The organism is uncultured Roseibium sp., from assembly GCF_947496995.1.
GTDB lineage: Bacteria > Pseudomonadota > Alphaproteobacteria > Rhizobiales > Stappiaceae > Roseibium.
The window spans coordinates 55,635-111,375 of the sequence record NZ_CANMFD010000006.1; the positions used below are offsets into that span (position 1 = coordinate 55,635).

Genomic DNA, 55,741 nt, shown 5'->3' on the forward strand with positions numbered 1-55,741 from the left:
CTGTTTCTTTTGTTTAAGCGTGGATTACAGGGATCAATTTCTATCCACAATCCGCCCGCCTGATTTTCTCGCCGGGACAAATTCGCTCCCTTGTTTAGCGGAATCTCTCCCCAGGAGTCGATAAAAGGATTAGATACAATATTACAAGCACTTATCGAGGTGTTAACCTTTCGTTAGGAAATTGGGCGGTAGTGGACAATCTGTCGATATGTCACAGCGCTCTTGTGAATCCACACCCATGCACAACCGTTTCGGCATCGGTTTGCCGGCGTTTAGGTTTTGTTAACAAATCATGTGATGCGGGCATAAACTTCGTGTTAGGCAGGGGCCATGTGGGCTTAGTCCCAATTCATCAACAGCCCTGGGGATGACAGCGTGAACAAGTCGAGACACTATTTTCATTTGCATCTGGTGTCCGATTCGACCGGCGAAACCCTCATGACCGTGGCGCGCGCGGCGACGGTTCAATACGAAAATGTCCAGGAGATCGAGCATGTCTATCCGCTCGTCCGCTCTCAAAAACAGCTCGACAGGGTCATCAGCGAAATCGAAAAAGCGCCCGGTATCGTGCTCTATACGCTGGTTGACGTGGACATCGCCAAACGGCTGGAACTGAAATGCCGTGAGTTGGGTGTTCCCTTCGTCAATATTCTCGACCCGGTCTTCGCCGTCTTCCAGTCCTATCTGAACGTCACGCAAACCCATCGCATCGGTGGTCAGCATGAACTCGATGCGGAATATTTCCAGCGTATGGAAGCGCTCAACTATACGATGCTGCATGACGACGGTCAGATCTGGGACGACCTGGAATCTGCGGATATCGTGCTGATAGGCATATCCAGAACCTCCAAGACTCCGACCTGCATCTATCTCGCCAATCGCGGCATCAAGGCGGCAAATGTTCCGCTCGTTCCAGGCATTCCCCTGCCGGAGCACGTGAAAAAGCTGAAATCGCCGATGATCATCGGTCTGATCGCCTCTGTCGAACGCATCCAGCAGATTCGCCGCAATCGCGTCTTGTCGCTGAACTCGGATGGCTATAACGACACGTATGTCGATCGGAAGGAAATTTCCCAGGAGATCAACATGACCCGCAGGCTGTGTACCGAGAACGACTGGCCGCTGATTGACGTCACCCGGCGTTCGGTCGAGGAAACGGCCGCGGAAATCATGACCCTTTTCAAGGCTCACCGGACCGAACAGGAAGACAGCCGCGGAAGTTGATCTTACGGAGCATATAGAAAAGGACGTCCATGACACTTGTACTAGCGAGCGGCAGCAGCATCCGCGCCGAGCTTCTCAAAAACGCCGGTCTCGCGATCGAGGTCGATCCGGCCGATGTCGATGAACGGGCGGTGGAAGCCCCGCTTCTGGAAGCGGGTTTTCCGCCCGAGGACCTGGCGGCCATCCTTGCGGAGGCGAAGGCCAACGACGTCAGCAGCCGGCGTTCCGGCGATCTCGTGATCGGTGCCGATCAGATCCTTGCCTTCCAGGGTGAACGCCGCACGAAACCGGAAGACATGGAAGCCGCCCGCCGCCAGTTGCTGGCCTTTTCCGGAAAGACCCATGAATTGTTGTCCGCGGTGGTGATTTCCCGCAACGGCGAAGCCATCTGGCGTCACGTGTCCACTGCCCGTCTGACCATGCGGGATCTGACGCCGAAATTTATCGGCCGCTATCTGGCTGCTGCCGGCGATGACGTGCTGTCGAGTGTTGGCGCCTATAAGCTTGAAGGTATCGGCGTGCAGCTTTTCGACAAGATTGACGGCGACTATTTTACCATCCTGGGCTTGCCGATGCTGCCGCTTCTGGATCATTTGCGCGCGCTTGGAGCCATCGAAACATGACTGCGGCTGCAAGAAAAGCCGCGGTGACCGGCCATCCGGTCGCCCATTCCCGCTCGCCGCTCATTCATGGCTACTGGCTGAAAAAGTTCGGCATCAACGGCGAATACGGATGTCTCGATATAGAGCCGGATGACGCCGACCGGTTTTTCCGGACCTTTTCCGAAAGCGGGCTGACCGGAGCGAATGTCACGGTGCCTCACAAGGAAATCGCGGCTGCGGCCTGTGACCGGCTGGATGAGGCGGCAAAAGTCATGGGAGCCGCCAACACCATCTGGCTGGACGATGCGGGCAGATTGTGTGGCGCGAATACGGACTGGACCGGATTTCTGGGCAATCTCGACCAGCGTGCTCCCGGCTGGGACGATGACCCCGGAACGGCGATCGTTCTGGGAGCGGGCGGCGCTGCGCGCGCAATCGTATTCGCGCTTCTCTCACGAAAATTCAAGGCTGTGCACATCGTCAACCGGACACCGGAAAAAGCAGCTAAAATCGCCGAGGAATTCGGATCCAGAACATTCGCACACAGCTGGGACAACCTGGGGACACTGCTTGAAGAAGCCGGTCTTGTGGTGAACACCACCACACTGGGAATGACCGGAAAGCCACCCCTGAAGGTCGATCTGTCTCCCCTTCCACAAAGCGCGCTGGTAACCGATGCGGTCTATGTACCGTTACAAACCGATTTGCTGAAACAGGCTGAACAGCGTGGCAACCGCACGGTTGACGGTCTCGGCATGCTTCTCCATCAGGCGGTGCCGGGTTTCGAGCGCTGGTTCGGCGTGCGGCCGGAGGTGGATGACGACCTCCGAGCACTGATCGTCAGGGATCTCGGAGGAGCAAAGTGATCCGGATCGGCTTGACAGGTTCCATCGGCATGGGAAAATCGACCACCGCGAAAATGTTCGCCGCCGAGGGTGTGCCGGTTCACGACGCCGATGCCACGGTTCACGCTCTCTACAACGGCCGTGCCGCACCCTTGATCGGGGCCGCCTTTCCCGGAACGGTTATTGACGGCAAGGTCGATCGGACGCTGTTGTCTCCCCATGTACTGGGCAAGCCGAACGCCATGAAACGCCTGGAAGCGATCGTCCATCCGCTGGTGCGGGAGGAAGAACTGCAGTTTCTGGAAAAGGCGCAAGCCGCCGGGCGGCGCATTGTCATGATGGATATTCCCTTGTTGTTTGAAACCGGAGGCAGTCGCCGGGTCGATGTGTCCGTGGTCGTGACGGCCGATGCACATATTCAGCTGGAGCGGGTCCTGTCTCGCCCGGGCATGAGCGAAGACCGGTTCCAGTCGATCTTGCAAAAACAGATGCCGGATGCGGAAAAACGGCGGCGGGCGCATTTTCTGATCGATACCGGCCTCGGCATGGAGCCGGCGCGGCGCGGCGTCCGGGCAATCCTGAAAGCATTGGCCGGCTGCGGCTGAAGCCCGCAGAACACCGGGGAAAACCGGGCCGCCTTCTTGGCTTCAAGGAGCGTAACCTGCACACTGGCTCCAATGACAGGCAGGCACGACAATGCGCGAAATATCCTTCGATACGGAAACCACGGGTCTCAATCCGCGAGACGGGGACCGGCTGGTGGAAATCGGTGGTGTGGAGCTGATCAACCACGTTCCGACAGGCAACGCCTATCACGTCTACATCAATCCGCAGCGGGACATGCCGGAGGGCGCCTTCCGCGTGCATGGCCTGTCGGCGGAGTTTCTGTCGGACAAGCCGTTGTTTGCCGACATTGCCGATGAATTCCTGGAATTTGTCGGGGACGGCACGCTGGTCATTCACAACGCAGCCTTCGACATGGGCTTTATCAATGTGGAGCTGGAGCGTGCCGGCCGCAGAACGATCCCCAACAGTCAGGTGATCGACACGCTGGAGATCGCCCGGCGCAAGCATCCAAGCGGGCCGAATTCGCTCGACGCGCTTTGCTCGCGCTATGGCATCGACAATTCCAGACGCGTCAAGCACGGCGCGTTGCTCGACGCGGAAATCCTCGCGGAAGTCTACCTGGAACTGATCGGCGGCCGTCAGAGAGCGCTCGGACTTGTGCCGGAGGAAGAAGCGTCCTCCTCCTCCAGCGCGGTTATGGAGCCGGGTGAACTCGGTAATTTCAACGCGGAGCGCCGTCCCGCGCCACTTCCCTCGTTTCTCTCCGAAGCAGAATACGAAGCTCACAAGGCCTTCATTGAAGGTATGGGTGACGATGCGATCTGGGCGAAATACGGCAGCTGATATTGCCGGGCGTTAGTCCAGCAGCCAGCGCGTCGTTTCGAAATGGCGCTCGGACCAGGAGCTGCTGAACGCCCAGGCCATCGTCTGGCCGATTGTCCATAACCTCGCCCGATCCCGGTCGAGTTCCAGTTCCTCCGACAATCTGTCCAGGCGGTAGAGCGCGGCTGACCTCGAATGGCCGAATTCGAAGCTTCTCACGATCGGGCTGAGGCAGAACGCCGGGTCGCCGACCAGAGGTTTCGGATCGATCGCCAGCCACGGCTCGCGTTCGCTCGACAGGACATTGTGGCCGTGAAGGTCCTGATGGAGAAGAACCTGAGGGGTACCTTGCTCCGACAGACCGGAGAGCGCCGCCAGGGCGGCATCAACGAGACGTTTTTCGCAAGGTTTTCCGGCGTTCAGCCAGTCCCTTTCCATGGACGAGCCCCAGATGGCAGCTTCGTCCGTCAGGGTGTTGAAGGGTTTTCCGGCCGGCACGAGCAGTTTTCGAAGAATATCCGCCAGAACTGCAAGCTTGTCGGCAGTGGGATCGTCCGCCAGGAAGTGTCCCGGCCGGCAGCGTTCTAGAAGGAGAACGCTGGCCTCCGGTGCATGGTCCAGCAGCCGGATAGCGCCCATACCGTTCCAGGCCTTGAGGGCATCGCCTTCATGGCGGGATTCGCGGTCCTGGAACTGCAGCTTCAGCACCGCAGCTTCACCGGCCCGTTCGACAGGTACGACATAGGAAACGTTGCCGCCGGAAAAGGGCGGGCCGGCGAGTTCCAGCTCGAAGCGATTGCAGGCGTCGGCCAACACATCCGGGAGCGACGCCAGCCAGTCGCGCCCTGCGTCCGTCCGGTTCAGCCAGGACAGGCTTTCTGGTGCCGAAATCACCGGATCAGGCATGAAGGTGTCCCATCAAGACAGATCTGCGGACGGGTGCCGTTGAAACGGAATTCGCGCGAAAGCCTGCAAGCGGTTCAAAGCATGGAGGGAAGGACACGGTCCGGCGGACGGTGCCCGTCCATGAAGGTCCTGATATTGATGATCACCTTCTCGCCCATCTCGATCCGGCCCTCAATCGTTGCCGATCCCATATGCGGCAGCAGCAGGACGTTTTCCATCTTCGCCAGCTTGGGATTTACCGCCGGTTCATGTTCGAACACATCCAGTCCCGCTCCGGCGAGATCTCCTGCTTCCAGCATCCGGATCAGCGCGTTCTCGTCGATGACTTCGCCGCGCGCGGTATTGACCACATAGGCATCTTTTTTGAGGAGCTTCAGGCGGCGGGCGGACAGGAGATGGAAAGTCCCCGGCGTATGCGGGCAATGGATCGAAACCACATCCATCCGCGCCAGCATCTGGTCAAGGCTCTCCCAGTAGGTTGCTTCCAGGTCTTCCTCGATGGTCTCCGAAAGGCGGCGGCGATTGTGATAATGGATCGACATGCCGAAGGCTTTTGCGCGTCTGGCCACAGCCTGCCCGATCCGGCCCATGCCGATGATCCCGAGCCGTTTTCCCCAGATCCGGTGACCGAGCATCCACGTTGGCGACCAGCCGGCCCAGTCGCCGGCTTCCAGAGCCTTGATGCCTGTGGCAAGACGACGCGGCACGGCAAGCATCAGCGCCATGGTCATGTCGGCGGTGTCTTCGGTCAGCACGCCGGGGGTGTTGGTGACATTGATTCCCCGGTTGTTGGCGGTCACCACATCGATATTGTCGACGCCGTTGCCGAAATTGGCAATCAGCTTCAGATTTTCTCCCGCCTGGGAAAGGATCGAGGAATCGATTCGATCGGTCACCGTTGGCACCAGCACGTCGGCAGTTCGGACCGCTTCCACCAGCTCCGCCTGGCTAAAAGGCCTGTCACTGTCGTTCAGACGCGTCTCGAAGAGCTCTCGCATCCGTGTTTCAACGACGTCCGGAAGCTTCCGGGTGACAACGACGACAGGCTTCTTTTTCACCATAGCAATTTGCCTTTCGCGCTTCGTTGAGGAATTGTTAACCTCAACGGTTCCACCTTGACGCTGCGCGAAGCGCGAGCGGATAAGACCATACCCTTTTCCTTACCAGATGGTCCGCCAGAAACAAGGGATCGGCTTCAATCACCGTGCGTTGCGGCAAAGCCGGAGCCGGCCCGCTGGTTTTCACGGCGAATTTTCGGTAAAGGTTTGCCACAAGTTAACAACCAATAACAATTGGACTACCGGACAATATGGCTCGTTCGATCTCAGGTGCCCGAATCCCTCTCAGGTTTGCCGCAAGGCTTGTTCTTTGCGGCATGGTCCTTTTCGTCGGACTGAGCAACACGGCCCTACCCGTCGCGGCTCAAGGCACGACGACGGGCGCGACAGGGCTTCCCGTGCCGCGCTTCGTCAGTCTGAAATCGGACCGGGTGAATGTCCGTGTCGGTCCCTCGCGGGATCACGATATCGCCTGGACATTCGTTCAGTCGGGTCTGCCGGTGGAAATCATTCAGGAATTCGAAAACTGGCGCCGGATTCGCGACTGGGAAGGCAAGCAGGGCTGGGTCTTTCATTCGCTTCTGTCCGGTCGGCGAACCGCGCTCGTCACTCCGTGGGAAAAGAGGGATCTTACTCCGCTGCGTGCCCGATCCCGTTCGGACGCAGATATCGTCGCCGAACTTCAACCCTTCGTGCTGACTTCTGTGACGGAATGCGCCGGAGGCTGGTGCCGCGTCAATGGCGAGAATTATGACGGCTGGCTGGACCAGACGAGGCTCTTCGGCGTCTATCCGGATGAGATCGTCGAGGACTGATCCGGTTTTTCGGAAAGAAATGGATTATCCGGAAAAAAAGGCGGCCAATCGGCCGTCTCTTCAGACTTTTGACAGGCCTTCAATTCGTCATCCCGGACGCAGCGTAGCGAAGATCCGGGATCGGTGAGTCTGGCAGTGATCTTTAAGAAATCTTCATTTAAAACAATGGTTTGTGGCTCTCCGATCCCGACTCGCGTTTCAATTGGCCGGGATGACGGTGGTAAAGCCATGACATCGTCATGAGACTGAAAAGGCGGCCAGTCGGCCGCCTTTTGCATGCTGTCTAAGTCGCGGAAACTCTAGTCCGCCTTGACTTCCTGAGCCTTGAGTTCGTTCAGCCGCGGCATGGACATGATGTTGTAGCCGCTGTCGACGAAATGCACTTCGCCGGTAACCCCGCCCGAAAGACCGGACAGCAGGTAAAGGCCGGTGCCGCCGATTTCTTCCAGCGAAACCGTCCGGCACATCGGCGAGTTGCGTTTCTGGAAATTGAACATCAGCCGCGCGTCGGACACGCCTGAACCGGCAAGCGTGCGCACGGGCCCGGCGGAAATCGCGTTGACTCGGATATTCTGTTCGCCGTAGTCGACCGCGAGGTAGCGGACGGAGGATTCCAGCGCCGCTTTTGCAACACCCATGACATTGTAGTTCGGCATCACCTTGGTGGAGCCGCCATAGGTCAAGGTCACCATGGAGCCGCCATTCGGCATGATGGCGGCAGCGCGTTTGGCGATCTCCGTGAAGGAAAAGCAGGAGATCAGCATGGTGCGGGAGAAGTTCTCCCGGGTCGTGTCGGCGTATTTGCCACGCAGTTCGGACTTGTCGGAAAAAGCGATGGCATGCACCAGGAAATCGATGCTGCCCCATTCTTTCTTCAACGTATCGAAGACACTGTCGACGGAGTCGATATCCTCGACATCGCAGGGCAGCAGAAGCTTCGAGCCGACGGACTCCGCCAACGGTTTCGTGCGCTTCCCGAAGGCTTCGCCCTGATACGTGAAGGCAAGTTCCGCGCCGTGCTCCGAGAGAGTCTTGGCAATGCCCCAGGCTATGGAATGGTCATTGGCAACGCCCATTATCAGGCCGCGTTTGCCCTTCATCAGTTCGGTCATATAAAATCCTCAGCCGTGGTAGCGCGACAGCGCAAGGGAGGCATTGGTGCCGCCGAAGCCGAAGCTGTTGGAGAGCACGGTATCGAGCCCGGCATCGTCAACACGTTCCATGACGATCTCGCCCTCCTTGAGCGCCGGATCGAGCTGGGTGATGTTGGCGGACGCCGTGATGAAATCGTTCTGAAGCATGAGCAGGCAGTAGATTGCCTCCTGCACGCCCGTCGCACCAAGGCTGTGGCCGGTCAGGGATTTTGTCGAAGAAACCGGAGGCTGGTTTTCACCGAAGACCCGCCGGACGGCTTCTATCTCGCCGATATCGCCCACCGGCGTCGATGTGCCGTGCGAGTTGATGTAATCCACCTTGCGGTCGCCCAGGGTCTGGATGGCAAGGCGCATGCAGCGCTCGCCGCCTTCGCCGCTTGGAGCGACCATGTCATATCCGTCGGAATTGGCGGCGTAGCCGGTCACTTCGGCATAAATCTTGGCGCCGCGCGCCTTGGCGTGTTCCAGCTCTTCCAGAACGACGACTCCGCCACCACCGGCGATGACGAAACCGTCGCGGGTGGCGTCATAGGCACGTGCTGCCGTCTGGGGAGTGTCGTTGTATTTGGAGGACATGGCGCCCATGGCGTCGAACAGACAGGACAGGGTCCAATCCAGTTCCTCGCCGCCGCCGGCGAACATCACGTCCTGCTTGCCGAACTGGATCTGCTCCGTCGCCGCGCCGATGCAATGGGCCGATGTGGAACAGGCCGAGGTGATGGAATAGTTGATACCCTTGATCTTGAAGGGCGTCGCAAGGCAGGCCGAGTTGGTGGAACTCATGCCGCGGGTCACCATGAACGGGCCCATGCGCTTCGGTGCGCCCTTTTCCAGAACGATCTGATGTGCCTGAAACAGGTTTTTGGTGGACGGTCCGCCCGAGCCCATGATCAGGCCGGTGCGCACGTTGGAGACATCCGTCTCCTCCAGACCGCTGTCGGCGATGGCCTGCTGCATGGCAATATAGTTATAGGCCGCGCCGTCGCCCATGAAACGAAGCTGGCGCTTGTCGACCAGCGAGGGGATGTCGATATCCGGTTTGCCGTGAACCTGGCTGCGGAAACCGTGTTCTGCATAGTCGGGGGCAAAACTGATGCCGGACTTGCCTTCACGCAGGCTCGACAGCACTTCTTCAACGTTCGATCCGATGGACGAAACGATTCCCATACCGGTGACGACAACGCGTCTCATTGCGGTCTCCTACCTTCTTGCTCTGGATCGGCCTGCTTTCGCATGATGGCACGCGAAGCCGGTACGCCAATCGGAATTGATGTGCCGGTGACCCCGGCACGACAGACTCGACCAACCCGGTTGCCTTCATTCTTTCTGTCGAAGGCGATCAGGTTGATCAGGATAATGCGCAAACCGGCGCTTCCAAGAACAAAGAAGCACCGGTTTGTAAGAAAACCTGCAAATTGAAGGCTATCAGGACTTCGCCAGGCCCACGCGCAGGTCGGTCGCCTTGTAGATCAGTTCGCCGTCGGCCTTCAGCCAGCCGTCCGCGGTGCCGAGCACCAGCCGGCCCTTCATGATGCGTTTGAAATCGATACCGTATTCAACCAGCTTCACGTCGGGAGTGACCATGCCCTTGAACTTGATTTCACCGGTCGACAGAGCCATGCCCTTGCCTTCGAGACCCAGCCAGCCGAGAAAGAAACCGGTCAGTTGCCACATGGCGTCGAGACCGAGGCAGCCCGGCATGATCGGGTTGCCCTGAAAATGGCAGGGAAAGAACCAGAGGTCCGGCTTGATGTCGAATTCGGCGCGGGCATATCCCTTGTCGAACTCGCCGCCGGTTTCGGAAATCTCCGTAATCCGGTCGAACATCAGCATCGGCGGCAGCGGAAGCTGCGCATTTCCCGGGCCAAACAGTTCGCCTCGGCCACAGGCAAGAAGGTCTTCGTAATCGTAGCTGGAGCGGCGCTCGGTCATACAAGGTCCGTTTTTTTGTTTCCTGCCCAGGGACCTCCCGAAGGCGGAACGGGTTTGTTTTTTGTCATTTGAGGCGCCTTCCTAACACAGGGGAACCTCGACCGAAAGATCTCACTTGGCCGAACTTGCTAGCTTTTCCGGGACATATTTTAAGATTTTTGTCTCATGACAATGCAGATGGGGACACAGGTCCGTATTTCAACGCGGTGTTTAAAACTTGCATCTCAAGTACAAGAAATGGCAGATATAGGGTGATGTCTGGCAAGTCGGCGGTTTGAACGGTCGACCCAGGCCTTGAAATTGCTGTTTAGAAACGCGACCTTGGATTTGGATGTACAAAGGAATGGCGACGCATATGGCGACGGAAACTGCCGGGAAGAACGTGACCGACATTCTGCGGACCGCAGGTCTGCGGCCGACGCGCCAGCGTGTTTCCCTGGCCGAGCTGCTCTATTCCAAGGGTGACCGTCACATCTCCGCGGAACTTCTGCATGAGGAAGCCGTCGAGGCGAGTGTCCCCGTGTCCCTCGCCACCGTCTACAACACCCTGCACCAGTTCACCGAGGCCGGCCTTCTGCGCGAAGTCGCGATCGACGGCAACAAGACCTATTTCGACACCAATGTGTCCGAACATCACCACTTCTTCATCGAAGGCGAAAACCGGGTGATCGATATTCCGGGCGAAGGCGTCGGCATCGGTCGTCTTCCCGAAGCGCCGGCCGGCATGGAAGTCGTGCGGGTCGATGTGGTCGTGCGGGTCCGCGAAAAGCAATAGTCCGGGGACGGTCTCCGGTTCTAGCCAAGTCCGCTTTCGACGTATCTCAATTTCCAGACATAATAGTCCGACGTCTCACCGATCTCGCTGAGATGACGCTGGCCGTCAGCCTCAAAGCCTATTTTCAGCAGCAGATTGGCCGAACGCGTGTTTTCCGGATGCGTGATGGCGCACAGGGTGCGCAGTTTCAGGTCTTTCTGCGAGAAATCGAGTACCGCCTGGCCGGCTTCCCGTCCGAAGCCCTGGCCGCGAAACCCCTCGCGGAACGCAAAGCCGAGATCCGGGTACTTGAGTTCGTTGCGGACCACGAGCCCGCACACCCCGATCGGCTCCCCCGTCTCTTTCAGTTCCACCAGCCAGAGCCCGACGCCGTGGGCGGCGAAGCGGGCAAGCGATTTGCCCTTGATGTATTGCACCGCCTGGTCGGTCGTCCGAATGCCGGCATCCGAAATGAAAAGGATGTAGTCCGGCTCGTTCATGAGGTTCAGATAAAATTCGGCGTCGCTGGCGGAAGGCAGCCGGAAGCGCAGCCGCTCGCTCATTGGAAAAGGACCCAGGGGAAAGCTCAAGCGGCGGTATCCTTGTCGATCAGGGCCTTCGTGCGCAGTGCGATCGCGGGAATCGCATCGAATTTTTCCTTCTCGGTGCTTTTGCACAGATCGTAAATGACGCAGCGCCGGCACTCGGGCTTGCGGGCCTTGCAGATGTAGCGGCCATGCAGGATCAGCCAGTGATGGGCATGCAGCGCGAATTCCGGCGGCACCACCTTTTCCATCGCCTTTTCGACATCGAGCGGTGTTTTTCCCGGCGCGATGCCGATCCGGTTGCCGAGGCGGAACAGGTGTGTGTCGACGGCAATCGTCGGATGGCCGAAATAGATGTTCAGAACCACATTCGCCGTTTTCCGGCCGACGCCGGGCAGCTTTTCAAGCGCCTCGCGGTCGTCGGGCACTTCCCCGCCATGGTCGCGGATAAGCTGTTGGGAAAGAAGAATGACATTCTTGGCCTTGGTCTTGTAGAGGCCGATCGACTTGATCTCCTCGCGCAGGAGGTCCTCGCCGAGGGCCAGCATCTTTTCCGGCGTGTCCGCGATCTCGAACAGGTGCCGTGTCGCCCTGTTCACGCCGACATCGGTCGCCTGGGCGGACAGAACGACAGCCACCAGCAGCGTGAAGGCGTTGACGTAGTTCAGTTCGCCTTTCGGCTCGGGATTGTCCGCGTGGAACCTCTGGAAGATCGCATATGTCTCGGCCTTGCTGTAGCGAGACCGCTTCAGCACCCTGCCGGGATTGTCGACAGAAGGCGAGCGGGACTTCGCGGATTTGGCGGAACGCCTGGATCCCTTTCCGGAGATTGTGCTCTTTGCTTGCGTCATAATCACTCTATAATCTGAGCGCATGAGCGAGAACAATCTGAAACCCGATAAAAATGACGATTTGTCCGGGACGGACAAGCCGTTCTTTTCCGCAGTGCTCACGCCTTACCGGTCTCTGGGTTCGAACGGCTTTCTGGTCCTGATGCTGTGTTTCGGGGCTATCAGTTTCGTGTCCGGCGTTCTGTTCTGGCGCATTGGTGCCTGGCCTGTCTTCGGCTTTTTCGGCCTGGACGTGGCGATCCTCTGGTTTGCCTTCCGGATGAACTACCGCTCCGCACGGGTCTACGAGGAAGTCGTGGTCTCCCGCCATGAAATTTCCATCCGCAAGGTCGGTCCCGGCAAGACTTATCAGGAATACTGCTTCAATCCCGTCTGGGTGCGGCTCACCGTCAAGCGGATCGAAGATGAAGGCGTCGTGAAAATCTGTCTGACGAGCCGCGGGGAATCTGTGGATCTCGGCAATTTCCTGAACCCGGACGACCGGACCAGTTTCGCCGGAGCCATTGCGAACGCCCTGGCGGTGGCAAAGGCGGGCGGTGTCTGACTAACCGCCAACCGCGCTATCTTTCGGGCGAACCTTGAGCGTCGCAAGCAACACGACCAGGGCTGCGAAGGAGGTAAATGCCGCCGCGTAGAGAACGGTCCGGAAGTCGGTGGCGCTGGCTATGAAACCCATGGAAACGCTGCCGATCATGCCTCCGAGAAACAGGCTGTTCATATAGATCGCGGTTGCGCGACCGGGCCGGTCCGGTGCGAAACTTTGCACGAAACTGATCGCCACTCCGGCAAACAGCCCGTAATACATACCCTCCAGCACCGAAATCGTCAGCGCCTGCCAGACAGCCGTGACTTGGGCGAACAGCAGCATGCTTGCGGCCGCAAGACAGGCCGCGAGCAGGAGCACCTGACGGATGCCGATGCGTTCCGCCAGCCGGACGGAACCGAAAATGACGAACACCTCCACGAGGCATTTGACGGAAAGCGACAGGCCGGGGGTCGCGCCGGGCAGGCCGGTTTCCCGCACGAAGAACAGCGGCATGGCGGATACGAACAGGGAGTTGGTGATCACGAAGCCCATGCAGATAAACCCGGCGACCAGAAGTCCCCAGTTGACCGGATCGCCGTTGCTGTTGGTCTTTCTTTCCTTCTCCGATTTGAACCCCCTCGGCACGGCGATATGCCAGAGCGCCAGATAGGTCAGCCCGACCCCGAGCGCACAGATAAAGGCTGTCTGGAAACCGAATTGCGCGACCAGCGCGAAGGAAACTGCCGGGCCGATCATCCACGCCAGGGAAACGGTCATGCGCTGCCAGGAATTGATGCGGGTGATATCCAGGTTTCGTCTTTCGGCATTCAGACGCCCGAACGTGAAAATGATGCCGGCCCCCATGTTGGCGACACCCATCAACGGAGCGACGGTCACGACCAGCATGAAAAAGCTGGACGTCTGCGTCAGCAGCGTCGTCACCGCCACAAAGGCGCCGACGGATACCAGGAGCAGGCTCCTGACCGGAAACCCGTGATCCAGACGCTCTCCGGCCCAGCGGTTCGCGACCAGCGTCAGAGACAGGACCAGGCTGGTGTAAAGACCGATCTGCCAGGGTTCCGCACCAAGCCCTTCCACGATGAAAAAGCTCATCAGCGGAACGAGCGCGGAAGTTCCGAGGCTGTTCGTGAACTGCAGCAGGAGGATCAGGATCTCCTGGCGGTGCAGTTGAGCGAATGAGAACATGAAGAAATGAGCCAGGTGGATAAGGAGCAGGCCGAATGCTTCCGGCCTTGGACGGTAATCAGGTCTTCTCGAAGGGCAGGGCAAAAAGCCGTTCGCAGTAGCAAACGGGCGGAAGCGCAAACCGGAAACGAATTCAGGGGGCAGTCTGCCGGGAATACTGCCAGTTGAATGAATTTGCCGTCAAGTGGCAACAGCGGCGGTGTCTTTCACACCGGGAAACATCGCCGCTCAGGCTGGTTTCTTTCCGCTGAGAGCCTTCAGCCTGTACAGCGCTTCCAGGGCTTCCCGTGGTGTCATGTCGTCAGGATCGATGTCGCGGAGGGAGTCCAGAACGGGATCCGGTTCGGCGGAAGCAGCCGCAGTCGCCACAGGCGCCAGGTTGGCGAAGAGCGGTAATTCGTCGATCAGGCTTTCGGCGGGAGATCCGCGGTCCTGCTCTTCCAGCTGGCTCAGAACCTGTCTGGACCGTTCGACCACCATGGCTGGAAGACCGGCGAGCTTGGCGACCTGGATGCCGTAGGACCGGTCGGCGGCCCCCGGCACGATTTCGTGCAGGAAGATGACGTCGCCGTTCCATTCTTTCACCGAAACGGTGGCATTGGACAGCCGCTCGAGTCTGGCCGAAAGAGCCGTAAGCTCGTGATAATGAGTTGCGAACAGGGCTCGGGACCTGTTGACCTCGTGCAGGTGCTCGATGGTAGCCCAGGCGATGGACAGGCCGTCGAAGGTTGCCGTCCCCCGGCCGATCTCGTCCAGAATGACCAGCGACCGGTCGCCGGCCTGGTTGAGGATGGCGGCCGTCTCGACCATTTCCACCATGAAGGTTGAGCGGCCGCGGGCAAGGTCGTCGGCGGCTCCGACACGCGAAAACAGCCGGTCAACGACGCCGATATGCGCTTCGGCAGCCGGTACGAACGCTCCCATCTGTGCCATGACGGCAATCAGCGCATTCTGGCGCAGAAAGGTTGATTTACCGGCCATGTTCGGGCCGGTTATCAACCAGATATGACCGGTATCGCCGTCCTTGTCGGGACCGAGACTGGCGTCATTGGCGACAAAGCTGTCACTGCCGGTTTTTTTCAGGGCCCGTTCCACGACGGGGTGGCGCCCGCCCTTGATTTCAAAGGCCCTGCTGTCGTCGACGGTCGGGCGAACATGGTTTTCTTCCTGGGCGAGCTTCGCCAGCGCTGCCGAGACATCCAGAACACCGAGACCCTGCGCGGCCGCCTTGATCGTCTCGCCCGCGTTGATGATTGCCTGCGCCAGCCGGTCGAAAATCTCCAACTCGATGGCGAGCGAGCGTTCACCGGCGCTGGCGATCTTCGATTCCAGTTCCGCCAGTTCCGTCGTCGTGAAGCGCATCGCCCCCGCCATGGTCTGGCGGTGAATGAACCGCCCCGGATCCGCGGTCATTTTTTCGGTCTGCGCCGAGGGAGCTTCGATGAACCAGCCGAGCACGTTGTTATGCTTGATCTTCAGGGATCTGAGGCCGAGTTCTTCCGCATAGCTGGCCTGGAGCCTGGCAATCACCTTGCGGCTCTCATCGCGCAGGGCGCGCAGTTCATCGAGATCGGCATTGAAGCCGGTGGCGATGAAATTGCCGTCCCGTTTCAAAAGAGGCGGATCTTCCTTGATCGCGGAAACCAGTTCGACGCCCAGATCATGCGGCGCGCGCTCCAGGCTGGCGCGGGCCGCGGCGATTTCCGCCGGGATGGCGTCCGCGGCCGCCCCGGTCTGAGCGAGCACCATGCGGGACGCCGCCAGCCCCTGGGCAATGGCGAGAATGTCACGCGGCCCGCCCCGGTTCAGCGCGATGCGGGAAAGCGCCCGGGCCATGTCCGGCGCGCCCTTCAGCGTCCGGCGCAAATCTTCGCGCATGATTTCGTGGTCGAGGAAGAAGGCGACGGCGTCGTGACGGCGGTTTATGGCGTCCACATTGACCAGCGGCCCGGCAAGGCGGCTGGCAAGAAGCCGCGACCCGCCACCGGTGACGGTTCGGTCGATCGTGGCAAGCAGGGACCCCTGCTTCTCTCCGGAAAGCGTCCGTGAAAGTTCGAGGTTTGCGCGTGTCGCCGGATCGATGAGCATGCGGCCCGCCCCGGCCTCGCGTACCGGCGGATCGAGAGGCGGGCGTTCTCCAAGCTGGGTTTTTTCGATATAGGCCAGAATGCCGGCAGCGGCCGCAAGCTCGGCCCGGCTGAAGGTGCCGAACCCGTCCAGCGTCTTCACGCCGAAATAGTGCCCCAGCCGGTCGGTGGCGGTCGAACTGTCGAAAAAGGCGCGCGGCACCGGCGACAGCGCCCCGCCGAGCTGTTCGACGATCTGGCGCAGCTCGGTTTCCTGCAGCAGATTGTCCGGCAGCACAAGCTCGCGCGGCGACACCTGCGCCAGATCGGCGGCAAGGCGCTGATGATCGGTTTCGGAAACCTGGAATGACCCGGTCGACATGTCGATCCAGGCAAGGCCGTAAACCGCATCGCCCTCCAGCGAGCCGCCTTTCAGACGGGTCAGCGCCATCAGGTAATTGTTTGCGCCCGCATCGAGCAGCCGTTCCTCGGTCAAGGTGCCGGGCGTCACCAGACGGACCACGTCCCGCCGGACCACGGATTTGGAACCGCGCTTTTTGGCTTCCGCCGGGTTCTCGGTCTGCTCGCAAACCGACACCCGGTGACCCTTGGCGATCAATTTCTGCAGGTAATCGTCGGCGGCGTGAACCGGCACGCCGCACATGGGGATGTCCTCGCCCTGATGCTTGCCGCGTTTGGTCAGCGTGATGCCCAGCGACTGCGAGGCGATTTCGGCATCTTCGAAGAACAGCTCGTAAAAGTCCCCCATCCGGTAGAACAGCAGGCTGTCCGGATTGGCGGTCTTGATCTCGATGTACTGGGCCATCATCGGCGTGACCTTGGCGTCCGCCGGGGCTGGTTGCTGCGCGCTCCGTCCACTCATGCCTGATACCTAAATCAACCGGCTTTCAAGGGAAAGCACCTCGATGCGGTTAACTTCATCGATCCAAAGGAGAAAGCGCCTTGTGTCCGTTTTCGGCCGCGCCCGCGCGGTTTCGGCGCTTGCCGCACACCTTGTGCGAACCTCATTATGCAAAGAGGCTACCGTGTCGCGGGTTGAGGGTTCAATTTCCAGCGGATAAGGTCAGGCGCCCGCCACCAAGAGCGGGTCTTCTAGAGGAACCGCCCGCATTATGTCCGCCGATAAAAAATCGTCCAAACCATCCGTCAGCTTCACCGATCAGGAAGCATTGCAATTCCACCAGGAAGGCCGGCCCGGGAAACTGGAAATTACGCCGACCAAACCGATGGCCACCCAGCGCGATCTGTCCCTGGCCTATTCCCCCGGCGTGGCGGTTCCGGTGCGGGCGATCGCCGACGATCCGAGCCGTGCCTATGATTACACCACCAAGGGCAATCTCGTCGCGGTGATTTCCAACGGATCCGCCATCCTTGGAATGGGCAATCTCGGCGCTCTGGCCTCCAAGCCGGTGATGGAGGGAAAGGCGGTTCTCTTCAAGCGCTTCGCCGATGTCGATTCCATCGATCTTGAAATCGATACCCAGGATGTCGATGAATTCGTCAATGCCGTCCGCTATCTCGGGCCGTCTTTCGGCGGCATCAACCTTGAGGACATCAAGGCGCCCGACTGCTTCATCATCGAGCAGCGCCTGCGCGAACTGATGGACATTCCGGTCTTCCACGACGACCAGCACGGCACGGCGATCATCGCCGCTGCCGGTCTCATCAATGCCCTGCACATGACCGGCCGGGACATGAAGGATGCCAAAATCGTCTGCAACGGCGCGGGCGCGGCCGGAATTGCCTGTATCGAACTCATCAAGGCGATGGGCGTCCCTCACCAGAATGTCACCCTCTGCGATACCAAGGGCGTGATCTACAAGGGCCGCGAGGAGGGCATGAACCAGTGGAAATCCGCCCATGCCATCGAGACGCAGGCCCGCTCGCTCTATGACGCCTTGAAAGGTGCGGATGTCTTTTTCGGCGTGTCGGTCAAGGGTGCGCTTACGCCGGACATGCTGCGCGCCATGGCACCGAACCCGGTCATTTTCGCCATGGCGAACCCGGACCCGGAAATCACGCCGGAAGAAGCCGCCGAAGTTCGCGACGACGCCATCGTCGCCACGGGCCGTTCGGATTATCCCAATCAGGTCAACAACGTCCTCGGCTTCCCCTATATTTTCCGCGGCGCGCTGGATGTTCACGCGACCACCATCAACGAGGCCATGAAGGTCGCCTGCGCCCATGCGCTGGCCGAACTCGCCCGTGAGGAAGTCCCGGACGAGGTGGCGGCCGCCTATCGCGGCAACCGGCCGAAATTCGGCCCCGAATACATCATTCCCGTACCCTTCGACCCGCGGCTGATCCATGCGATCCCGCCGGCCGTTGCCCAGGCGGCGATGGATTCCGGCGTCGCCCGCCGTCCGATCGTCGACATGGAAGCCTACAAGCACCAGCTGTCCGCCCGGCGCGATCCTGTCGCCGGCACCTTGCAGCGGATCTTCTCCAAGGTCCGTCAGCAGCCCAAACGCGTGGTTTTCGCGGAGGGCGAGGAAGAACCGGTGATCCGCGCAGCCACCAGCTTCGTGTCGCAGGGCCTTGGCGAGGCCATTCTCATCGGCCGCGAGGACGAAATCAAATCCATGGCCGAACGCGCCGGGATCGATATAGAGCGCCCGGGAATTTTCATCCAGAACGCCCGCCTCTCCGACCGCAATGCCGACTACGCGCAATATCTTTACGGCCGTCTGCAACGCAAGGGGTACCTCCTGCGCGACTGCCAGCGCATGGTCAACAACGACCGCAACTACTGGGGCGCCATCATGGTTGCCCGGGGTGATGCGGACGCCATGGTCACCGGCCTCACCCGCAACTATTCCGTCGCCCTCGACACGGTGAAGGACTGCATCGATCCGAAGCCGGGCCATCGCGTGATCGGTGTCTCCCTGGCGCTGGCGCGCGGCCGCACGGTGCTGATCGCCGACACGGCGGTGATCGACATGCCGACCTCCGAAGAACTTGCCGACATCGCGGAGGAAGCAGCACATGTTGCCCGCAAGCTGGGCTATGAGCCGCGCGTCGCCATGCTGGCCTATTCCACCTTCGGACATCCCAAGGGCGAACGCTCCGAAAAGGTCCAGGAAGCGGTGAAGATCCTCGACCGGCGCCGGGTGGATTTCGAATACGACGGCGACATGGCCGCCGATGTCGCCCTCAACATGGACCGCATGGGCGCCTATCCCTTCTGCCGCCTCACCGCCCCCGCCAACGTCCTCGTCATGCCGGCCTTCCACTCCGCGTCCATCTCCACGAAGATGCTCCAGGAACTCGGCGGCGCCACCGTCATCGGCCCGTTGCTCGTCGGTTTCGACAAACCCGTCCAGATCGTACCCCTCGGCGCAAAGGACAGCGATATCGTCAACATGGCCGTCATCGCGGCATTCGATGTGACGTGATGAGTACGAAATCCGGACTGCCTCGGCTCTCCGGTCCCGGCTCGCGCTGCGCTTGGCCGGGATGACGAAGGAGAGTTGGTTCTGTGCTGGCTTCCGTATTCCCGGATGACCGGAAAGAGATCCGGATTCGAGAAAGCTCGGATCCGGACTTTTCGGAGTAGACCGACATTTGACTGCCTTCGTCTACATACTGGCTTCTCGCCCCTATGAAACCCTCTACACGGGGGTGACCACGGACCTCGCCCGCAGAATATATGAGCATCGCGAAGGTCTGATCGAAGGGTTCTCGAATCGTTATGGCATCAAGATGCTGGTCTGGTATGAAACACATGAGAAGATCGGCGATGCGATCGAACGGGAAAAGCGTATCAAGCGCTGGCGGCGGCAATGGAAGTTTGAGCTGATCGAGACACTGAATCCCGAATGGGAAGATCTCTATTCCACGCTCAACCAATAAGTTGTCTCCCCTCGTTGGTCATCCCGGCCAAGCGTAGCGCGAGCCGGGATCGGAGAGCCGCTGACGTTTCTGGATTTGGTCACAAGAAGTGCCATTTATACAGGCTTCCGGCTCCCGAATCTCCCTTGGGTCGACCGGGGCGACCTAAAAATGGCGGCAACTCCCGCACTTCACTACGGGAAACGCTGTTTCTCTTTTGACAAAACCTGCCTCACCGGCGATACCTCGAAACCATGTCTGATATTCAAGTCAAAATCTGCGGTCTCAGCACCGAGGACACCATGGAAGCCGCGCTTGACGCAGGGGCGGATATGGTTGGGCTGGTGTTTTTTCCCAAGAGCCCGCGCCATGTTTCGCTCACGCAGGCCTGCAGGCTGGCGGATATGGCCCGAGGCAGGGCGGAGATTGTTGCGCTGACCGTGAACATGGACCTCGACGGATTGTCGCGGATCAATGAACTGGTTGCGCCCGATACCTTCCAGTTTCACGGCAGCGAAACTCCGGAAGCCTGCGCGGCGGTCAAGGTGATGCAGGGTACCAAAATCATGAAGGCCGTTGCGGTTTCGGAAAAGGCCGATCTGGAAGAGGCGCAATATTACGCTATCGTCGCCGACCGGATCCTGTTTGACGCAAAACCGCCGGAAGGGTCGGATCGGCCCGGCGGCAACGGGGTTACCTTCGACTGGACCCTGCTTAAAGATCTTGACCTGAAGAAGCCCTATATGCTTTCCGGAGGGCTGACTGCGGCAAATGTCGCGGAGGCCATCCGCTTGAGTGGAGCGCGGGCGGTCGACGTCTCCTCCGCTGTCGAGCGGGAACGTGGCGTCAAGGACAACGACCTGATCCGCGCTTTTGTCGCGGCAGCCAAAAACGCCTGATATCCGGAAGAAACCTGCCTGCGGCAAGGAGTTTACGCGTGAACGAGATGGCAAACAGCATTCGGACCGGCCCGGACGATCGCGGTCACTTCGGCATCTTCGGCGGCCGCTATGTTGCCGAGACCCTGATGCCGCTGATCCTGGATCTGGAGCAGCACTACAAGGATGCCAAGAACGATCCGGCCTTCCATGCCGAGATCGAGAACCTGAACAAGCATTACACCGGCCGTCCCTCGCCGCTCTATTTCGCCGAGCGCCTGACGGAAGAGCTCGGCGGCGCCAAGATCTATTTCAAGCGTGACGAGCTGAACCACACCGGATCGCACAAGATCAACAACTGCCTCGGCCAGATCCTTCTGGCCAAGCGCATGGGCAAGACCCGCATCATCGCCGAGACCGGTGCAGGACAGCACGGCGTCGCCACCGCAACGGTCTGCGCCCGCTTTGGCCTGCCCTGCGTCGTCTACATGGGCAAGACCGATGTGGAGCGGCAGAAGCCCAACGTCTTCCGCATGAAGCTTCTGGGCGCGGAGATCGTTCCGGTGACCGCCGGGGCCGGGACCCTGAAGGACGCCATGAACGAGGCGTTGCGGGACTGGGTGACCAATGTCGACGACACCTATTACCTGATCGGTACGGCTGCGGGCCCGCACCCCTACCCGGAAATGGTGCGCGATTTCCAGTCGGTGATCGGCAAGGAACTGCGCGAGCAGATGATGGAAGCCGAAGGCCGTCTGCCGGATGCGCTGGTGGCTGCTGTCGGCGGCGGCTCCAATGCCATCGGCCTGTTCCATCCGTTCCTGGATGACAAGAACGTAAAGATCTACGGCGTCGAAGCCGGTGGCCGCGGCCTGCAGGGTGAAGAGCATTGCGCCTCGCTGACAGCCGGCAAGCCCGGGGTTCTCCATGGGAACCGGACCTATCTGCTGCAGGATGACGATGGTCAGATCCTGGAAGGCCACTCGATTTCCGCCGGTCTGGACTATCCGGGCATCGGCCCGGAACATTCCTGGCTGAAGGAAATCGGCCGCGTGGAATACGTGCCGATCATGGACACCGAAGCTCTGGAGGCTTTCCAGATGCTCACCCGTGTCGAAGGCATCATCCCGGCCCTGGAGCCGGCCCATGCCCTGGCTCATGTGGTCAAACTGGCACCGCAGATGGACAAGGATCAGATCCTTGTGATGAACCTCTGCGGCCGTGGCGACAAGGATGTCTTCGCAGTCGGCGAGATGCTGGGCTTCGACCTTTAGGTCAGGATCGCCTGACCTCTATCGACGAGATCGGAAAGGCCGTGCGTTTTCAGGACGCGCGGCCTTTTTTTGCAAGGATCGGACGGGCGACGAGCGCGGATTCAAGAAGCTGCTGCTGACCGCGCGCATCCAGATGTTCCGCCTGCTGCAGCGGATCGGATACCACAGGCCGGACCGGGTAGCGCGGTTGCTTTTGGCCGGCGTGAAAGCCGATATTGAATTGCTTCATGCGCCGCCAAAGCTTTTCGCCGAGAGGTGTAGGGGCAGGCTCGAAGAGAGAATGGGCCATTTTCAGCTCCGTGTTGTTGTTTGCAGGTGCAGGACCAGCCTTAGAATAGGCGCACATAGTGCATTTTTCCAGTTGGAATTTCCAGCTCCCCCGAATTCCTGCCATGCACAATCGGTGGAGCTGACCTTCGGTTCCGAAACCTCCCGCCTATGGCCGCGGCGCGGCCCGTTTGTGCATTGTTGGATTGACAGGGCGCATGCGGCCCCCGTACATCGCAGGAACGAAAAAGGCCTGCGGGAATGTGAAGCGGGCGCAGGAAGGGTAGCAGTGCATGACGCAAACGCGCATCGACCGCCGTTTTAAGGCCTGTGCAGACGCAGGCCGGCCGGCTCTCGTCACGTTTATTACCGCAGGCGATCCGGATCTGGACACGTCTCAGGCCATATTGAACGCTCTGCCGGCCGCCGGTGCCGACGTCATCGAGCTCGGCATGCCCTTCTCCGATCCGATGGCCGAAGGCATTCCGATCCAGCTTGCCAACCAGCGCGCCCTGGCTGCCGGCCAGACCATGGAAAAGACGCTCGACATGGTGCGCGCGTTCCGCAAGCAGGATCGGGAAACGCCGATCATCCTGATGGGCTACTACAATCCGATCTATGTGCGCGAACCGGTGAAATTCGTCCAGGTCGCCAAGGACGCTGGTGTCGACGGCCTCATCATTGTCGATATTCCCGCCGAAGCCGATGACGAGCTGTGCATCCCGGCAATGGACGCCGGGCTGAACTTCATCCGGCTCGCAACGCCCACGACGGACGACAAGAGGCTGCCCGCCGTTCTGGCCAATACCTCCGGTTTCGTCTATTACGTATCCGTCACAGGCATCACGGGCGCCGATATCGCCGATACCGGCCGGGTCACCGACGCCGTGAACCGGATCAAGGGTCATACCGATCTGCCCGTGGCGGTCGGGTTCGGCGTCAAGACCGCCGAGCAGGCGGCTGTCATCGGCAAGGATGCGGACGGTGTGGTGGTTGGCTCGGTTCTGGTCAATGCCATTCGCGACAGCCTGGACGAAACAGGCAGGGCGTCGGACAGAACGGTACAGGCGGTTTGTGATGTGGTGACCGGACTGGCCGGCGGCTGCGCCCGGGCCCGAAGGTCCTGATCTCGCCCCATTTGGCAATTGTATTAGCAGGAATTGCGGCGGACCCCATATTTCCGCCTGTCGGTAACCGGAGCACTTGCGGGAAAGCTGGACAACCAGCTTTGCTCATCCTCAAACAGCTCAAAGCAACGGACACGTGAAACGTGAACTGGATCAATTCTATCGTACGCCCCAAGATCCGGGATCTTTGGAAAAAGCGTGAAGTTCCGGAAAATCTCTGGATCAAGTGTCCCGAAACTGGGGAAATGGTGTTCCACCGGGACCTGGAGGCAAATCTCTGGGTCATTCCGAATTCCGGACACCACATGCGCATGCCGGCGCGCCGGAGGCTGGAATCCTTTTTCGACGGCGGCCAGTACACTCGTGTCGCAACGCCCGAGGTCCATGCCGACCCGCTCAAGTTCCGCGACAGCAAGCGCTATAATGACCGCCTGAAGGATGCCCGGTCCAAGACCGGCGACGACGAGGCCATCCATGTTGCCCAGGGCAAGGTCAACGGCATGGTTATCACCACGGCCGTTCAGGACTTCACCTTTATCGGCGGCTCCCTCGGCATGGCCGTCGGAGAGGCCATCCTTGCCGGCATGTTGAAGGCCGTTGAGGACAAGACCCCCTTCGTCATGTTCGTCGCTTCGGGCGGTGCCCGCATGCAGGAAGGCATCCTGTCGCTGATGCAGATGCCCCGTACCACCGTCGGCGTGCAGATGCTGCGTGAAGCCGGACTGCCCTATATCGTTGTTCTGACCAACCCGACAACGGGCGGCGTTTCGGCGTCTTACGCAATGCTTGGCGATGTCCAGATAGCCGAGCCCGGCGCGCAGATCGGCTTTGCGGGCCGGCGCGTGATCGAACAGACGGTCCGCGAAAAACTGCCGGACGATTTCCAGACCGCCGAATATCTTCTCGAACACGGCATGATCGACATGGTCGTGCCGCGCCAGCAGATGAAGGACACGGTCGCCCGGATCTGCGGCATCCTCATGAAGCGGGAAGTCCAGCTGCCGCAGATGGCTCTCGAGGCGCCGAAAAAAGCCGAACCCGAGGCCAAGGCTGAAACCGCTGCACCGGTGGAAACCAAGGTAAAAGAGGCCGAGGCGGCCAAATAAGCGCTCAGGTTTACCCTGAATTATCGCGAAAGCGGCATGAGAGCACAAAATCGGCCTGCCTGCTTGTCAGGCGGCCGGTCATCTCGTAAACGCGTATCTCATGCTGAACACGGGACCAAAGGCACCCGCGGAGGGCGCATTGGATCAAATAATCAAAATCCTCGACCGCCTGCTGGCCCTGCATCCCAAGGAGATCGATCTCTCGCTTGGGCGCATGCACAGGCTGCTGGCGGCGCTTGGCCACCCGGAACAGCGTCTGCCCCCGGTCATTCATATCGCCGGGACGAACGGCAAGGGCTCGGTGACCGCCACCATGCGGGCGGTTCTGGAAGCTTCCGGAAAACGCTGCCACGTCTACACCTCGCCGCATCTGGTCTCCTTCAACGAACGCATCCGGCTTGGCACGGACGGAAGGTTCGTCTCTGACGCCATGCTCCAGGAAGCGCTGCAGCGCTGCGAGGAAGCCAATGCGGGCGAAGAAATCACGTTTTTCGAAATCACCACCGCCGCAGCCTTCCTGCTTTTTGCGGACAACCCTGCTGACATTCTGCTTCTCGAAGTAGGCCTTGGAGGGCGCCTGGACGCGACCAACGTCGTCGACCGGCCGCTTGCAACGGTCATAACGCCGGTGTCCATGGATCACGAGAAATTCCTCGGCAACGATGTTGCGGAAATCGCTGCGGAAAAGGCAGGGATCATCAAGCAGGGTGTTCCGGTCGTATGTGCGGCCCAGGAAGACGCCGCCCTTCGGGTGATCGGACGCCAGGCGGCCCGGAACCGGGCCTCTCTTGAAGTTTTCGGTCAGGATTTTGTGGCTCTGGAGGATCAGGGCCGAATGACCTATCAGGACGATGATGAACTGATCGATCTGCCTTTGCCGATATTGAACGGCCGCCATCAGGTCGCCAATGCCGGCCTGGCGCTGGCAACCCTGAAGGCAGCCGGGCTTCTGCCGGAAGAGGCTGTCATTGCCGATGGCCTGAAGTCGGTCAACTGGCCGGGTCGGCTTCAGCCGGTCACGCACGGGCCGCTGCATGACCTGTGTCCGGAAGATGCGGAAATCTGGGTCGATGGCGGCCATAATCCCGGTGCGGGTATTTCCATTGCCGAATTCATGGGTGAACAGGAAGAACGCGCTCCCCGCCCGCTCTACCTGGTCTCCGGCATGCTGACCACCAAGGATCCGGTCGGTTTCTTTCGCCCTTTCCACGGTCTGGTCCGCCATGTCGGCACCGTGCCGATCTCCTCGACAAATACGGCCAGAACGCCGGAGGATCTTGCGGACCTTGCCCGTTGCGCGGGTCTGGAGGCAACGCCGTTCCAGTCTCTGGACGCAGCCCTCGCCGATGTGGCAGCCTGCGCCGCCAAGGATGGTGAGCCACCGAGGATCCTGATCTGCGGGTCGCTTTATCTCACCGGCGAAGCTTTGGCGCGCAACGGCATGGCGCCGCAATAGGCCGACCGATCCATAATGCCAGAGTCCGCTTTGGCGCCAGGGAGAGCAGCTCCATGCATCCGATGTTCAAGGTGTCGGCCCGGTTTGCCGGATTTCTCGCGGGGACCCTCGCGCTTGCAACCACGGCATTCGCGCTCTCCGGTCAGTACGAAACGCCTCCGGAACAGGATCCGGCCACCGTTCTGGACGGAAAGGAACTCGGCCCGGGCTATGCCGTCCTCGCGCCGGTCCGCGGCGATGGTTTCCTGCGCATCTACCAGCTCCAGACGGATCTCGGTGTGGAGAGGATCGAAGGCGACGGCCTCCTGAAGCTCCGGCTGTTGGAAATTGCGGTCGTGATCGGCCTGGAAAGCCTCAAGAACGATGCAAGTTTTGTTGACGGCCTCAAGCAGGCGGCAATGAAACCGGTCGAATTCGTGGAGAGCACGGTCACCGACCCGGTCGGCACGGCCAAAAGCACGGTGTCGGGTGTCGGCCGCATGTTCGGGCGCCTGACAAAAGGTGTCGAAGCCGTGGTCGCCGGCAAGGGCGGCTCTCCGACGGAACTCGCCAGGTCGATTACCGGCCAGGCCCGCGCCCGGCGTGAACTCGCGGTGGAACTCGGCGTCGATCCCTACACGTTCTACCGGCCGCTTTCGGAAAAGCTCGATGAAACCGCCAGCGTCACCACGGCGGGCAACTGGACGATCACGGCGATCACCAGCCTGCTTCCGGGTGGCCTGATCGTCAACACGGCCCGCACGGCGGACAATTTCCGCACGATGATCGTCGACAGTACGCCGACAGAGCTGGAAGAGCGCACGGCGGAAACATTTCGCAAGGCGGGCGTCTCGGAGGCGACAATAGCGAAAATCGCAGCCAATCCGTTCTTTACCGAAGGGGAAAAGGCGGTCATTGCCTATCAGCTGCTGGCCATGCCCGGGGTGCAGGACCTTGACCTCGTGGCCGCCAAAGCCGCCGAAGCCGAAAGCCGCGACATCGCCTATTTCCAGCTGCGCCGTGTCGTCCTCCTGGAAACCTACAACAGGACCGTCTCCGGCCTCAGCCAGATAAAGCTGGTCTCCGGCATTCCCGTCGCCATCCGGCGCGACGGGCTGGCGGCCATCGTCATGCCGCTCGACATGGTGGCCTGGACCCAGACCGTCGCGCAGGCCTTTTCCGCCATTCATGAAGGTCTCGGCAGTCTTCCGTTTCCTCCCACCGGCGTGGACTTCCTGATCACCGGCGACCTGACCCCCATGGCAGCGGAACGCCTTGCCTCCTTCGGCTGGTCGATCACCGGCAGCTACCCCATGCCGCCGGGCCCGGTGCATTGAACGGGCGAGCCGGTACGGCGCGCTTTCGGATATCAGGTGAAAGCAGTGTCTGAGGGAAGTGGGACCCCCACCCCTAACCCCTCCCCACAAGGGGGAGGGGAATGCCGTCCAGTCCGGAACAAACTAATTGTTTCCCTACTGACGTTTCGTGATTTTCCGCAGGCGCTGATCAAATACTGAAGCGTGGTCCCCCTCCCCCTTGTGGGGAGGGGTTAGGGGTGGGGGTAACTGCCCATCCAGAACCGATGTTTTCCACTCAACTCGGCAAAGGCCTCAAACACACTCCAGCACAGGCCCGGACAATCCGCTTTCCCAGCCGAGAATGGCACGCTTGCGGGTGAGGCCCCAGTGATAGCCGCCGAGCTTTCCGCCCTTGGCGAGCACCCTGTGGCAGGGAACCACGAAGGAAATCGGGTTGCGGCCGACCGCCGTTCCGACGGCGCGGGATGCCTTGGGGCTGCCGATGCGCGCGGCAACGTCGGAATAGGTGGTGACCTGGCCCATCGGAATGTTCAGGAGCGTCTGCCAGACGCGGATTTCGAAGTCCGTGCCTATCATGACAATGTTTAGCGGCTGGTCCTGCTGCCATTTTTCCGGATCGAACACACGGCCGGCATAGCCCGACGTTGCCTCCTGATCCTGAACATACCGCGCCGCCGGCCAGCGGCCGCTCATGTCTTCAAGGGCCGCCTGCTCCTCTCCCGGATCGGCGAAGCCGAGGCCGGCAAGGCCCTTGTCGGTTGCCATCACGAGAACCTGGCCGAAGGGCGAGGGATGAAAGCCATAGGCAATCGCCAGCCCGCCGCCCCGGTTCCGGTAATCGCCCGGGGTCATGGCTTCGTGGGTGACGAACAGATCGTGCAAACGGGAGGAGCCGGACAGGCCGACTTCATAGGATGCGTCCAGAACGCTGGCGGAGTCCCGGAGGAGTGCCTTGGCGTGGTCGAGCGTGATCGCCTGCAGGAACTGTTTCGGCGTCAGGCCGGCCCAGCGCGAGAACACTCTTTGCAGCTGGATCGGCTGCAGTCCCGCCTCCCGCGCCAGTTGCTCCAGTGACGGCTGGTCGCGCCAGTCGCTGGTGATCCGCTCCAGTGTCCGGCGGACAACGGCATAATGCTCGGCGGCTTCCTCGCCGACCGAGATCGGCGTGGGGTCCGGCGCAAGGCCGGCAAGATCGATGACTTTGGTCATGGCGATTGCCTCACTTCCTCAATTCCGGGCCGATCCTAGCCGCCGCCGGAGGCAGGCGCGACCCGATTTGCGAGAATCCGGGACAGGCCGCGGACTTACCCCGTCTCGCGTTTGAATTCGCTTGGCGAAACCGCAGGTCCCTTGCGCGTGGTCAGAAGCAGGTTGGTTTCCGTTGCCGCGATGCCGTCGATCAGCCGGATCCTGTTCAGCGCATCGTCGAAAGCGGAAAGGTCCCGCGTCGCGACATCGAGGACAAGGTCCCATTTGCCATTGGTGGAATGAATGGCCCTGACCTCAGCCATCGCGCTCAGGGCGCGGATCGCGGGATCGGTGTTTCTCCCCTCCACAACGACGAGGGTGACGGCACGGATCGGCAGGTCCCGCCAGTCATCGCGCAGGACCGCCGTGAAGCCGAGGATTTCGCCGGTCTCCACCAGCTTCTCCATCCGCGCACGAACCGTGGCGCGTGTAACTTTCAGGTCGCTTGCCAAATCGGACACTGATCGTCGGCCATCATGACGAAGCAAGGCTATCAACCGCAGGTCCAGATCGTCCATCTTATCACTTTGATCAATCAAACATATCAGAATGATAATTATAACTGCGCAATTGATCAAGTGACCGGATTTACTCCGCCGCCATGTTTCCGCAGAATTGAAACATTCGGAGACGGGCGGAGGAACAAGGTGAACGTTGCCAGGAAAGACATCGTGCTGGTCGGTGCACCCGTGGACGAGGGCGCGGGACAGCGAGGCTGTCTCATGGGTCCGGACGCCTATCGCACCGCGGGCCTTGCCGGCATGCTTGAGGCGCTGGGCCACACAGTCGTCGATCACGGCAACCTGGCGCCTGCCGAAGTCGGTCCCCTTAGCGCTCCCAATCCGGTTCTGAAGAACTATCAGGCCTATGTCGGCTGGACACGGGCGCTTCATGACAAGGCTGCCGATCTTGGCGCAGCATCTGTCTTTCCGATCTATATGGGCGGCGATCACGCCATGGCCGCGGGTTCGGTCTCTGGTCAGGCAAAGGCCGCGGCGGCGCAGAACCGTCCGCTCTTCGTTCTCTGGCTCGATGCCCACTCGGATTTTCACACTCTGGAGAGCACCGCCAGTGGCAATCTGCACGGCACGCCGCTCGCCTTCCTGTGCGGGCTGCCCGGTTTTGACGATTTGCTCGGATCGCCGCTTCAGCACACCCTGAAGCCGGAAAACGTCGAGATTCTAGGGGTCCGTTCCATCGACGCGCAAGAGCGCGACATGCTGCACAGTCTCGGCGTCGGTGTCAGCGACATGCGCCGGATCGACGAGCAGGGGATTGGACCGCTGCTGAAGCCGTTCCTGGAGCGGGTGAAGGCCGCCAACGGCTTGCTGCATGTTTCCCTGGATGTTGATTTCCTCGACCCGGAAATCGCCCCGGCCGTGGGCACCACCGTTCCGGGTGGGGCGTCCTTCCGGGAAGCCCACCTGGTCATGGAAATGCTGCATGACAGCGGCCTGGTGACCTCTCTCGATCTCGTCGAACTCAACCCTTTTCTGGATGAACGCGGAAGAACCGCGCGCCTGATGGTCGAGCTTGCGGGCAGCCTTTTCGGGCGCCGCGTCTTCGACCGGCCGACAAGAAGTTTTTAAAGGATCAAACCATGCAACGCGGAACCGCCGACCTCAAACCGTCCGATCTCGCTTACGTGCCTTTCGTCAGCGTCGACAACATGATGCGCAATGTACGCGCCGTCGGTGTCGAGACCTTCCTGCGCGGTCTTGCGGAATACATCGAGCAGGATTTCCTGCGCTGGGAAAGCTTCGACAAGAAACCGCGCATCCCTGCGCATGCGCCCCAGGGTGTGATCGAGCTGATGCCGACCAGCGACGGCGAGACCTTCGGCTTCAAATATGTCAACGGCCATCCGGGCAACACGAGCGACGGCCTGCAGACGGTGACGGGTTTCGGCGTTCTCGCCAACCTGAGGACCGGTTATCCGGTTCTTTTCAGTGAAATGACCATCCTGACAGCCCTGCGCACGGCGGCGAACTCGGCACTGGCCGCGAAATATCTGGCCCCCCAGCGTGCAACCACCATGGCCGTGATCGGCAACGGCGCCCAGTCCGATTTCCAGTGTCTGGCTTTCAAGGAACTGCTTGGCATTACCGAAATCCGCGCCTTCGACATCGAAAAGGCGGCCAGCCTGCGCCTTGCGCGCAACCTGCTGGACTCCGGCTTGAACGTGACGATCTGCAAGACGGCGGAAGATGCCATCGAAGGGGCGCAGATCATCACGACGGTGACGGCCGACAAGAAGAACGCGACCATCCTGACGGACAACATGGTCGGGGCGGGTGTTCATATCAACGCGGTCGGTGGCGACTGTCCGGGCAAGACCGAGCTGCACAGGGACATCCTTCTGCGCTCCGACATCTTCGTCGAGTTTCCGGACCAGACCCATATCGAGGGCGAATTCCAGCAGCTCGACCGGGACCACCCGGTCACCGAACTCTGGCAGGTCTACTCAGGCAAGGCTCCGGGACGTACGTCCGACGACCAGATCACCCTCTTCGACAGCGTCGGCTTCGCCATTGAGGACTTCGCCGCCCTGCGCTATGTGCGCGATCTCCTGCCGAAAACCGGTCACTTCGAAAAGCTGGATCTCCTTGCCGACCCGGACGACCCCCGCGATCTCTACGGCATGGTGCTGCGCTCCGCCGCTTGCGATGACGACAAGGCGGCTTGAACGGGTCGATTCGGACACGGTGCGGTCATCGGCAGCTTGATCCGTCCCGAAGCGATGAAGATAAAATCTTCCGGGCAGAGTGCTTTAAATCTTAAGAATATCCATGTTGAAAGAACGATCTTCAACGTCAGGTCACTTAAGGATATTCCATGAATTTCAGATTTCTTGCTCTCGTGAGCCTTGCCTGCTGCACGGCCTCTGTCGCCCAGGCCAGCGAAGAGTATTTCACCTACAAGGACTGGACTGTCCTGGTTGAAACGGTGGATACGGGAGAAGATCTGCGAACCACATGCCGGATGTGGACGGGCGGTGATGGCGATCCGACGGTCGGTTTTTCCATCTCGAACGGCGACGCGCTTCCGCCAGACTTTTTCCCGGGTGTCCAGCTCTCCGAACGTGCCTTCCGCGGTCAGGCAACCGTTTTGCAGAACGATCAGAAGGTGAATTTCGTCTTCGATGACGGCGACAGCGCGCAGGCGACTGTCTTTGCCGGTTTCGACGAAGACGGATTTGCATTCGCGGAGACAAATTTCCCCTATGAGGACAATCAGCGCGTTCTGCAGGCGATGCAGCGCAACGGACAGATCGACATCGTGGCGCCGGCTGGCCTTTTCTACACAGCCTCGCTGAACGGCTTTACCGCATCCTACCGCAAGGTAGCCGAACAATGCGGTTTCACGGTCGACGGCGTGCTCTAAGGCCTGAGAGGACATCCTCTAGGCGGGAACAGCGTCCAGCGCTCCGTCGATCTCCGCAATGACGGCTTCAGCAGCCGCAGCCGGGTCCGTGGCCTGGCTGATCGGCCTGCCGACGACCAGATAGTCGCTTCCGGCCCGCATGGCCTCGGCCGGGGTCATGATACGGCGCTGGTCGCCGGCCGCGCTGCCCGCCGGGCGGATGCCGGGGGTCACGATGACCAGTTCGTCGCCGAGGATCGTCCGCAATTTCCGGGATTCCGTCGCGGCACAGACGATCCCGCCCATGCCGGCGGCTTTCGCGTCTCTGGCGCGGGCTTCCACCACGTCGGAGAGCGGGCCGCGATATCCGGCCGCATGCAGGTCCGCCTCGTCCATGGAGGTCAGGACAGTCACGCCCAGCAGACACAGATCCTGATTGCCGTCTTCCACCAGACCCTTGACTGCCGCCCGCATGGTTTTGGGATAGCCATGCAGGGTCACGAAGGTCATCCCCATCCTGGCGACATTGCGCACCGCCTTGGTGATGGTGATGTCGATGTCGTGGAGTTTGACATCAAGGAAGATTTTTCTGCCTTCCGCCGCCAGATCGCGCGCGAATTCCAGCCCGCCCGCGAACTGCAGCTCCATGCCGATCTTGTAGACGCCGACCTTGCCGTCGGTCCGCCTGACCAGATCTTCCGCCTCCCCGACCGTAGGAACGTCCAAGGCAAACACCAGGCGATCGCGCGAGTTTTCAGGTGCGAAGCGGCTCTTCGGCATGATTCGGGTTCCTTTCTGCGGCTGGGGATGGTTTGACCATAGCATTTTGCACCCAGCCGCGCCAGAAGCGGACGACGGATACGAAAGCCTGATCAGCTTTCGCCCGCTCTTTCGAAAGCGGCATAGGCATCCTTGTAGTCCGGATGCCAGCGCGACAGCGGTGGCCGGTTCTCGATGATGTCGCCGACTGCCCATCTGGCCCGCAGCCGGTCCCGTGCACTGTCGACATCATTGTCCGGGCACAGGATGTAGAAGTCGCCCGCGGCCATGCGCTCGAGGAAATAATCGACTGTCTGCTCGCTGGTCCAGGCGGCCGCAGGTTTTTCCTTGTGATTGCCCTCGGTTATGCCTGTAAAGGTGAAGCCCGGCACGAAGAGATGCACCGAAATCGGCGCACCAGCCTCCCGCAATTCATGCGCGAGCTGCTCGCTGAGCACCTTGACCGCCGCTTTCGTGACATTGTAGCCCGGATTGCCCGGCGGTGTGGTGATCCCCTGTTTGGAACCGGTGTTGATGATCACCGCCGGACGGCCGGCATCGACCATGCGCTGCGTGAAGGCCTGAACGCCGCGCAGGACACCGAAGAAGTTGACGTCTATCAGCTTCGACCAGTTGTCGGCCTGTCCCCACGCCGTGGTCGGCAGGCTGATGCCGGCATTGTTCATCAGAACAGCAACCGGCCCGCTTGCGAAGGCCTTTGCGGCCAAAGCCTCGACCTGGGCCGTGTCGGTGACATCGGTCGCAACGGCCAGCACCACGGCATCCGGGTTTGCGGCGGCGCGCACCGTCCCGGCCGCCGTTTCGAGGGTTGCGCCCGGCAGATCGGCAAGAATGACGCCCAGACCGGCTTCGGCAAAACGGATGGCGGCCGCCAGTCCAACGCCGCTTGCAGCGCCGGTCACGACGGCTAGGCCGCCTTCTGAAACTGCTTTTGTGTACATGGTCGATCTCTCCTGCAATCGGGTTTGGACAGGGCGGTCAGGCAACCGCCGGAACTTTCGCGTCGAAGTCTCTATTTCATTAGGCGGTTCAGGCTGCTACAACACCGCCGGTTCGTCACCCTGAACGAGGACAACAGCTTATGCGCACAGCGAGTGTATCGCGCGATACGAAAGAAACCCGCATTTCGGTGGAAATCAACCTGGACGGCACGGGCGCGTATGACGTCCAGACCGGCGTCGGGTTTTTCGATCATATGCTGGAGCAGCTTTCGCGCCATTCGCTGATTGACATCAAGGTCCGCGCGGACGGCGACACCCACATTGATTTTCACCACACGGTCGAGGACACCGGCATCGCGCTGGGTCAGGCCATTCGTGAGGCGCTGGGCGATCTGGCGGGCATCAACCGCTATGCCGACACGCACCTTGCCATGGACGAAGCCCTCACCCGCTGCGCGCTCGATGTGTCCGGCCGGCCGTTTCTGGTCTGGGACGTGACTTTCGACCGGGACAAGATCGGTGAATTCGATACGGAGCTGTTCGAGGAGTTCTTTCGCGCCTTTGCGATGAATTCCGGTATCACCCTTCATATCGCCAATCTTTACGGGTCCAATTGCCACCATATCGCGGAAACCTGCTTCAAGGCCGTTGCCCGCACGTTGCGCAAGGCGGTTGAAATCGATCCCCGGCAGGCGGATCGGGTTCCGACCACCAAGGGCCGGCTCGGCAGCTAGGACGGAATTGGCGAATGAGCACCTATATCGTGATGGCGCCGCCGGAATATGAGAATCTGGCGGGAGATCCCCGCCAGACCGACCGGCTTGCCTTTGTGCCGGACGGGTTCTCCTTCCTTGCGTTTTTCTTTTCACCCATCTGGCTGCTGTTTCACCGCATGTGGCTGGTTCTGCTCGGATATCTTGCGGTGACGCTGGTCATCGAACTGCTGGCGCAATCTTTCAACAGCGGCGCCATCGGTCTTGCCGCCATGATTGTCTCGATCCTGTTCGCACTGGAAGCGCAGGCACTGCGCCGCTGGTCCTTGGGACGCAAGGGCTGGCGTGTGGTCGGTATTATCGAGGGCAAAGGTGTGGCGGAAGCCGAATTGCGCTTTCTGCACAAGGCCGGCCAGACCCCTGCTTCTCCTGACGCAGGCCAGGAACTGCAGCGCCCCACCCCCTCGGCGATCATCCCCAGGGTGGGCAGCGAGCAGGTCGTCGGCCTGACGCTCGGTCCGGAGACCCGTCAATGACAATTGCGATTATCGACTACGGCTCGGGCAATCTGCGCTCGGCGGAAAAGGCATTCGAGCGCGCGGCCCGCGCTCATGCCCATTCGCCGAATGTGATCGTGACCGCCGACCCGGAGCGGGTTCTCAAGGCCGACTATGTGGTGCTGCCGGGCGTCGGTGCTTTCGCGGACTGCAAGCGCGGCCTGTGGGCGGTCGACGGCATGCCGGAAGCGTTGGAAGAGACAGTCCGCGTCCGGGGCAAGCCGTTTTTCGGCATTTGCGTCGGCATGCAGCTTATGGCTGGCCGCGGTCTTGAATTCGAGACGGTCGAAGGCCTGGGCTGGATCGAGGGCGACGTGACGGCCATGAAACCGTCCGATCCGTCCCTGAAGATCCCGCATATGGGCTGGAACACCATCGACGTCCGGCCGGACGGTCACCCGGTGTTCAAGGGCATCGAAACGGGCCCGGACGGCCTGCATGCCTATTTCGTTCATTCCTATCACCTTGAATGCGCCCGTGAGGAAGACCGGCTGGCGACCTTCGACTATGCAGGCACTTTCACGGCGATGGTGGCGAAGGACAATATGATCGGAACCCAGTTCCACCCGGAAAAAAGCCAGCGGCTCGGACTTGAGCTGATCGCGAATTTTCTGGACTGGACGCCGTAGAAATCAATTCGGGAGACAGACATGACGAAAGCCTATTGGATTGCGCGGGTCGATGTGCACGATCAGGACGGCTATCCGCTATACGTCGAGACGGCGAAACCGGCCTTTCAGAGGTTCGGAGCGGTCTTTCTGGCGCGCGGTGGCAAGACCGACGCCGTCGAGGGCCCGGGCCGGGCCCGCAACGTCATTATCGAATTTCCCAGCTTTCAGCACGCCGTCGATTGCTATAACTCGCCGGAATACCAGGAGGCGGTGAAAGTCCGTCAGAAAGTTGCCGATGGCGAAATCGTCATCGTTGAAGGAATTTAGGACAACATGATTCTCTTTCCCGCCATCGACCTGAAGGATGGCCAGTGCGTGCGCCTGAAGCTTGGCGACATGGACCAGGCGACCGTCTTCAACGACAACCCCGGAGCCCAGGCGAAAGCCTTCGAGGACCAGGGTTTCGAATGGTTGCACGTGGTCGATCTGAACGGGGCTTTCGCCGGTGAAAGCGTCAATGGCGCAGCGGTTGACGCCATTCTGTCGGCGACGAAGAACCCGGTTCAGCTCGGAGGCGGGATCAGGAGCCTGGATCATATCGAGACCTGGCTCGCAAAGGGTATCACACGTGTCATTCTCGGAACGGTGGCTGTGCGCGATCCGGATCTGGTGAAAGAGGCCTGCCGCAGGTTTCCCGGCAAGATCGCCGTCGGCATCGACGCCAGGGGCGGCCGTGTCGCTGTTGAAGGCTGGGCGGAAACCTCCGAGCTCACCGCCGTGGACCTTGCCAAACGCTTCGAGGACGCCGGTGTTTCGGCGATCATCTACACCGATATCGACAGGGACGGCGTTCTCAAGGGGCTCAATATCCCCTCCACGCTAGAGCTTGCCCGGTCCGTCTCCATCCCGGTAATCGCTTCCGGCGGCCTTGCCTCCATAGACGACATTCACCGTCTGCTGGAGCCGGACTGCAGAATTCTCGAAGGCGCGATTTCCGGCAGAGCGCTCTACGACGGGCGCCTGGATCCGAAAGAAGCGATGGCGCTGATCGCGGCGGCGCGGAGCAAAGCATCATGACATTGAAGGCCCGTGTCATTCCCTGCCTCGACGTGAAGGACGGCCGCGTCGTCAAGGGCGTCAACTTTGTCGATCTTGTTGATGCCGGCGACCCGGTGGAAGCTGCCAAGGCCTATGATGCCGCCGGAGCCGACGAGCTCTGTTTTCTCGACATCACCGCCAGTCACGAAGGCCGCGACACGATCTACGACGTGGTGCGCCGCACCGCCGAAGCCTGCTTTATGCCGGTGACGGTGGGCGGCGGTGTGCGCACCGTCGAGGATATCCGCAAGCTTCTCATCGCCGGGGCGGACAAGGTGTCCATCAACACCGCCGCAGTCAACAATCCCGACTTCGTGCGCGCGGCGGCCGAAAAATTCGGGGCGCAATGCATCGTGGTCTCGATCGACGCCAAACAGGTCAATGCCCCCGGTGAGCCGGAGAAATTCGAGATCTTTACCCATGGCGGGCGCAATGCGACAGGCATCGACGCGGTGGAATTCGCCAGAAAGGTCGTCGAACTCGGCGCCGGTGAGCTGCTGGTCACCTCCATGGACAGGGACGGCACCAAATCCGGCTACAATATTGCCCTGACACGAGCGATTGCCGACGCGGTGCCGGTGCCCGTCATCGCTTCCGGTGGTGTCGGGACACTGGATCACATGGTTGAAGGCATCCGGGATGGTCACGCCACCGCGGTTCTGGCGGCTTCGATCTTTCACTTCGGCGAATTCACCATCCAGGACGCCAAGAGGCACATGAACTCCGATGGTGTGCCGATGCGTCTCGATGCCTGACTGGAGACCCTAGCCAAATGACCAAGTTCACTCTGGACGATCTGGACGCCATAGTGGCCGCGCGTGCGGAGAGCGACGACGAGACGTCCTATACGCGCAAGCTTGTCGGCAAGGGCGTGGCCAAATGCGCGCAGAAGCTCGGCGAGGAAGCGGTTGAAGCGGCGATTGCCGCGGTCAGGCAGGACCGAGAGGAATTGACGGCGGAAGCCGCCGATGTGCTTTATCATCTGCTGGTGGTTCTGAACGTGTCCAATGTTCCGCTTGGAGATGTTATGAAGGAACTCGGCAGACGTACGGGACAGACCGGACTTGAAGAAAAGGCCTCCCGGCCGCAGGAATAACAGCCGTTTCCCGCGGTCAGCCGCAGCAGCAGGGACTGCGATAGAGATGGATCAGAAAGTCTCCACGGCCCTGGACATGGATCTGTCCCCCTACCGGGTGTTCACCGAGCGCCAGTGGGCCCGCTTGCGTGCCGACACGCCGATGACCCTGTCCGGCCATGAAGTCTCGCAATTGCAGGGCCTGAACGCGCCCATGTCCATCGAGCAGGTCGAGACGATCTATCTGCCATTGTCCCGGCTGCTCGCCTTTTACGCCGAAGCCACGGTGACCATCCATCAGGCAACGCAGAATTTTCTCCAGACCAGCGACGGCAAGACGCCCTTCATCATCGGTGTCGCAGGCTCCGTGTCCGTGGGAAAATCCACCACTTCCCGTGTTCTGCGCGAGTTGCTCGCCCGTTGGCCGGCCAGCCCCAAGGTGGATCTGATCACAACCGATGGATTTCTATATCCGAATGCGATTCTGGAAGCCGAGGGACTGATGTCCAAGAAGGGCTTTCCGGAAAGCTTCGACCGGCCTCAGCTGCTGAAATTCCTGTCCGACATAAAGGCCGGCAAGCGCCATGTCAGGGCTCCCGTCTATTCGCACTTCTACTACGATGTCATGCCGGGCCACACGGTGACCGTCGACAGGCCGGACATCCTGATCGTCGAAGGACTGAACGTCCTTCAGACGCGGGAGCTGCCCAAAGACGGCCGTGCGGTGCCGTTCGTCTCGGATTTCTTCGATTTTTCGGTCTATATCGATGCAAACGAGAATTTGCTGCTGAAATGGTATGTCGACCGGTTCATGCGGTTGAGGGAGACGGCATTCCGTGATCCCGGTTCCTACTTCCACAAGTATTCGCGCATTTCGGATGCGGAAGCCCTGGAGACCGCACACAGGATCTGGACCGAAATCAATCTGGTGAACCTGCGCGAGAACATCCTGCCGACCCGGCCGCGAGCCGATCTGATCCTGTCGAAGAACGCCAGCCACCGAATTTCCAAGGTCGCCCTGCGCAAGATCTGAAAACGCTTCGGGTCGGTGATGCGTCGATCCAATGCAAAACGCCCGCGCCTTTTGTAGGACGCGGGCGTTTCTTGTCGTGTTGCGGGTCTCGCTTACGCGGCGGAGCGCTGGCGGACTTCCTGCAGGAAGTTGGCCACCTGATTGCGCAGCATGGAAGCGTTTTCCTTCAGCTGCTGTGCGGAGGTATCGACCTTCTCCGCTGTGTCGCGGGTGTTCTCGGCAGCTTTCGACACGGATTCGATGTTCGTCGTCACCTCGACCGTGCTGCGCGACGCCTCGGTCGCGTTGCTGGCGATTTCCTGCGTTGCGACCCCCTGCTCCTCGACAGAGGAGGCGATGGAAGAGGCGATTTCGTTCATGTTGTTGATGATCTCGGTTACCGACGAGATCGCGCTTGCCGCATGGCCGGTCTCTTCCTGGATCGCGGTGATCTGGCTGGAGATGTCCTCGGTCGCCTTCGAAGTTTGCGTCGCAAGCTCCTTCACCTCGGAGGCAACGACCGCAAAGCCCCTGCCGGCTTCACCGGCGCGGGCGGCCTCGATGGTCGCGTTGAGCGCCAGCAGGTTGGTCTGTTCGGCAATCGCCTGGATGAGGGTGACCACTTCACCGATCCGGGTGGCGGCATCCGACAGTCCGTTCATGCGCTGATTGGTCGACTGGGCCTCGCCTGCAGCGCGGGAAGCAATCTCGCTGGAGGCCTGGACCTGCCTGCGGATCTCGTTGACCGAAGCGGACAGTTCTTCCGCGGCGGCAGCAACCGTTTCCACGTTGTGGGACGCCTGGGAAGAGGCGTTGGAGACGACGCCGCTCTGTTCGGTTGTCCGGGCGGCAACGCCGGTCATGTCGCTTGAGGCGGCCTGCAGGTTCTGCACCGAGCTGTCGATGATGCCCATCATTTCGGTGATCTGGCGGTCGAACTCGCCGCTGAGCTGCTGGATTTCCTCGCCCCTGCGGGCGGCGTCTTCCTGAGCGTTGGTCTGCCGGTCTTCCAGTTCGCGCCGCTCGGTTTCGTTGCGGACGAAGATTTCCATGGCCGCCGCCATCTGACCGATCTCGTCACCGCGATCAGTCCCTTCGATGACGATGTCCGTATTGCCGTCTGCCAGGGAACTCATGTTGGTTGTCAGAGCGCGCAGAGGCCTGACCGTGTTCCTGACGGTGACAACGGCAATCATGACGGCGATAAGCGCGCCGACGATCACCAGAGCAATAATCGTGGTGGCGGAACTCCAATAGGCTGCATCCAGGTCGTCCACGTAGACGCCGGTGCCGATCATCCAGTTCCAGGGCTGAAAGCCTGCGCCCCAGCCCACTTTTTCCAGGGCAATCTCGCTGTTGGCACGCGGCCAGTAGTAGGTCAGCGAACCGCCGCCTGCTTTTGCTTCACTGATCAGCTCGGCGACGATCTTGACGCCGGTCTTGTCCGCGAAACCCATCATGTCGGTGCCGACGATGGAAGGCTTGGGATGGATCAGCGCGATGCCCTGATAGTCATAGGCAAAGACATAGTTGTCGCCTTCGTACCTGATGGCGCCGATTGCGACTTTCGCCGCTGTCTGCGCGTCTTCGCGGCTCATCGCACCTGATTGCTCAAGGCTCTGAAAATGCGCCGCGATGGAAACAGCGCCTTCAGCGATCTCTTCGATCTTCGCCAGGCGCTCATCATACATTGCCGAATAGAGACTGTTCAGGCTTACAGCACAGATCGCCACGGTGAACACGAGGATCGTTGCGATGGGGAGGCTAATCTTCCAGGTAATCGGCCAACGGGAGAAGGACATGATCGGATTCTTCCTATCGAATTTGTTTTACCGAGAAATCCGTCAAAGAATTGACCAAAGGCTTAAGATTCAACGCCCGCTGGAAAAAAAGCTCAGAAATTGTAAAAAGTTACAGTCACCTACCCTTTTTGGAGTAGGTAAAAATATCGGAGGTACCGGAGCGGCTCCACCGCCTTCATCTGCAGGTGCCGAACAGATTCGCGAAGTCCGGCTGCGCTGAGCAAGATCTGAAAACACGTCGGACCGGCGATGCGATAATCGGGACTGGATCACAAGCGGAAAAGGTCTGATAAAGTTATAAGATCAATTTTATAACTGTATTGCCTCCCGGAACAGCTGACTGTGCCGGAAAGCTTTGAGCGAATTCGAAAAGCGGTGTCCCCGGATCATCGCCGGGCGCAGAAAACATCCCTGAGGCCCGGACGTGACCACGTCGCGTTGTGAAGCTGGCCCTTCAGGACATGGCCCTGCGATTCGAAGTAAAAGGTGTTGGCGCCGCCTGCCCGCTGCAGGGTCACGGCGCCGTAACCCATCTCCGCGACGGTTGCACTCTGCCCGTCCGGAGAAAAGACCACGTTCAGATCGATACCGGCGGTGCACAGATAGTCGGCGACATTCGCCCGCGCGGTCTGCTGGCCGAATTCGGGTGGGTTCAACCCGCCGACGTCGCCGGGGGGCACCGGTCCTGTCGGGAAACCGTTGTTCTGCGGACCATTCGGAAATCCGCCCTGCCCGCCGAAGGGATTGTTGACGTTGCTGCCGCCCGGATTGAAGTCCGCGGGACCGTTGATGACAACTTCCCGATAGGGGGTCTTCGTCACATAGACCCCTCGGCATTCGCCGTTTGCCCCGCGAACGGACCAGGCATGCGACACATAGGTCTGCTGCTCGAGGATCTGCCCCGGCTCAAGTCGGGCATAGGGTCGCTCTCCGCCCCGGTAATCGATCCAGTGAACTTCAATCGGCTGGCGGCTGGCATTGCGGAAGACGATCTGGCCGGGACGGACGGCCTCCACGGACCGGATGCGGCCAAGTTCGGCGCATGAAACGTCGGAACCCGCCTCCTGGCCCGGAACGCCGAAGGCGTCGTCCGAGACGATCTGTTGCGGCAGGGCGCAGGTGGCAACGAACAGACGCACCGGATTGGCGCTTCCGCGCAATGAAACCGTGTAGACGGGCATGCCTTCCACGCCGATCGACAGTTCGGTCTGCCGGATCATCTCTTCCCAGAGAAGATCGCTCATTTCGATATTGAGTTCCGGCAGGGACTGGCCCGCCTCGTTGGACGCCGAAGAACCGAAAGCATTGTAGGTGGCTTCGAAGTCACCCGCGCTGATGCGCACGGCCTGCGGCATTCCTTCCAGAAGCCCGGCTGGCGCCTGCTGGAATGTCAGCCGCGCGAAACCGGACTGGTTGCTGCATTCGGCCCGGAAATCCCGGTCGTCGGTCTGCTCTACCGTATGCTGGAGGACGGTCAGGGCTCCCGGCTGGCTTCCGGGTTCGGCGAACCATTGCCGGTCTTCCCTCGGTGTCACGAGCACCGGTTGGGCATTCCCGCTTCCGCCATTTGAAAGCCTGTCGCGGACAATCGTCTCCAGGTCACCGGACAAACGGGCTGTGTCGGTCGATTCCTGATCGGGGGTCGAAATCGGCGTATCCACCCGCTCGAGAGGCTCAAGACCGCCTGGCTCGACCGGCGGCTTGATCTCGGTAATGGTGGCGTTGCTGTCGTCGGCCGGTTCGCGTGAAGAAGACGTCTGTGTTTGCGGCCGGGTTTCCGTCTCGGTTGAAGTTGCGGATACGGGCCCGGCTGCGGTTCCCGAGCTGGTGCCGACCACACGTGCAGCGGCACCTGGTTTTCCGTCGCTGGAAACATCCACCACCAGCGTGTTGCCACTGCAGATATCTGCGTCACGGTGCAGGACGCGGCTGTTTTCAAGAGTGACTTCCAGCTTCACCTCGCAGGGCGGCAACTGGTTATCGCTGCCCATCGTATCGATGACGACGCCGTTGCCGTCCCGGCTGATGATCGGCCGGTACTTCTTGTTGACGGTGATCGATCGTATGCCGGGTTCCGGCGGCTCCACATTGATGCGCACGGTTTCGGGAACGGACTGCGCGTGGGCAACCTGGCCGGAAAAAGGCAGGATGAAGCTGCAGGCCGCGAGGAGGCCGGATGCCAACACGGGTGCGAAACGGGCGTGAGCAGCATTGTGCCGCATATGCGATCTCCATCGGAGCGCTGGATCGACCTGCTTTCATTCACATGAAGGACGGCAAGTCGATCGATCTGAAATTATTGGACCATCTTATCCGCAATGACCGGATTACAGGATGCTCCAGGGAACCACCGAACGGAATTACTTAGGCAAAGTGGCGCGGAAAGGGCAACCCTGCAACCGGCCAACACCGCTTGTGACCTGCACTGTCCTCAAAAATCCGGGATTTCAGCGCGGTGCGCGCTTGGCGAGGATCCGCTGCAGCGTGCGCCGGTGCATGTTGAGCCGCCGTGCGGTTTCCGAAACGTTGCGGTCGCAAAGCTCATAGACACGCTGGATGTGTTCCCAGCGCACCCGGTCGGCCGACATGGGATTTTCAGGCGGCTGCGCCTTGTCTTCCGGCTTGCGGGCCAAAGCAGCAAGGATGTCCTCGGGATCCGCGGGCTTCGCCAGATAGTCGATCGCACCGAGTTTAACCGCGGTCACTGCCGTGGCGATATTGCCGTATCCTGTCAGGACGATAGCCCGTGCATCGGGCCGCTTCTGGTGGATCTTCTCGATCACGTCCAGACCGTTTCCGTCTTCCAGCCGCATATCGACAATCGCGTAGGCCGGGGCATGCTGGGCGATCTTGATCGCCGCATCCTGGACACCGTCCGCCGTTTCGGTTTCAAAGCCGCGCTTTTCCATGGCGCGCGCAAGACGTTGCTGAAACGGCTTGTCATCATCCACGATGAGCAGGCTCATGTCTTCCGTGGCGGGAAAGGACGTATTCTGATCCGTCATGTCGCGTTACCGTTTTATTCTTGCCGTGGGACGTAAACCGGTCCGTGGTTTACGGCACATCATGTGTCACTCGCTGCTGTTATGGTGCGAAAAGGATGGTTCGTCCACTCTGCCATCATGTTCGAACACCTCGCGCGGCCAGCTCACGCGCACATGCGCACCTGTGTGAGGGGGCGCCTGGTTGTCCAGGCTGAGCTTGGCGCCGGTGCGTTCCAGCAGGGTTTTGGCAATGAAGATGCCGAGGCCCAGCCCGCCGCCAGTTCCGTTTTGCGGCGGTTTTCCGCTCCTTATCGAAACATACGGATCGCCGATCTTGCCGAGAATATCGACGGAGAATCCCGGACCGTCATCCCTGATCGAGATCGACAGCGTCTTGTCGTCCCAGCTGGCGGATACATTGACGCAGGAGTCCGCGAAATCGACGGCGTTTTCGACGAGATTGGCAAGACCGTAGCGAATTGCGGCATTTCGCGTTCCGACCGGCTCGTCCCCCTTGCCCTCATGGGTACAATGGATGGCCACACCCGTTCCCCGGTGCGGATCGATGACATCCTCGAGAAGCTGGGAGACGGGCATGCGCTGGTAGGTTCGGTCCTGCTCGCTCGACAGGCTGGTGAGCTGCCGCAGGATTCCGCGGCAGCGTTCCGACTGCGAGCGGATCAGCGCCACATCCTCCGCGCGGCTGTCGGAGGCGTCGAACTCTTCGGAAAGTTCCTTGGCAACCAGATAGATGGTCGCCAGAGGCGTTCCCAGCTCATGCGCGGCGGCCGTCGCCAGGCCGTCGAGTGCGTTGAGGTGTTGCTCGCGGGCGAGCACCAGTTCCGTCGCTGCCAGTGCGTCCGCCAGCTGCCGCGCCTCTTCGGCAACCCTGAAGGCATAGATCGCCATGAAACCGAGGGTCGAAACGAGGGCAATCCAGATCCCGACCGAGTAAACCACCGGCAGCCGGAACACTTCGTCCTCCGGCCAGGGCAACGGCAGGTGGAAAAACGCCAGCAACGTGGCACAGCCGGTCGCCAGAATCCCGAGAACGAACGTATGCCGGACCGACAGGCCCGTCGCGGAGACCATGACCGGCGCCATCAGCAGGAAAGCGAAGGGATTGCCAAGCCCCCCGGTCAACAGCAACAAACCGCTCATCTGCAGGATGTCATAGGCAAGTTGCAGGGTGACCGCGCGTTCCGAAAGACGCATGGCCGAGGGCCAGCGGATCTTCAGAAAGATATTCAGCCAGGCCGACAACGCCACCATGGCGAAGGCGGGGCCCGCAGGCAGGGGATAGCCGAGCCCCACATGCACCACCAGCAGCGCGGCGGTCTGCCCGCCGACGGCGAGCCAGCGCAGGCGCACCAGCGTGTCGAGTTTCAGCCGTCTGTGCGGCAGGGTGATATAGGAGGCGGGTTGATCGGACATATGGTTCTTTTGAAGCTGAATCGGGATGCTGGCAAGGCCGTGGTACTTGTGCCAGCCCGGCGTAGATGGTAGCCAGCCGCTGACAGGGTTGCCCGGTTTGCGCGGGCCGGCGGCCGGCTGGAGGTTTTTCCAGCTCACTATTTCAGATTCTCAGCGCGAAACGGAATGAGACACGATGACCGATACCAATGACGGCGGCGCACAGCCGCAGGCGGAAGGCGCCGCAGCGCCGGGCATGAACATCCTTGGCCAGTACATCAAGGACCTGTCTTTCGAAAACCCGAACGCTCCCCGTTCGCTGGCGCAGGGCGAACAGCCGAAGCTCGATATCAACGTGAATGTCGGCGCGCAGCAGATGGGAGACGACCAGTTCGAGGTTGTCCTGACACTGACCGCCAAGGCCGAGCGTCCGGACATGGTCATGTTCAACGTCGAGCTGGTCTATGCAGGCATCTTCAAGATCACCGGCGTTCCGAAGGAGCACATGCACCCGTTCGTCATGATCGAATGCCCGCGCATGATCTTCCCGTTCGCCCGCAACATCCTTTCCGAAGCCACGCGCAACGGCGGTTTCCCGCCGCTGATGCTCGATCCGATCGACTTCGCCCAGCTTTACCGCCAGAACATGGCGCAGCAGGCCGCGACCCAGCAGGCCGGCGAGCAGAAGCCGAACTGAAGACTTTCTATCTGATGAAGTTTCAGACCCGCGCCGGTGAATGCCAGCGCGGGTTTTTTACATGTTGAGCGTCGAGACCCCAGGCAACAGGCCGCGTCTCACGCCTCCTCCAGCATCTCCGCCCAGTTTTTCGGGTTATCGCCGTTCAGCGGGTTCTTGGGGGACTGCCTGTAGCGGATTGTCTCCATGCGGAAGCTTCTCGCGTCGAACATCATCAACCGGCCGACGAGCCCCTCGCCTGTCCCGGTCAGCTCCTTGATTGCTTCCATGGCCTGCATCGCGCCGATGATGCCGGGCAGCGCGCCGAGAACGCCGGCCTCCTCGCAGGTTGGCAGCAGGCCCTCGCGCGGCTTTTGCGGAAAGAGGCAGCGATAGGTCGGGTTGGGGGTGCCGTCCGGCCCTGTTTCGAACGGCCTCAATGTCGTGATGGACCCGTCGAACTGGCCGATGGCGGCCGTCACCAGTGGCTTTTTTGTGAAAAAGCAGGCATCGGAAACCAGATAGCGCGTGTTGAAATTGTCCGTTCCGTCGATCACCAGGTCGTAGTCTGAAATCACAGAGATCGCATTGTGCCCGGCAAGGCGGACCGGATGCGGGATGACCTTCACATTCGGGTTGAGCCGGGCAATCGCCTCCGCGGCGCTGGCGACCTTGGGCTCACCAAGCTGGGTGGTGTCATGGATCACCTGGCGCTGCAGGTTGGAAAGCGACACCGTGTCGTCATCGACGATCCCAAGCGTGCCGATGCCGGCGGCAGCCAGATACTGCAGGACCGGGGCACCGAGCCCTCCTGCCCCGACCACCAGAACCCGCGCATTCTTGAGCTTCTGTTGCCCGCCGCCGCCGATCTCCCGCATGACGATGTGGCGGGCGTAACGTTCAAGTTCGGCTGGGGAAAGCATTTCCGGTCCTGGTCAAATTGTAAGAGGTTTAACGGTGAAGATAGCGGTCGAGGCTTCCTACCTCAGTATCTTGCTCACCAGCCGGGCGGTGTAGTCCACCATCGGGATCACCCGTGCATAGTTCAGCCGGGTCGGGCCGATGATACCCAGAACGCCGACGATGCGCTGGTTGCTGTCCCGATAGGGCGACACCACCAGAGAAGAACCGGACAGGGAAAACAGATTGTTCTCCGAGCCGATGAAAATCCGCACGCCGTCGCCCTTTTCGGCAAGGCCGAGCAGCTGGATGAGATCCTTCTTGTTTTCCAGATCGTCGAAAAGAAGCCGGATGCGTTCCAGGTCCTCCACCGCATCCAGGTCGGTCAGCAGGTTGGAGCGGCCGCGCACGATCAGCGTGCCGGGATCGCTGCCACTTTCGCCGCCCCACACCGCCAGACCGGCATTGATGACTTTCTGACTGAGTTGATCGAGTTCAGCCTGGTCCACGTCCCGGACCCGCTCCAGCTCGGCGCGGATCTGGGCGATGGTGCGGCCCTGGATCTGGGCATTCAGATAGTTTGCCGCTTCCACAAGCGCCGATGACGGCATGCCGGCCGGCAGGTCGATCACCCGGTTTTCCACCGAGCCATCCTCGCTGACCAGAATGACCAGGGCCTTCAGCGGTTCGATGCGCACGAACTCGATATGCTTCAGCCGCATGTCGGTCTTGTGGGTCAGCACGACACCGGCGCCCATGGAAAGACCGGACAGCATCTGGCTGGCTTCCGTCAGCACCTGTTCTGCGGAATTCGTCCTTTGCGACGCCTTGACCTGCACGTCGATGGTGCGGCGCTCTTCCTGGGTCAGGTCACCGACCTCCAGAAGCGCGTCCACGAAAAACCTCAGGCCGACTTCCGTCGGCAGACGGCCGGCGCTGGTATGGGGCGAGTGCAGCAGGCCCAGATGCTCCAGATCGGTCATCACGTTGCGGACGGAAGCCGGCGACAGGGACATCGACAGGCTGCGGGAGACATTGCGCGATCCGACCGGCTCACCGGTTTCCAGATAGGTTTCCACGATCGAGCGGAAAATTTCACGGGATCTTTTGTCGAGCTCACTGAGACTCAAGGCATTTTCTCCGACTGACTGACCCGGTTCCGGGATCAAAAGACGTCATTCTCACATGATATAGGCGCAAAATGGGCTCGACGTGAAGCTGGGCCTTTACGGCGGATGAACTTGGGGTCTACAAGGCCGGTAAGATTGGGAGGAAACAGCCGTTTCCAATGAGCCTAGGTTGAAAGGAATATTCATGCGTCCGTCCAAACGCGCCGCCGACGAGCTGCGGGCCGTCACCCTGGAGCGCAACGTCTCCAAACATGCCGAAGGCTCCTGCCTGATCAAATTCGGAGACACGCATGTCCTGTGCACCGCAAGTCTGGAAGAGCGTGTTCCGCCCTGGCTGCGCGGTCAGAACCGGGGTTGGGTCACGGCTGAATACGGCATGCTGCCGCGTGCGACCGGTGACAGGATGCGCCGCGAGGCGAGTGCCGGCAAACAGTCCGGGCGGACCCAGGAAATCCAGCGGCTGATCGGCCGTTCGCTGCGTGCCGTCGTCGATCTCGAAGCGCTGGGCGAAGCACAGATCACGGTCGATTGCGACGTCATCCAGGCCGATGGCGGCACGCGTACGGCGTCCATCACCGGCGCATGGGTGGCGCTCCGGGATTGCGTGGAGTGGATGAAGTCCCGCGAAATGGTTTCAAAGGAAGTTCTCAAGGATCACATCGCGGCCATTTCCTGCGGCATCTATGCAGGTGCTCCGGTGCTCGATTTGGATTACGCCGAGGACAGCACCGCGGAAACGGATGCCAATTTTGTCATGACCGGATCCGGCGGCATCGTCGAAATCCAGGGCACTGCGGAAGGCGCGCCTTTTTCCGAAGATGAATTCGGGCAGCTGTTGGGGCTGGCGAAGTCCGGCATCGGCAGGCTCGTTGACTTGCAGAAAATGGCAATACTTTAAGGATCTGAGGGAATGAGCTACCGGAAACTCGAGCCCGGCAAGCTGGTTGTTGCAAGTCACAACGCCGGCAAGGTCCGCGAAATAAACGAGCTTCTTCAGCCCTTCGGGTTCGATGTGGTTTCGGCGGCCGAACTGGACCTGCCGGAACCGGAGGAAACCGGGTTGACGTTCGAGGCGAATGCCGCGCTCAAGGCACAGGCTGCTGCGCAGGCCTCGGGGCTTCCGTCCCTGGCCGATGACAGCGGCTTTTGCGTGCAGGCGCTGAACGGCGATCCCGGCATCTATTCCGCGCGCTGGGCCGGTCCGGACAAGGACTTCGCCATGGCGATGCGCACGATCGAGGAAAAGCTGCAATCCCTCGGCGCGACCACGCCGGAAGAGCGGCGCGGATCCTTCGTGGCCGTTCTGTGCCTCGCCTGGCCGGATGGGCACGAGGAGCTTTTCCGCGGCGAAGTCGAAGGCGAGGTGGTCTGGCCGCCGCGCGGCACGCAGGGGTTCGGCTACGATCCGGTGTTCCTGCCCGATGGGCGGGACAGGACTTTCGGTGAAATGACGTCCGAGGAAAAGCACGGCTGGTCGAAGGACACGCCCGCGCTTTCCCATCGCGCCCGCGCGTTTCAGCTGTTCGCGGACGGCTGTCTGGAAGGGTGAGCATTTTGGCGGAGCCAGGAACAAATGACGGCGGGTTCGGCATCTACGTGCATTGGCCGTTCTGCGCCGCCAAATGCCCCTACTGCGATTTCAACTCCCATGTTCGCCACCAGCCGGTCGATCAGGCCCGCTTCACCGCGGCGTTCGAGCGCGAACTGGCGCATTTCGCCGATCTGACGAAAGGCAGGACCGTCCAGTCGGTCTTTCTCGGCGGCGGCACACCTTCCCTGATGGATCCGGCGACGGTCGAACGCATCCTGACCGCCATATCCGGCCACTGGGCGTTGGATCCGGAGGTGGAAATCTCCATGGAGGCCAATCCCTCGTCGGTCGAAGCCGAACGGTTCCGGGGTTACCGGGCCGCCGGCGTCAACCGCGTATCGCTTGGCGTGCAGTCGCTGATCGACACCGACCTGAAGCTGCTCGGCCGCCTTCACGACGCACAGACGGCGCGCAAGGCGATCGAGACCGCTCGTGACACCTTTCCGCGACTGTCCTTCGATCTCATCTATGCCCGTCCGGGCCAGACGCCCGGCGGTTGGGAACGGGAACTTCAGGACGCCATTGCGCTTGCTGCCGACCACCTGTCGCTCTACCAGCTGACGATCGAGGAAGGCACACGCTTCCACACGCTCTATCATGCCGGCAAACTCAAGATGCCCGATGCCGAACTCGGCGCGGAATTCTATGAACTCACGCAGGATGTGACCAATGGGGCCGGCCTGCCGGCTTATGAGGTGTCCAACCACGCCCGGCCGGGCGCCGAATGCCGTCACAATCTGGTCTACTGGCGTTATGGCGATTACGTCGGCGTCGGGCCGGGAGCGCACGGGCGGTTGACGGTCGGCGCCAGCCGGCTTGCCACGGCAACGGAGCTTCATCCGGAGACCTGGCTGGAAAATGTCGAGCAGCATGGCCATGCCATGATCGAAAATGCGGGTCTGGCCGAGGAAGAACAAGGCGACGAGTTTCTGCTCATGGGGCTGCGGCTCACCGAGGGCATCGATCTGACCCGGTATGAGAAATTCTCCCATAGATCCATCGACCCCGACCGCCTGAACGCCCTGCTGGAACACGGAATGGTTGAGGAATTGGGGGAAAACCGCATCAGAGCCACGCGGGAAGGTTTTTTTGTGCTCGATGCGGTGGTCGCGGATCTCGCATCGTAAGGCGTGGGCAAGCGACCCGGCAATTTAAGCTACCAAACTGATTTAAATGTCCTATCTCTGTTTGCAGTGCACAGAAGTTGCCCGAGAAAACGAGTTCCTCCGCAAAATTGAGCGCTTAGGCGTGCGATTTCATAACAAATAGCAGTATTGCGGGCGGCAGCCGGCAAAGCTATCCTGTTGCGATGCAATAGATCGGCGACCGTCCAGTCGGAACGGATTGGTCACCCGGGAGTTGATCTGTTCAAAAGCGTTTGAGCATCCGGCGTCAATTGACCGCGGGATGCAACATAAGCTGCGATAACAGGCAGGCCGTTTTCAAATTCGCCAACGGGGCTGGCGGCGGCTTAGAACTCAAAGGAGACGCGCCGTTGCCGTTTTATCACCTTTACGAGATGAACCACGCAGTTATGGCACCGTTCAGAGCTATGGCCGACATGACCAAGCTCTATTTTCAGAACCCGCTTAATCCATTGAGTCATACGGAGTACGGCCGTTCGGTTGCCGCGGGCTGCGAGGTGATGGAACGGACGACCCGGCGCTACGGCAAGCCGGAATTCGGCATCAAGGAAACGTCGGTCAGCGGTGTGCGTGTTCCGGTACATGAAGACATCGTCTGGAGCCGGCCGTTCTGCGACCTCATCCATTTTGAGCGCGGAGTGACCACGCGGCGCAACGATCCGAAAATCCTGATCGTGGCACCGATGTCCGGCCACTACGCGACGCTGTTGCGCGGCACCGTCGAGGCGCTGCTGCCGAACGCGGATGTCTACATCACCGACTGGATCGATGCCCGCATGGTTCCGATCCAGGACGGCAAGTTCGATCTCGATGATTACATCGATTATATCATCTCGATGCTGCACTATCTGGGGCCAGATTCCCATGTGCTCGGCGTCTGCCAGCCGTCCGTTCCGGTGCTGGCCGCGGTTGCGGTGATGGAAGACCGGGACGACCCGTATGTTCCGTCAACCATGACACTGATGGGCGGACCGATCGACACGCGGGTCGCACCGACGGCCGTCAACGATCTTGCGGTTTCCAAGGGCATCGAGTGGTTCAAGAACAACGTCATCATGAAGGTGCCCTTCCCTCATCCGGGCTTCATGCGAGACGTCTATCCGGGCTTCCTGCAGCTTTCCGGGTTCATGAGCATGAACCTCGACCGGCACGTCACCGCGCATCGGGACTTCTTCCAGCACCTCATCGAAGGCGACGGCGACAGCGCGGAAAAGCATCGCGACTTCTACGACGAATATCTGGCGGTGATGGATCTGACCGCGGAATTTTACCTGCAGACCGTTGAATCCGTGTTCATCGACCATTCCCTGCCGAACGGCACCATGACGCATAACGGCCGCCCGGTTGACTGCACGAAGATCCGGCGGACGGCACTGCTGACGGTGGAGGGCGAGAAGGACGACATCACTGGCCGTGGCCAGACGAAGGCGGCACTCGATCTTTGCACCAGCCTTCCGGATGATATGAAAACGCATTACGAGCAGCCGAATGTCGGCCACTACGGCGTCTTCAACGGTTCGCGCTGGCGTGCGGAAATTGCCCCGCGGGTGATGGACTTCATTCGCTCCAACCGCGCCGACACCCCGAAAAAAGCGCCGGCTGCACCTGCTGCCACACAGAAACCTGCCGCTTCGGCCGCCGCCGCGAAACCGGCTGCGCCAAAGGCTGCAAAGAAGCCGGCCACAGCGGCAACCGCCAGGAAGCCGGCGGCGGCCACCAAGACGAAGGCCCCTTCCAAAGGCGGTCCTCTGGAAAAAATTCTGCTCGTCAAGCCGGATGGCGTGGCCGACGACCTGAAAGCGATCAGCGGTGTCGGTCCGAAACTGGAATCCGCCCTGAACGAGGCCGGGATCTTCCACTACTGGCAAATCGCCTCGCTGACGTCGGAGCAAATCGACGCGCTCGACAGCAAGCTTGATTTTCGCGGCCGCATTGCCCGCGACAAATGGATCGATCAGGCGCGCGAGTTGTCTGAAAAGGTGAGCTGACGTCGGCAGAAACTGCTCACGGCTACCGAAGGATCTCCAACTTCAAGCGGTTGGAGGTCTGTCCGGCGGTTTTGAAGGCGTGAGTGCCCCTTGAGTCAACTCGGTATTCTCCGCTGACCATACGGAACACCTGTAACTTGCGACCAAAACACGTGTTTTCGACCTGCACACTGCGCCCGCTATTGATTCCGTCCCTGCCGCCCAATACAAGTCCGGGCATGCAGCGTGGCCGGAGGTTTTAATCGTGCTCAATATTTTTATCGGTTTCGATACGCGGGAAGCGGTCGCCTATCATGTCTGCGTCAACAGTCTGACGCGGCTGTCGAGCGACGTTCTGGCGATTACGCCCCTCTCGCTCGGCAACCTGAAGACCTATGAGGAAACCCATTCGGACGGATCCAATCATTTCATCTACAGCCGTTTCCTGATCCCTCACCTGATGAATTACAACGGCTGGGCGCTGTTCATGGACGGCGACATGATCGTGCGGGACGACATTGCCAAGCTGTTCGCCATGCGCGACGAAAGCAAGGCGGTGATGTGCGTCCATCACGACTACAAGACCCGGCAGACCACCAAGTATCTCGGCTCGAAGAATGAAAATTATCCGCGCAAGAACTGGTCGAGTGTCGTCCTGTGGAACTGCGGTCACCCGGCAAACCGGACGGTGACACCCGAGTTCGTCACCAACGCCACCGGCGCCCAGCTGCACCGTTTTACCTGGCTTGAGGACGGTCTTGTCGGTGAACTGCCGATCGAGTGGAACTGGCTGCCGGATGAGTTCGGCGCCAATCCGGATGCCAAGCTTCTCCATTTCACGCTCGGTACGCCGTGTTTTCACGAATATGCCAATGCGCCGATGGCGGCGGAATGGCACCGGGAAAAGCTCTTGGCGAATTATTCCTCCCAGCACGTGATTGACGGCCCCTTCGACTGAAGGCCGTTTTTCGTTAAAAATACAAAGGGTTAAGCCCGATTGGAAAGGTGTTCCATTGGGCTTTTCCATATCTTCTGCCGCCGTTCATCCAGTCACGAATCCTTGAAGCTTCGAAGGTTAATCCCCACCTGAAGATCGTGGATGTCATAAATGGATAGGACAATGTCAACAACCAAAAGTTGCATGATCAAGCCTGCCTGGACGCCGGCGACCATCGGTCTGATGGTGCTGGGGTTCGTGGTGTTCTGGCCTCTTGGCCTTGCCATGCTCGCCTACATTCTCTGGGGTGACCGCTTCGAGGGGATGTTCCGTGATGCAAAGGATCAGTGGCGGGGCAGCCCGCTGAAGGGAGCATTTGATCAGATGTCAAATACGACTGGCTATGCCCGCACCGGCAACGTCGCGTTCGACGATTATCGCGAACGCGAATTCAAGCGTCTCGAGGAAGAACGCGCGAAGCTCGACGCAATGCGCGCTGATTTCGACGATTTCCTTCGGGAGCTGCGCCGGGCACGCGATCAGGAAGAATTCGACCGCTTCATGTCCGACCACGGCCGCAAGGCAGGTGGGACGGACGCAGCACCGATCTGATCCTTTTCCCCGATTCCGGCCTCAGTCCCCCTCCGAGGCCGGCATGACCGAGAGCGGCGCCCCGAAAGGCGCCGCTTTCGTCCGTTTATCGGTCGGGTATTTTCAACTAGAGTCCATTGACTTGATTCGTTCGGACACCCGCTGTTCATGCTGCTACGCCCCGGCAAAAACAAACTGCCAGATCATATTGAAATCGAGACGGACACCAGTGCGGTGCGCATCCGGCTGCGGGCCAATCCGAGGGCGCAGCGGTATCTGCTCCGCCTGCCTGCGGACAGGTCAGGTCCCGTCCTCACCGTACCGCGAGGCGGCAACCTGGCGCGCGCGGAACGCTTCGCCCGCCAGCATATCGACTGGCTGATCGAGCGTTTGCAGGACCGGTCGGACCATGTGTCCTTTCAGCCGGGCGACATCGTGCCTCTGCGCGGTGAGGGTCATGTCATCGTCCCGACGGGAAAGCTGAGAGGGCTGATAGCGACAGGCCGTACCGAAGACGGGGACCCGGCTCTCTTCGTGCCCGGTGCCGATGATCACATTCCGCGCAAGGTGACCGCCTGGCTCAAGGCACAGGCGCGCGCTGACCTGAGCCTTCGCGCCGGTCTCCACGCCGGAACGATCGGCAGCAGGATCGCCGCGATCAGCGTCCGCGACACCAAGAGCCGCTGGGGTTCCTGCGCCTCCAACGGACGGCTTTCCTTCTCCTGGCGGCTGATCCTCGCCCCTCCCGACATTCTGGATTATGTCGCCGCTCACGAAGTGGCGCACCTGAAGGAAATGAACCATTCCGCCCGGTTCTGGCGGCTCTGCGAACAGCTGGCGCCCCAGACGCCGCAGGCCCGGGTCTGGCTGAAGGAAAATGGCCTTCACCTGCACGGATACGGCTGAAAAGCGGTTGCAAATTCCGTCAAATGTGCTTCGTTTCCTCCATGGGAATGGGGAAAATCATGCAAATTTTCAAGAAATTCGGCGTCAAAGCACTGATCCTGCCGTTTCTGGCGGGTCTGGCGATGTTGCCGGCGGGAACGGCTGCGGCTGATAGCTGCTGGAACCACAACGGTTCGATCATGCGCCTGCAGGCCCAGGGAAACCAGCGCTGGCTCTCTTATGAAATTCCGAGGAATGTTCTGCGCAACGCCGGTGTGCAACCCGGCACGCTGCTGTTCAACGGGGTCAAGCAGGGCAACTGGTATTCCGGCACGGCGCGGGTGTTTTCCAAATTCTGCCCGGGCAATCCGCTCGAATATTTCGTCGAAGGTCCGGTGCGCGGCGATCAACTCCAGGTCACGGTAACCGGAACGCGCGAAGTCTTCCAGCAGTGCCGTCCGACCGGGCGCTACGTCACAGACACCCTGGTCTTCACCTACAGCCACGACTGCTGATGGTCGCAAAGGCGTTTCAGCGGGAGAGGGTATCCTTCTTCCGCTGAAACGCCTTTGTTTTACCCGCCGCCGAAGAGATTGCGCAGGAGGTTGAGAGGACCCTTGCGCTCGTTGTTCTCCCCACCGCCGACCGGTGATGGCGGGATCGGTTCGCTGCCGGACCCGACGGATTGGGAAGGCACCGGCTTTTGCGGAGCCGCAACGGTTGCCGGCAGGTTCGGGACACCGGGAAGGTCCGCAACGGGAAGGCCCTGATGGGCCACATCCATCACTTCTTTCCAGACACCTGCAGGAAGCCCGCCGCCCGTGACCTTTTTCATCGGGGAATTGTTGTCGTTGCCGAACCAGACCGCCGTGGTCAGATTGCCCGTATAGCCGATGAACCAGGCGTCCCGGAAATCCTGCGTGGTGCCGGTCTTTCCTCCGGCGGGCCGCCCGCTGTCCAGCCGGGCCTTGCGGCCGGTGCCTGTCAGCAGCGTTTCCGAAAGCATCAGGTTCATGTTGCCGATCATCTGACGGTCGACCACCCGGCCGCGGCCGTCGCCGGAGCGCGAATAGAGCGTCTTGCCGTCGATGCTTTTGATCCGCCGAATGATATGCGGCAGCACGCCATAGCCGCCGTTGGAAAACGGTACATAGGCGGCAGCGATTTCCAGCGGAGTGACCTCGGACGTTC

The 55,741-nt window shown here is 60.6% G+C and carries 58 protein-coding genes (1 of these 58 running past the window's edge); 37 read left to right on the plus strand and 21 right to left on the minus strand.

Annotation, left to right across the window (positions count from 1 at the left end):
* Positions 1-375: 375 nt before the first annotated feature.
* The 5 genes from Q1B40_RS21410 (at position 376) to dnaQ (ending at position 4,081) form a co-directional block, all read left to right on the plus strand.
* Positions 376-1,224 carry a pyruvate, water dikinase regulatory protein gene (locus Q1B40_RS21410; RefSeq protein WP_299819316.1) on the plus strand — a complete coding sequence of 283 codons (849 nt, stop codon included), beginning with the start codon at positions 376-378 and terminating at the stop codon, positions 1,222-1,224.
* A gap of 29 nt (positions 1,225-1,253) precedes the next feature.
* Positions 1,254-1,847, plus strand: coding sequence for a Maf-like protein (locus Q1B40_RS21415; RefSeq protein ID WP_299819319.1), 594 nt, complete (start codon positions 1,254-1,256; stop codon positions 1,845-1,847).
* Positions 1,844-2,692, plus strand: a complete 849-nt coding sequence (locus Q1B40_RS21420) for a shikimate dehydrogenase (RefSeq protein WP_299819322.1) — start codon at positions 1,844-1,846, stop codon at positions 2,690-2,692. The genes Q1B40_RS21415 and Q1B40_RS21420 overlap by 4 nt, the downstream gene beginning before the upstream one ends.
* Positions 2,689-3,276 (plus strand): dephospho-CoA kinase, encoded by a 588-nt coding sequence (gene coaE / locus Q1B40_RS21425; RefSeq protein WP_299819324.1) that lies wholly within the window; start codon positions 2,689-2,691, stop codon positions 3,274-3,276. Before Q1B40_RS21420 ends, coaE begins: the two co-directional genes overlap by 4 nt.
* A 91-nt stretch (positions 3,277-3,367) precedes the next feature.
* Positions 3,368-4,081: a DNA polymerase III subunit epsilon gene (gene dnaQ, locus Q1B40_RS21430; RefSeq protein WP_299819327.1), complete on the plus strand. Its 714-nt coding sequence runs from the start codon at positions 3,368-3,370 to the stop codon at positions 4,079-4,081.
* 12 nt (positions 4,082-4,093) lie between these two features.
* Here the strand turns inward: dnaQ and Q1B40_RS21435 are convergent, their stop codons facing one another.
* Positions 4,094-4,966 carry an aminoglycoside phosphotransferase family protein gene (locus Q1B40_RS21435; protein ID WP_299819330.1) on the minus strand — a complete coding sequence of 291 codons (873 nt, stop codon included), beginning with the start codon at positions 4,964-4,966 and terminating at the stop codon, positions 4,094-4,096.
* Positions 4,967-5,040: 74 nt separating this feature from the next.
* Positions 5,041-6,027 carry a D-glycerate dehydrogenase gene (locus Q1B40_RS21440; RefSeq protein ID WP_299819334.1) on the minus strand — a complete coding sequence of 329 codons (987 nt, stop codon included), beginning with the start codon at positions 6,025-6,027 and terminating at the stop codon, positions 5,041-5,043.
* A gap of 314 nt (positions 6,028-6,341) precedes the next feature.
* On the opposite strand from Q1B40_RS21440, the gene Q1B40_RS21445 reads away from it, so the two are divergent.
* Positions 6,342-6,839: an SH3 domain-containing protein gene (locus Q1B40_RS21445; RefSeq protein WP_299819741.1), complete on the plus strand. Its 498-nt coding sequence runs from the start codon at positions 6,342-6,344 to the stop codon at positions 6,837-6,839.
* Positions 6,840-7,138: 299 nt separating this feature from the next.
* Here the strand turns inward: Q1B40_RS21445 and fabI are convergent, their stop codons facing one another.
* The 3 genes from fabI to fabA form a co-directional block, all read right to left on the minus strand.
* Positions 7,139-7,951: an enoyl-ACP reductase FabI gene (gene fabI / locus Q1B40_RS21450; protein WP_299819337.1), complete on the minus strand. Its 813-nt coding sequence runs from the start codon at positions 7,949-7,951 to the stop codon at positions 7,139-7,141.
* Positions 7,952-7,960: 9 nt separating this feature from the next.
* Entirely contained in the window at positions 7,961-9,184 is a 1,224-nt protein-coding gene (gene fabB / locus Q1B40_RS21455) for a beta-ketoacyl-ACP synthase I (RefSeq protein WP_299819339.1), read from the minus strand.
* Positions 9,185-9,418: 234 nt separating this feature from the next.
* Positions 9,419-9,925, minus strand: a complete 507-nt coding sequence (gene fabA, locus Q1B40_RS21460; RefSeq protein WP_299819342.1) for a 3-hydroxyacyl-[acyl-carrier-protein] dehydratase FabA — start codon at positions 9,923-9,925, stop codon at positions 9,419-9,421.
* A 343-nt stretch (positions 9,926-10,268) separates the two neighbouring features.
* Here fabA and irrA point away from each other — a divergent pair, with 343 nt between their 5' ends.
* Positions 10,269-10,700 carry an iron response transcriptional regulator IrrA gene (irrA, locus tag Q1B40_RS21465; RefSeq protein ID WP_299819345.1) on the plus strand — a complete coding sequence of 144 codons (432 nt, stop codon included), beginning with the start codon at positions 10,269-10,271 and terminating at the stop codon, positions 10,698-10,700.
* Between the two features lie 20 nt (positions 10,701-10,720).
* Here irrA and Q1B40_RS21470 read toward each other — a convergent pair whose 3' ends face one another.
* Positions 10,721-11,242 (minus strand): GNAT family N-acetyltransferase, encoded by a 522-nt coding sequence (locus tag Q1B40_RS21470; protein ID WP_299819348.1) that lies wholly within the window; start codon positions 11,240-11,242, stop codon positions 10,721-10,723.
* A 23-nt stretch (positions 11,243-11,265) separates the two neighbouring features.
* Positions 11,266-12,075 carry an endonuclease III gene (gene nth / locus Q1B40_RS21475; protein WP_299819351.1) on the minus strand — a complete coding sequence of 270 codons (810 nt, stop codon included), beginning with the start codon at positions 12,073-12,075 and terminating at the stop codon, positions 11,266-11,268.
* Between the two features lie 22 nt (positions 12,076-12,097).
* Between nth and Q1B40_RS21480 the strand changes: the two genes are divergently transcribed.
* Positions 12,098-12,619, plus strand: coding sequence for a DUF2244 domain-containing protein (locus Q1B40_RS21480; RefSeq protein WP_299819354.1), 522 nt, complete (start codon positions 12,098-12,100; stop codon positions 12,617-12,619).
* On the opposite strand, the gene Q1B40_RS21485 is transcribed toward Q1B40_RS21480, so the two are convergent.
* A complete protein-coding gene (locus tag Q1B40_RS21485) occupies positions 12,620-13,807 on the minus strand; it encodes an MFS transporter (protein ID WP_299819357.1) in 1,188 nt (395 codons plus the stop codon).
* Between the two features lie 228 nt (positions 13,808-14,035).
* Positions 14,036-16,756, minus strand: a complete 2,721-nt coding sequence (gene mutS, locus Q1B40_RS21490) for a DNA mismatch repair protein MutS (protein WP_299819360.1) — start codon at positions 16,754-16,756, stop codon at positions 14,036-14,038.
* A 250-nt stretch (positions 16,757-17,006) separates the two neighbouring features.
* Here mutS and Q1B40_RS21495 point away from each other — a divergent pair, with 250 nt between their 5' ends.
* The 4 genes from Q1B40_RS21495 to trpB all read left to right on the plus strand — a co-directional run bounded on the left by Q1B40_RS21495 (position 17,007) and on the right by trpB (position 21,877).
* The gene (locus Q1B40_RS21495; protein ID WP_299819363.1) at positions 17,007-19,289 is read left to right on the plus strand and encodes an NADP-dependent malic enzyme; all 2,283 of its coding nucleotides are present in this window, start codon (positions 17,007-17,009) and stop codon (positions 19,287-19,289) included.
* Positions 19,290-19,458: 169 nt separating this feature from the next.
* Entirely contained in the window at positions 19,459-19,746 is a 288-nt protein-coding gene (locus tag Q1B40_RS21500) for a GIY-YIG nuclease family protein (protein WP_299819366.1), read from the plus strand.
* A gap of 233 nt (positions 19,747-19,979) precedes the next feature.
* Positions 19,980-20,624, plus strand: a complete 645-nt coding sequence (locus tag Q1B40_RS21505) for a phosphoribosylanthranilate isomerase (RefSeq protein ID WP_299819369.1) — start codon at positions 19,980-19,982, stop codon at positions 20,622-20,624.
* A gap of 47 nt (positions 20,625-20,671) precedes the next feature.
* Entirely contained in the window at positions 20,672-21,877 is a 1,206-nt protein-coding gene (gene trpB, locus Q1B40_RS21510; RefSeq protein WP_299819745.1) for a tryptophan synthase subunit beta, read from the plus strand.
* 49 nt (positions 21,878-21,926) lie between these two features.
* On the opposite strand, the gene Q1B40_RS21515 is transcribed toward trpB, so the two are convergent.
* A complete protein-coding gene (locus Q1B40_RS21515) occupies positions 21,927-22,166 on the minus strand; it encodes a hypothetical protein (protein ID WP_299819372.1) in 240 nt (79 codons plus the stop codon).
* Positions 22,167-22,437: 271 nt separating this feature from the next.
* Here Q1B40_RS21515 and trpA point away from each other — a divergent pair, with 271 nt between their 5' ends.
* The 4 genes from trpA (at position 22,438) to Q1B40_RS21535 (ending at position 27,149) form a co-directional block, all read left to right on the plus strand.
* A complete protein-coding gene (gene trpA, locus Q1B40_RS21520; RefSeq protein WP_299819375.1) occupies positions 22,438-23,271 on the plus strand; it encodes a tryptophan synthase subunit alpha in 834 nt (277 codons plus the stop codon).
* A gap of 143 nt (positions 23,272-23,414) precedes the next feature.
* Complete coding sequence (gene accD / locus Q1B40_RS21525; RefSeq protein ID WP_299819378.1) at positions 23,415-24,377, plus strand: acetyl-CoA carboxylase, carboxyltransferase subunit beta; 963 nt, start codon at positions 23,415-23,417, stop codon at positions 24,375-24,377.
* A 139-nt stretch (positions 24,378-24,516) separates the two neighbouring features.
* Entirely contained in the window at positions 24,517-25,833 is a 1,317-nt protein-coding gene (locus tag Q1B40_RS21530) for a folylpolyglutamate synthase/dihydrofolate synthase family protein (RefSeq protein WP_299819381.1), read from the plus strand.
* A gap of 53 nt (positions 25,834-25,886) precedes the next feature.
* Positions 25,887-27,149, plus strand: a complete 1,263-nt coding sequence (locus Q1B40_RS21535; RefSeq protein ID WP_299819384.1) for a hypothetical protein — start codon at positions 25,887-25,889, stop codon at positions 27,147-27,149.
* Between the two features lie 273 nt (positions 27,150-27,422).
* On the opposite strand, the gene Q1B40_RS21540 is transcribed toward Q1B40_RS21535, so the two are convergent.
* Together Q1B40_RS21540 and Q1B40_RS21545 are read right to left on the minus strand one after the other, a co-directional pair.
* Positions 27,423-28,340, minus strand: coding sequence for a bifunctional helix-turn-helix domain-containing protein/methylated-DNA--[protein]-cysteine S-methyltransferase (locus tag Q1B40_RS21540; protein ID WP_299819387.1), 918 nt, complete (start codon positions 28,338-28,340; stop codon positions 27,423-27,425).
* A gap of 95 nt (positions 28,341-28,435) precedes the next feature.
* On the minus strand, positions 28,436-28,897 hold the full coding sequence (locus tag Q1B40_RS21545; RefSeq protein WP_299819390.1) for an Lrp/AsnC family transcriptional regulator: 462 nt from the start codon (positions 28,895-28,897) through the stop codon (positions 28,436-28,438).
* A gap of 129 nt (positions 28,898-29,026) precedes the next feature.
* Between Q1B40_RS21545 and rocF the strand changes: the two genes are divergently transcribed.
* The 3 genes from rocF to Q1B40_RS21560 all read left to right on the plus strand — a co-directional run bounded on the left by rocF (position 29,027) and on the right by Q1B40_RS21560 (position 31,763).
* Positions 29,027-29,968, plus strand: a complete 942-nt coding sequence (rocF, locus tag Q1B40_RS21550; RefSeq protein WP_299819393.1) for an arginase — start codon at positions 29,027-29,029, stop codon at positions 29,966-29,968.
* A gap of 11 nt (positions 29,969-29,979) precedes the next feature.
* Positions 29,980-31,065, plus strand: coding sequence for an ornithine cyclodeaminase (locus tag Q1B40_RS21555; protein WP_299819396.1), 1,086 nt, complete (start codon positions 29,980-29,982; stop codon positions 31,063-31,065).
* Between the two features lie 149 nt (positions 31,066-31,214).
* On the plus strand, positions 31,215-31,763 hold the full coding sequence (locus tag Q1B40_RS21560) for a hypothetical protein (RefSeq protein ID WP_299819399.1): 549 nt from the start codon (positions 31,215-31,217) through the stop codon (positions 31,761-31,763).
* Positions 31,764-31,781: 18 nt separating this feature from the next.
* On the opposite strand, the gene pyrF is transcribed toward Q1B40_RS21560, so the two are convergent.
* Together pyrF and Q1B40_RS21570 are read right to left on the minus strand one after the other, a co-directional pair.
* Positions 31,782-32,522, minus strand: a complete 741-nt coding sequence (pyrF, locus tag Q1B40_RS21565) for an orotidine-5'-phosphate decarboxylase (protein WP_299819402.1) — start codon at positions 32,520-32,522, stop codon at positions 31,782-31,784.
* A gap of 92 nt (positions 32,523-32,614) precedes the next feature.
* Complete coding sequence (locus Q1B40_RS21570) at positions 32,615-33,463, minus strand: SDR family NAD(P)-dependent oxidoreductase (protein ID WP_299819405.1); 849 nt, start codon at positions 33,461-33,463, stop codon at positions 32,615-32,617.
* Between the two features lie 140 nt (positions 33,464-33,603).
* On the opposite strand from Q1B40_RS21570, the gene hisB reads away from it, so the two are divergent.
* Genes hisB through coaA form a run of 8 tightly spaced genes read left to right on the plus strand, consistent with a single transcriptional unit; the run spans position 33,604 to position 38,550 of the window.
* Complete coding sequence (hisB, locus tag Q1B40_RS21575; RefSeq protein ID WP_068408532.1) at positions 33,604-34,197, plus strand: imidazoleglycerol-phosphate dehydratase HisB; 594 nt, start codon at positions 33,604-33,606, stop codon at positions 34,195-34,197.
* 14 nt (positions 34,198-34,211) lie between these two features.
* The gene (locus Q1B40_RS21580; RefSeq protein ID WP_299819413.1) at positions 34,212-34,712 is read left to right on the plus strand and encodes a DUF2628 domain-containing protein; all 501 of its coding nucleotides are present in this window, start codon (positions 34,212-34,214) and stop codon (positions 34,710-34,712) included.
* A complete protein-coding gene (hisH, locus tag Q1B40_RS21585) occupies positions 34,709-35,362 on the plus strand; it encodes an imidazole glycerol phosphate synthase subunit HisH (protein WP_299819416.1) in 654 nt (217 codons plus the stop codon). The genes Q1B40_RS21580 and hisH overlap by 4 nt, the downstream gene beginning before the upstream one ends.
* 21 nt (positions 35,363-35,383) lie before the next feature.
* Entirely contained in the window at positions 35,384-35,671 is a 288-nt protein-coding gene (locus tag Q1B40_RS21590) for a DUF1330 domain-containing protein (RefSeq protein ID WP_299819419.1), read from the plus strand.
* 6 nt (positions 35,672-35,677) lie between these two features.
* Entirely contained in the window at positions 35,678-36,421 is a 744-nt protein-coding gene (gene hisA / locus Q1B40_RS21595) for a 1-(5-phosphoribosyl)-5-[(5-phosphoribosylamino)methylideneamino]imidazole-4-carboxamide isomerase (RefSeq protein WP_299819422.1), read from the plus strand.
* Positions 36,418-37,197, plus strand: a complete 780-nt coding sequence (gene hisF, locus Q1B40_RS21600) for an imidazole glycerol phosphate synthase subunit HisF (RefSeq protein WP_299819426.1) — start codon at positions 36,418-36,420, stop codon at positions 37,195-37,197. The genes hisA and hisF overlap by 4 nt, the downstream gene beginning before the upstream one ends.
* A gap of 17 nt (positions 37,198-37,214) precedes the next feature.
* Positions 37,215-37,538: a phosphoribosyl-ATP diphosphatase gene (locus tag Q1B40_RS21605; protein ID WP_299819429.1), complete on the plus strand. Its 324-nt coding sequence runs from the start codon at positions 37,215-37,217 to the stop codon at positions 37,536-37,538.
* Positions 37,539-37,584: 46 nt separating this feature from the next.
* Complete coding sequence (gene coaA, locus Q1B40_RS21610) at positions 37,585-38,550, plus strand: type I pantothenate kinase (RefSeq protein ID WP_299819433.1); 966 nt, start codon at positions 37,585-37,587, stop codon at positions 38,548-38,550.
* A 92-nt stretch (positions 38,551-38,642) separates the two neighbouring features.
* Here coaA and Q1B40_RS21615 read toward each other — a convergent pair whose 3' ends face one another.
* Positions 38,643-40,331: a methyl-accepting chemotaxis protein gene (locus tag Q1B40_RS21615; RefSeq protein ID WP_299819436.1), complete on the minus strand. Its 1,689-nt coding sequence runs from the start codon at positions 40,329-40,331 to the stop codon at positions 38,643-38,645.
* Between Q1B40_RS21615 and Q1B40_RS21620 the strand changes: the two genes are divergently transcribed.
* Complete coding sequence (locus Q1B40_RS21620) at positions 40,330-40,551, plus strand: hypothetical protein (RefSeq protein WP_299819439.1); 222 nt, start codon at positions 40,330-40,332, stop codon at positions 40,549-40,551. The genes Q1B40_RS21615 and Q1B40_RS21620 overlap by 2 nt on opposite strands.
* A 166-nt stretch (positions 40,552-40,717) precedes the next feature.
* Here Q1B40_RS21620 and Q1B40_RS21625 read toward each other — a convergent pair whose 3' ends face one another.
* The 3 genes from Q1B40_RS21625 to Q1B40_RS21635 form a co-directional block, all read right to left on the minus strand.
* Entirely contained in the window at positions 40,718-42,553 is a 1,836-nt protein-coding gene (locus tag Q1B40_RS21625) for a hypothetical protein (RefSeq protein WP_299819442.1), read from the minus strand.
* Positions 42,554-42,778: 225 nt separating this feature from the next.
* Positions 42,779-43,336 carry an ActR/PrrA/RegA family redox response regulator transcription factor gene (locus Q1B40_RS21630; RefSeq protein WP_068408552.1) on the minus strand — a complete coding sequence of 186 codons (558 nt, stop codon included), beginning with the start codon at positions 43,334-43,336 and terminating at the stop codon, positions 42,779-42,781.
* Positions 43,337-43,402: 66 nt separating this feature from the next.
* The gene (locus Q1B40_RS21635; RefSeq protein ID WP_299819446.1) at positions 43,403-44,749 is read right to left on the minus strand and encodes an ActS/PrrB/RegB family redox-sensitive histidine kinase; all 1,347 of its coding nucleotides are present in this window, start codon (positions 44,747-44,749) and stop codon (positions 43,403-43,405) included.
* Between the two features lie 175 nt (positions 44,750-44,924).
* On the opposite strand from Q1B40_RS21635, the gene secB reads away from it, so the two are divergent.
* A complete protein-coding gene (gene secB, locus Q1B40_RS21640; RefSeq protein ID WP_299819449.1) occupies positions 44,925-45,425 on the plus strand; it encodes a protein-export chaperone SecB in 501 nt (166 codons plus the stop codon).
* A 98-nt stretch (positions 45,426-45,523) separates the two neighbouring features.
* On the opposite strand, the gene Q1B40_RS21645 is transcribed toward secB, so the two are convergent.
* Positions 45,524-46,327 carry a molybdopterin-synthase adenylyltransferase MoeB gene (locus Q1B40_RS21645; RefSeq protein ID WP_299819452.1) on the minus strand — a complete coding sequence of 268 codons (804 nt, stop codon included), beginning with the start codon at positions 46,325-46,327 and terminating at the stop codon, positions 45,524-45,526.
* A 57-nt stretch (positions 46,328-46,384) separates the two neighbouring features.
* Positions 46,385-47,473 (minus strand): heat-inducible transcriptional repressor HrcA, encoded by a 1,089-nt coding sequence (gene hrcA, locus Q1B40_RS21650; protein ID WP_299819455.1) that lies wholly within the window; start codon positions 47,471-47,473, stop codon positions 46,385-46,387.
* A 145-nt stretch (positions 47,474-47,618) separates the two neighbouring features.
* Between hrcA and rph the strand changes: the two genes are divergently transcribed.
* From rph to Q1B40_RS21690, 8 genes are all read left to right on the plus strand, one after another.
* Complete coding sequence (rph, locus tag Q1B40_RS21655) at positions 47,619-48,332, plus strand: ribonuclease PH (protein ID WP_299819458.1); 714 nt, start codon at positions 47,619-47,621, stop codon at positions 48,330-48,332.
* 12 nt (positions 48,333-48,344) lie between these two features.
* Complete coding sequence (rdgB, locus tag Q1B40_RS21660) at positions 48,345-48,983, plus strand: RdgB/HAM1 family non-canonical purine NTP pyrophosphatase (RefSeq protein ID WP_299819461.1); 639 nt, start codon at positions 48,345-48,347, stop codon at positions 48,981-48,983.
* Positions 48,980-50,152: a radical SAM family heme chaperone HemW gene (gene hemW / locus Q1B40_RS21665; RefSeq protein ID WP_299819464.1), complete on the plus strand. Its 1,173-nt coding sequence runs from the start codon at positions 48,980-48,982 to the stop codon at positions 50,150-50,152. Before rdgB ends, hemW begins: the two co-directional genes overlap by 4 nt.
* Positions 50,153-50,520: 368 nt before the next feature.
* Positions 50,521-52,158, plus strand: a complete 1,638-nt coding sequence (gene phaZ, locus Q1B40_RS21670; RefSeq protein ID WP_299819467.1) for a polyhydroxyalkanoate depolymerase — start codon at positions 50,521-50,523, stop codon at positions 52,156-52,158.
* A gap of 244 nt (positions 52,159-52,402) precedes the next feature.
* Positions 52,403-53,095, plus strand: coding sequence for a glycosyltransferase (locus Q1B40_RS21675; RefSeq protein WP_299819470.1), 693 nt, complete (start codon positions 52,403-52,405; stop codon positions 53,093-53,095).
* 162 nt (positions 53,096-53,257) lie between these two features.
* On the plus strand, positions 53,258-53,686 hold the full coding sequence (locus Q1B40_RS21680; protein WP_299819473.1) for a DUF2852 domain-containing protein: 429 nt from the start codon (positions 53,258-53,260) through the stop codon (positions 53,684-53,686).
* Positions 53,687-53,833: 147 nt separating this feature from the next.
* Positions 53,834-54,571, plus strand: coding sequence for a M48 family metallopeptidase (locus Q1B40_RS21685; RefSeq protein WP_299819476.1), 738 nt, complete (start codon positions 53,834-53,836; stop codon positions 54,569-54,571).
* A 59-nt stretch (positions 54,572-54,630) separates the two neighbouring features.
* A complete protein-coding gene (locus Q1B40_RS21690; RefSeq protein WP_299819479.1) occupies positions 54,631-55,065 on the plus strand; it encodes a hypothetical protein in 435 nt (144 codons plus the stop codon).
* A 59-nt stretch (positions 55,066-55,124) separates the two neighbouring features.
* Here Q1B40_RS21690 and Q1B40_RS21695 read toward each other — a convergent pair whose 3' ends face one another.
* Positions 55,125-55,741: the 3' portion of a transglycosylase domain-containing protein gene (locus tag Q1B40_RS21695; protein WP_299819482.1), read on the minus strand. The gene runs 1,651 nt beyond the window's last position; 617 of the gene's 2,268 nt are visible here — the last part of the coding sequence; its start codon lies off the right edge, out of view; it ends in the stop codon at positions 55,125-55,127.

Excerpts from the sequence above, each read along its gene's own strand:
- Q1B40_RS21415 (WP_299819319.1), top strand. The coding sequence starts at position 1,254 with ATGACACTTGTACTAGCGAGCGGCAGCAGCATCCGCGCCGAGCTTCTC.
- Q1B40_RS21420 (WP_299819322.1), top strand. The coding sequence starts at position 1,844 with ATGACTGCGGCTGCAAGAAAAGCCGCGGTGACCGGCCATCCGGTCGCC.
- dnaQ (WP_299819327.1), top strand. The coding sequence starts at position 3,368 with ATGCGCGAAATATCCTTCGATACGGAAACCACGGGTCTCAATCCGCGA.
- Q1B40_RS21435 (WP_299819330.1), bottom strand. The coding sequence starts at position 4,966 with ATGCCTGATCCGGTGATTTCGGCACCAGAAAGCCTGTCCTGGCTGAAC.
- Q1B40_RS21440 (WP_299819334.1), bottom strand. The coding sequence starts at position 6,027 with ATGGTGAAAAAGAAGCCTGTCGTCGTTGTCACCCGGAAGCTTCCGGAC.
- Q1B40_RS21445 (WP_299819741.1), top strand. The coding sequence starts at position 6,342 with ATGGTCCTTTTCGTCGGACTGAGCAACACGGCCCTACCCGTCGCGGCT.
- fabI (WP_299819337.1), bottom strand. The coding sequence starts at position 7,951 with ATGACCGAACTGATGAAGGGCAAACGCGGCCTGATAATGGGCGTTGCC.
- fabB (WP_299819339.1), bottom strand. The coding sequence starts at position 9,184 with ATGAGACGCGTTGTCGTCACCGGTATGGGAATCGTTTCGTCCATCGGA.
- fabA (WP_299819342.1), bottom strand. The coding sequence starts at position 9,925 with ATGACCGAGCGCCGCTCCAGCTACGATTACGAAGACCTTCTTGCCTGT.
- irrA (WP_299819345.1), top strand. The coding sequence starts at position 10,269 with ATGGCGACGCATATGGCGACGGAAACTGCCGGGAAGAACGTGACCGAC.
- Q1B40_RS21470 (WP_299819348.1), bottom strand. The coding sequence starts at position 11,242 with ATGAGCGAGCGGCTGCGCTTCCGGCTGCCTTCCGCCAGCGACGCCGAA.
- nth (WP_299819351.1), bottom strand. The coding sequence starts at position 12,075 with ATGACGCAAGCAAAGAGCACAATCTCCGGAAAGGGATCCAGGCGTTCC.
- Q1B40_RS21480 (WP_299819354.1), top strand. The coding sequence starts at position 12,098 with ATGAGCGAGAACAATCTGAAACCCGATAAAAATGACGATTTGTCCGGG.
- Q1B40_RS21485 (WP_299819357.1), bottom strand. The coding sequence starts at position 13,807 with ATGTTCTCATTCGCTCAACTGCACCGCCAGGAGATCCTGATCCTCCTG.
- mutS (WP_299819360.1), bottom strand. The coding sequence starts at position 16,756 with ATGAGTGGACGGAGCGCGCAGCAACCAGCCCCGGCGGACGCCAAGGTC.
- Q1B40_RS21495 (WP_299819363.1), top strand. The coding sequence starts at position 17,007 with ATGTCCGCCGATAAAAAATCGTCCAAACCATCCGTCAGCTTCACCGAT.
- Q1B40_RS21505 (WP_299819369.1), top strand. The coding sequence starts at position 19,980 with ATGTCTGATATTCAAGTCAAAATCTGCGGTCTCAGCACCGAGGACACC.
- trpB (WP_299819745.1), top strand. The coding sequence starts at position 20,672 with ATGGCAAACAGCATTCGGACCGGCCCGGACGATCGCGGTCACTTCGGC.
- Q1B40_RS21515 (WP_299819372.1), bottom strand. The coding sequence starts at position 22,166 with ATGGCCCATTCTCTCTTCGAGCCTGCCCCTACACCTCTCGGCGAAAAG.
- trpA (WP_299819375.1), top strand. The coding sequence starts at position 22,438 with ATGACGCAAACGCGCATCGACCGCCGTTTTAAGGCCTGTGCAGACGCA.
- Q1B40_RS21535 (WP_299819384.1), top strand. The coding sequence starts at position 25,887 with ATGCATCCGATGTTCAAGGTGTCGGCCCGGTTTGCCGGATTTCTCGCG.
- Q1B40_RS21540 (WP_299819387.1), bottom strand. The coding sequence starts at position 28,340 with ATGACCAAAGTCATCGATCTTGCCGGCCTTGCGCCGGACCCCACGCCG.
- Q1B40_RS21545 (WP_299819390.1), bottom strand. The coding sequence starts at position 28,897 with ATGGACGATCTGGACCTGCGGTTGATAGCCTTGCTTCGTCATGATGGC.
- Q1B40_RS21555 (WP_299819396.1), top strand. The coding sequence starts at position 29,980 with ATGCAACGCGGAACCGCCGACCTCAAACCGTCCGATCTCGCTTACGTG.
- Q1B40_RS21560 (WP_299819399.1), top strand. The coding sequence starts at position 31,215 with ATGAATTTCAGATTTCTTGCTCTCGTGAGCCTTGCCTGCTGCACGGCC.
- pyrF (WP_299819402.1), bottom strand. The coding sequence starts at position 32,522 with ATGCCGAAGAGCCGCTTCGCACCTGAAAACTCGCGCGATCGCCTGGTG.
- Q1B40_RS21570 (WP_299819405.1), bottom strand. The coding sequence starts at position 33,463 with ATGTACACAAAAGCAGTTTCAGAAGGCGGCCTAGCCGTCGTGACCGGC.
- hisB (WP_068408532.1), top strand. The coding sequence starts at position 33,604 with ATGCGCACAGCGAGTGTATCGCGCGATACGAAAGAAACCCGCATTTCG.
- Q1B40_RS21580 (WP_299819413.1), top strand. The coding sequence starts at position 34,212 with ATGAGCACCTATATCGTGATGGCGCCGCCGGAATATGAGAATCTGGCG.
- hisH (WP_299819416.1), top strand. The coding sequence starts at position 34,709 with ATGACAATTGCGATTATCGACTACGGCTCGGGCAATCTGCGCTCGGCG.
- Q1B40_RS21590 (WP_299819419.1), top strand. The coding sequence starts at position 35,384 with ATGACGAAAGCCTATTGGATTGCGCGGGTCGATGTGCACGATCAGGAC.
- hisA (WP_299819422.1), top strand. The coding sequence starts at position 35,678 with ATGATTCTCTTTCCCGCCATCGACCTGAAGGATGGCCAGTGCGTGCGC.
- hisF (WP_299819426.1), top strand. The coding sequence starts at position 36,418 with ATGACATTGAAGGCCCGTGTCATTCCCTGCCTCGACGTGAAGGACGGC.
- Q1B40_RS21605 (WP_299819429.1), top strand. The coding sequence starts at position 37,215 with ATGACCAAGTTCACTCTGGACGATCTGGACGCCATAGTGGCCGCGCGT.
- coaA (WP_299819433.1), top strand. The coding sequence starts at position 37,585 with ATGGATCAGAAAGTCTCCACGGCCCTGGACATGGATCTGTCCCCCTAC.
- Q1B40_RS21620 (WP_299819439.1), top strand. The coding sequence starts at position 40,330 with ATGATCGGATTCTTCCTATCGAATTTGTTTTACCGAGAAATCCGTCAA.
- Q1B40_RS21615 (WP_299819436.1), bottom strand. The coding sequence starts at position 40,331 with ATGTCCTTCTCCCGTTGGCCGATTACCTGGAAGATTAGCCTCCCCATC.
- Q1B40_RS21625 (WP_299819442.1), bottom strand. The coding sequence starts at position 42,553 with ATGCGGCACAATGCTGCTCACGCCCGTTTCGCACCCGTGTTGGCATCC.
- Q1B40_RS21630 (WP_068408552.1), bottom strand. The coding sequence starts at position 43,336 with ATGACGGATCAGAATACGTCCTTTCCCGCCACGGAAGACATGAGCCTG.
- Q1B40_RS21635 (WP_299819446.1), bottom strand. The coding sequence starts at position 44,749 with ATGTCCGATCAACCCGCCTCCTATATCACCCTGCCGCACAGACGGCTG.
- secB (WP_299819449.1), top strand. The coding sequence starts at position 44,925 with ATGACCGATACCAATGACGGCGGCGCACAGCCGCAGGCGGAAGGCGCC.
- Q1B40_RS21645 (WP_299819452.1), bottom strand. The coding sequence starts at position 46,327 with ATGCTTTCCCCAGCCGAACTTGAACGTTACGCCCGCCACATCGTCATG.
- rph (WP_299819458.1), top strand. The coding sequence starts at position 47,619 with ATGCGTCCGTCCAAACGCGCCGCCGACGAGCTGCGGGCCGTCACCCTG.
- rdgB (WP_299819461.1), top strand. The coding sequence starts at position 48,345 with ATGAGCTACCGGAAACTCGAGCCCGGCAAGCTGGTTGTTGCAAGTCAC.
- Q1B40_RS21680 (WP_299819473.1), top strand. The coding sequence starts at position 53,258 with ATGTCAACAACCAAAAGTTGCATGATCAAGCCTGCCTGGACGCCGGCG.
- Q1B40_RS21685 (WP_299819476.1), top strand. The coding sequence starts at position 53,834 with ATGCTGCTACGCCCCGGCAAAAACAAACTGCCAGATCATATTGAAATC.
- Q1B40_RS21690 (WP_299819479.1), top strand. The coding sequence starts at position 54,631 with ATGCAAATTTTCAAGAAATTCGGCGTCAAAGCACTGATCCTGCCGTTT.